The organism is Novipirellula rosea (assembly GCF_039541335.1).
GTDB lineage: Bacteria > Planctomycetota > Planctomycetia > Pirellulales > Pirellulaceae > Novipirellula > Novipirellula rosea.
The window spans coordinates 57,672-115,342 of sequence record NZ_BAABGA010000090.1 but is presented as its reverse complement, the minus strand read 5'-3'; the positions used below and the strand labels follow the sequence as shown (position 1 = coordinate 115,342).

The following is a 57,671-nucleotide window of genomic DNA, read 5'->3' as shown; positions in this document are numbered from 1 at the left end:
GTCCCCAGGCTTGCGGAACAGGTGCCAGATCGATTTCGCCTGTGGATCCTGCCTTGGGAACCGATTTTGCGAGCGGTAATGTTGCTGTTCGTGGCGGCCTACATCATCCCACTGTTCATTTACCCCACGCCTCAAAATCTGCTGGCGATCTCGGGTGCATTAGCCGTCGCACTGGGCTTTGCCTTCAAGGACTACGCCAGCAGCTTGATTGCAGGCGTGGTTGCGCTGTACGAACGGCCCTACCGAAACGGAGACTGGGTCAGGATCGATGAGACCTATGGGGAAGTCCGATCGCTTGACCTACGTACTGTTCAGATCGTGACTCCAGACGACACCGTGGTCGCGGTGCCCCACGGCAAAATATGGTCCACGGCGATCTACAACAACAACACCGGCAAACGAGAATTGATGTGTGTCGCCGACTTTTACTTACATCCCGATCACGATGGCCAATTAGTAAAGCAAAAGCTGAACGACGTCGCCTTGGCGAGTCCTTATCTGCAACTGCGGAAGCCGATATTGGTGGTGGCGGCCGAAAAACCTTGGGGCACGCACTACCGGCTAAAAGCCTACCCGATCGACGGACGCGACCAGTTCCAATTCATCACCGATTTAACGCTACGCGGCAAAGCAATGCTCCGCCGCATTGGCGTTCAACCAGCTAACGCCAGCATGGCGGCACAAGTCGACGGCTAGTTTCTGACTTGATGTCGATCCGAAGACCAGCGGCGGAAATCATGCGTGAGTTCCGATCAAGCTCAATCGGGACGAAACTCTTGACGGGCTGTTGATTTAATCGAAATGTAGATTGCACTGGTGAGCCGTGGGCCGTAAGGCACCGGGTAATGCGAGGAACCCGGCCGCTCACGCGTCACGGCTCACTAAATCAACAGCCCGTTGACGAGTTTCGCTACGGGATTGTTGCTATGTCGCGCGTTTAGACTACATCTTTTTTAGGTACGTCATGCTCTGACGGATGCTAGCCAGCGGCTCGGGCGACTGGTCTTGCTCGACATGACAGTGGACCACGCCCGCCTCGGCAGCGGCTTGGAAAATCGGTTCCATCGGGATGACTCCGTCACCGATCTCTTCAAAGGCCTCGTTGGCGACTCCGTTGTAGGTCGGCACAGGCGTTTGTTTGCTGAGGTCCTTTAAATGCAACTGCGACACACGCCCTTGCAACTTGCGAATAAGCTTCGCGGGATCGTGCCCGGCGAGTTGGACCCAAAAGATATCGATCTCAAATTTCATTTGGTCGGAAAATTCGTCCACCAGCACTTCATAGCCATACCTACCGTTTTCCTTGGGCTCGAACTCAAAGGCATGGTTATGATACGCCAACTGGATCCCAGCGGCCTGAGCTTCTTCGGCAGCCTTGTTGCAGCGTTCCGCGGTGACTTTGTAGTCGTCCAGCGTGGTGCGATTTTTCTCTGCTAAGTAGGGAACCACCAAATGAGTCAGCCCGGCATCCTTGGCCTTCTCTAAAATTTCCGAGAATGGAGGCACTCCTTTGTCGTCGGGATTGACCACCGCATCCCAATCAAAGTGCGAGGAATGAATGGCGAGCCCATTGTCGCGAGCGGCATCGATCATCGGTTGTGCGTTGGGAAACCCATACGGTTCAACCTGCTTGTACCCTGCATCGGCGACGGCCTTCAATGTCCCGGCAACATCGTCTTTGATTTGGTTTCGCAATGTGTACAGCTGGATCCCGATTGCGTTTCGGTAGACGTTGTCTTTATCCAGTGCAAGAAGCAGCCGTGGTGTCAAAGCGGCCGCCGACATCGCGACACTCGCACCCAGAAATTGCCGTCGTTTCATCTTGGTCGTCCGTAGAGAGGAGTCCGGAAAGAGAAGAGGGATCAGCCGATATTGTAGCCCAGACGAACTGGACACGATTGACGGTTTTTCATCCGTCGCACGGGCTGTCGCAGGTAGGGCCTAAATTTGTCAGCAACGGTGACGGTAACCGCGATAAATCCGAAGGTGGTTCCATCGGTGTCGATCTCGAGCAATGCACCGAAAACCCTAAACCGAGCACCCTGAAATGAAAAACGCCCGCAGGTTGCGGGCGTTTGATGACTCGGGACGTTACCTGTTGGGAACGTCAGCTACCCCGCAAGGACTCGAACCTTGAATGACTGAACCAAAATCAGTAGTGTTACCATTACACCACGGGGTAGAACTTCGCTTAGTTTAGCAATACTTTGCTGAGTTCAGAAGAGGAGCTTGGTTGCTCTTTGTAGGTTCGTCCAAAAATTTTTAGGGACGCCCCTGCTCCTGACCTTCTTTCCGCTTGCCAGGAATCACGACAAGATTCTTGACAACGAAAAAACCCCGTGGCTTCGAGCGGTTGCTCTCACCACAGGGTTTTATGTGTATCAGTGACCCCTACGGGACTCGAACCCGTGTTACCGCCGTGAAAGGGCGGTGTCCTGGACCGCTAGACGAAGGGGCCATGAATTGTGGAAATTGGCTCGCCGTGAGGCGTGTGCCAAATCTCCGCAACGCGTTGATCACTGTGAGAGAGTTTTTAGCTAAGACCACTAACTCTCGTCAAGGGTTCACTTCCCTTGATATTCATTCTCGGCCGAAAAAAGTCCAAGCTTGTAATAAAACACGGGGTTTAAGCGAAAAACTTTTTGTTAGCTTTTTGCTTTCCCCTATTTGATTTTGGCGGCCCGCAGCCAAGACGACTCAAAAACCCCCTCTCCAAAAGCTGTTGATCCCACCATCAGAAGAGTGCATCGGCATGAGGAATGCACTCTGCCATCGGCAGCGTCTTGTTTGCCTCGGCCGCAAACCCAACAGCGGTCCGCTAGGTGCATGCCGATGTCAGCAGAGAGCGTGGTCGCGGATCGCTTGAACCGTGACAAAACGATCGCCATGAAAACTCCCCCTCAAAACGCTGATGGGGCAACACGCAAATGCGGCAGCGATAAGCTCGAAGCTGAAGACACGCTCGAAGTTTAAAAAAAACTCGGCTTAAAAAGAAAACTCGCAACTTCGACTGATTGCGAGCAAAGTAGCAGGAGGGGAGGGAGAAATGGTACAGGTATGTCGCAGGGGTGAGCGAACACCAAAGAGTCAAATACCAGCGGGACAAGTCCCAGGGGCGGCGTGTCCCAGGGGGGCATGGGACCGCACCTTAATTCCCACTACGATTCCACAGGGGTATCGCCTGCTTCCAAGCTACGTTGGATCGCGTCATAGACTTCGCGACGATGAACGGGCACCTCACGTGGGGCTTCGACGCCCAAGCGGACTTTGTCCCCACGGATCTCGACAACCACGATTCGGATATCGTTGTTGATAACGATGCTCTCGTTTTTCTTTCTTGATAAAACTAACATTGATTCCAGTCCTTTCCTAACCGGCCCTGATTCTTCAAACTTAATTCGCCTACAGTCCCGATGCACACAGTGTTATTGGTTATTCGACACAGTGTTTTGGACACAGTGCGTTTTAGACACAGTGCCAGAGGGAGGAGAACCATTTGAAGCAGGTGCTTCGCGGATCCCGCTTCCCTGATCTCAATGACTGTGATCATCCACTGTGATCATCGCACGTAGGCCGGTTGTGTCCGCAGGATCGCTCCGTGTACGCCCGCTTTCCTGACACAATGAACTCTAAGTCAAAAATAGCATCAGTCAAGGAATTATGCCTTGACAAACCTCGATTTTTGACCTTTCGCCCTCCCAGAGGGCTTGTGGACCTCCTCAGCGTGGGTCTGATTTCGGCCCCAAAGTTGCTCAAACGCCCCAAAACAAGCATTTTTGGCGGCATTACCTCTGCTGAGTTTAAAAACCCCCTACCGCGGCGATTTTAGACGTCCCGGAACCATTAGGGCTTTTCGTTCGTCGTACTGTTAGGTAGACACCTCTGTGTGAGTACCGAAGCAGCGTGATTTCTTGAGACAAAATCGAGACTTTCACTAAAATCACAGGCCCCTTCTTCCTCGTGACCGGTTCAAACGAAATGGTTCATGCCCTTCCAAGCAACGATGATTCGATGCCAACCCGAGGCAAGATGTTTACTCCTGAACGAGCCACCGAGATGCTTCCGCTGCTGCGAATCATCCTGCGGGATGCATTGCAGCTGAACCATTCGATCGAGCGGCAACGGGACCAGATTGCGGGCATCGACCGAATGGCCGAGAGAATCGATCATCCGTCGTATCGCGACGAGGTACACGACATTCGTGTGACCCTGGCTGACGAAGAGGCCAAGTTGGAACAATGCCTCTTGGAACTGACCGAACTGGGGGTCACCCCTCATTTGCCGCTCAACGGAATCATCGATTTCCCCGCGATCGTCAATCGCCAACCCGCCTGTCTGTGTTGGTCGCTCGGGGAAGATTCCGTCGATTACTGGCACGCCCCTGGACAAGCCCCCGAATTACGACGTCCACTGCCTCGCAAAACCTTGGGTACCGAAAAATGCCTGTGACCTGCGGGCGAGATTCCACTGTCCCCATGAAGAAGAAACGGATTTCACCGAAATGAATCACGCCGAATCGAATCCCCCCGAAGAATCGATCGTGCTGCGAGGAGCCCGGTTTAACGTGCACGCGATGTCGATTCTAGGTAGCGACGGCAAAACCTATGTTCGCGAGGTGGTTCGTCACCCCGGAGCCGTGGTCATTTTGCCGCTATTGGATGACGACACGCTGGTGATGATCGAAAACAATCGGCCCACGGTGGGCGAGACGTTATTAGAACTGCCCGCTGGCACACGAGAACTGGATGAACCCGCCGAACAGACCGCATTTCGCGAGCTGATCGAAGAAACCGGTTACCAAGCAAAATCCGTTAGCTTGGTGCACGAGTTCTATTCAGCCCCCGGAATCAGTGACGAGCTGATGCTGTTGTATGTCGCCCGTGATTTGACCCGCGGCGAACATGCCCGCGAAGCTACCGAACAGATTGAGAATCGCATCGCAAGTCGCGAGGATGTTCGCAGCTGGATTGCCGAAGGGCGAATCCGAGACGCCAAAACGCTGGTGGGATTGTATGCGTTTTTGGTGGGAACGATTTCGATCGAGAAGCAAAACTCGAAGTGAGTTTTGCTTCGTCATTTCATTGGTGTGCTGGCAACGCAAAAGCGAGCCGGCTGCGGCTTACGAGTTTTGGATCGGTTGTCCGGTGCCCAACTGTGCGAGTACTTGCAGCACACCATTGAGGTGAGCCAAACGAGGCCCGAAGCGATCAACAAATTCGTTGAGCATGAACTCGCCTTCCATCAAATGCTCTTCGTTTTCCAGGATTTCTTCGGTCAAGCTATCGAGGAACCCGGTCTGCACTCGGCTTAGCGTTTCGGCGGCTTGCCGACAGGCGCGTGAAAGTTCGGGATTGGAATCTTTCCACTGCTGCAACTCGCCGGCGCGTTGCTTTTGGATTGCCGCATTCTGCTGGATCAAATCTTGCAGCAAACGATTCTGTTGATTCTGGCTTGCCACCATTTGACGCAGCAGCTCGATGGTCAAACGGCTCTCGGAGATCGAAGAGTCGGATCCGGTTTCGGGAGAAACGTCAATACGGAACATAGGCGAGGCAGGTTCCTGGTCGTAAGACATGGGCGTAATTTCCTATTGCGTTAACTGCGGGGGCGATAAAGTCATCGAGCACTGCATAAAAGCACAATGGCAGAGCCATCGCACGCGGTGCGTCAACAAAAATTGCCCGAAAACAAAACTGGCGAACAAAATTTGGAAAAGCGGACGCTGGGGGGCAAGCCGGCTTGCCTCATTTGTCGTGGCATGATGATTGCCCCGAGTATAACCAGCAAAAAATAGAGTTGTCGAGCAAACCGTGCGGACAATCGAAATTTCTAAGCGGGGCAGTGAACTTGCCGAGCTTTCCCCCTAAATCACCTTGACGTCACGAATCCCCTGAATTACCAGCGGCCCAAATTACAGATTCAACCGTTAAAGTCGGCAGGACCGGAACGCCGATGAGATCGCTAGGGATCTGCCGCTCCGACAATCCCGCTGTGCTTTGACGCTAAAAAAATCACGGTTCTGACGCTTGCCGAGCGCCGGTCCAATCGAGGCGGAGCCGCGTCAGTTTGCGGTAGCGGCGCTCCAGATGGCCCTGCGGTGCCATCTGAGGAACTTCTCGTTCGTTATTCACCAAGTCCACTATCCCTCATTACCCCCGCTAAGAACTGAATGCCCGATCCGACCAACCCGACGATTGGATACTTTACGGTGGTTCAAGATGACCGCACCGGTTGGACCGGAGGGTTGTTGATTTTGAACCGCGGTGGTCGCCCGGTAGAGTTTCAGTGCACATTGCCCGTCCGGCCGTCTCGAGCACACGAGATCTTGTTTGGCACCACGATGCGTGACCATTTGATTGGCGAAGTGATCGGTCCGATGCTGGTCACCAAATGCCGCACCCCGTTATCGCTACTGTGTTGCGACCAAATCGAATCGCTCTCGCTGAACTCGCGAGGCGATGTGCCGGTGGCGCTCGTGTCCGAAGCGGCCGAAGGCGACGAGGGGCCGATCACCAGCGACATGTTGACCGGATCGTCCCAAGTCACGCTGGTCAACGCAACGCTGCACGTACCACTGGAACGATCCAGCGCAGTAGAAACGCTGGCGAAACACTTCGACGACATGCCCGACGCGATCGAGCCGTTCGAGCGAATTCGTGAAGCGATCCGCGAGGCTCAGTCGCAAATCGCGCGTGCAGCTTAACGCTGCGTTATAGAAAGACCTTTAGGTAGCCGAAGGCGTGCGTTTGGATCGTGCTGATTAAGATCGCACGAAAGTCTTGACGACTTCCGCTACGACCCAACCGAATGCTGCGAAAGTCTTGACGACTTCCGCTACGGCTCAAACGGACACAAAGCCTCTTATGTTGAACGTCGAGATTAACTCGCAAGCAAGTTGGTGTGAGAGCGATCTGGTTCCCACGGGCACTTACGAACTAACGATCGACGCCATCGAACCGCGGTCGCTGCCGATCCGAGTCTCGCCGTTGACAGCACGTGTCACGGGATTCTTGTTCCCCGAAGCGAACCAGTGGGTCCCACCGAACGCAAAGCCGGCGGCATCGGGCAACGAATCGAGCAGCGTGAAGATCGCCGAGGCAACGAAAAAAAAACCGAAGGTGGATCGCAAACGGCATCGCATCAAACCGCCCAACGACGTCGTCAAACTGCAGGACCGACTGTATTACTTGCTGCAACCGCCACTGGATCTTTTGGTCGGCAGCGGCCAATTGAATTTCCCTTTTGAACCGTTCCCTTATCAATTGGACGGGATCGCGTTCATGTTTCCCCGCTTTGCCTGCGTCTTAGCCGACGAGATGGGGCTGGGGAAAACGATGCAGGCGATCAGCACGATTCGCTTGCTGCTTTGCAGTGGTGAAGTACGAAGCGTCTTGCTGGTGTGCCCCAAGCCTTTGGTTTCGAATTGGCTGAGAGAGTTCCGCGTTTGGGCTCCCGAGATCCCTGTCGTTGCGATCGAGGGCAATGCAGCAAAACGCGAGTTCCAGTGGCGTTCGCCGGAGATTCCCGTCAAGGTTGCCAACTATGAATTGTTGATGCGTGACAAAGAAACGGTGCTCGAGAGCGGATTGCATTTCGACCTTGTCGCACTGGATGAGGCGCAGCGGATCAAGAACCGCAACAGCACGACCAGCGAGATCGTCAAGGCGATCCCGCGAACCCGATCATGGGCACTGACCGGCACCCCGGTAGAAAATTCGCCTGACGACTTGGTCGGCATTTTCGAATTCCTTTCGCCGGGATTCTTGCAAATTGGGATGCCGATGCCGCAGATGGCGGCCGCATCACGCGAGTACATCTTGCGTCGCACCAAAGACATGGTGCTCGACGATATGCCGCCGAAACTGTATCGCGACGCCGAGTTGGACCTAACGCCCGAGCAGTGGTCGACGTACGAGCAAGCGGAATCCGAAGGGGTCATTCAGCTCGAAAAGCTTGACGAGATGCTGACGATCCAGCACGTTTTCGAATTGGTGTTGAGACTGAAACAAATCTGCAATTTTGATCCGGTTTCGGGCAGCAGCACTAAACTCGAACGTTTGGTCGCCGACATGGAAGAGGTCGCGGCGAGCGGGAAAAAGGCGATTGTGTTTAGCCAGTGGGTCAACAGTATTGACCAGATGAAACCAGCACTCGAGCGTTTTGGACCGCTAGAGTATCACGGCCGAATCCCGCACAAACAACGCGAAGGGGTGATCGACAAGTTCAAAAACGATCCCGACAGCCACGTGATCTTGATGAGCTACGGTGCGGGAAGCGTGGGATTGAATCTGCAGTTCTGTGAATACGTCTTCTTGTTTGACCGTTGGTGGAATCCGGCGATCGAGGACCAAGCGATCAACCGAGCGCATCGAATCGGGGCCAAGGGAGCCGTCACGGTGACGCGGATGTTGGCTATGAACACCATCGAACAACGGATCGCGGCAGTGTTGGACCAGAAACGCGAGATGTTTGACACGTTGTTCTCCGAACAGGGTGGTCCGGTGGCAGCCGGTGGCCTCAGCCGCGAAGAGATCTTTGGTCTGTTCGACCTGCGTGCTCCCTGCGGCAAAAAGGTCGCTTAACTCTATCGAGCGGAGTCCTGTTGATTAGCGGCACTGTTTGATCAGCGGCACAGTTTGATTAGCGGCGCAGTGACAGCGAGAAACCACTCGGGTGCTGCAAGATCCTGCTATACTGGCGAAACCTCACCCGCGAAGGACTTTTGTCACCCCTACCTTCGCTGCCGCCCAGTCCGCGTCCAGGAAAGCGTTTCACGTGTTTCCCGCAGCCTACCTATCCCGGTGTCGTTTGCCCTGCAGCGCGACGTGGTCCTTTTTGTTGGCTTGGATCGCTGTAACACTGGCGAACGCACTGTCAATTTCCGCGGCGCCACCGTCGCTCACCAACGCACGCTCTGTCGACTTTGTCACGGACGTCGCTCCGATTCTGGAATCGCATTGTTTGAGCTGCCACAACGACGTCGATCGCAGTGGCGACCTATCGCTGAGGACCGCAACCGACTTGTTTGGCAGCGGAGCGATTTCAGCCGACCTTGACACGACCAGCCGGTTGATCGAAATGATCACGCCGGTCGATGGCAGTGCGGAAATGCCTCAGGATGCTCCGCCGCTTTCGCAAGCACAAATCGATGTACTGAGCCAATGGATCAGCGGCGGCGCGGTTTGGCCCGACGATTTCACGCTAACGCAACCGTCGGTCTCTGATCTGGATTGGTGGTCGCTACGTCCCATCGAAGCACCGCGGATCCACGACCACGAACGCGTCCATCCGATTGACGTGCTGATTGATGCCAAGTTAAACGCAAATGAGCTTCGCCCGGTCGGTACTGCCGATCCGGCAACGCTGGTCCGCCGGCTGCATTACGATTTGACCGGACTGCCACCCACGACCGCTGAAATCCACACGTTTTTGGACGACGCAAAAACCGATCTCGAAAACGCCTGCATCACGCGAGTGGATCTCCTGTTGGCTTCGCCCCGTTTCGGTGAAAAATGGGGGCAACATTGGCTCGACCTCGCTCGCTATGCCGAAACGCATGGATACGACAAGGACAAACCACGCACCAATGCGTGGCCTTACCGCGACTATGTCATTCGCAGTTTTAATGACGACAAACCCTATTGGCGGTTTGTCCAGGAACAAGTCGCCGGGGACGCATTGTTCCCGGGCGATCCCGATGGAATCATCGGTCTGGGATTTCTCGCGGCGGGCCCCTGGGATTTCATCGGGCACACCGAGGTGGGCGAAGGAAAACTCGACGGTCGGATTGCCAAACATCTCGACCGCGATGAAATGGTCTCGGCCGTTTTCAATGTTTTCATGAGCACGACGGTTCAGTGCGCCCAGTGTCATCATCACAAATTTGATCCGATTCGGGCAGACGACTACTACCGGTTGCATGCGGTATTCGCCGGGGTCGATCGAGCGGATCGTGTCTACGCCGGGTTGTCACCGGAACAAGAACAACAACGAAGTCACTTGATGGAACAAATCGCGGCGCTGGAACAACAGCAGAGCGAAATTCAATCCGAACGAGAACGTGTGATCGGCGAGCCCACCCGAGCGATGGATCGTCGCATCGAGGAACTGATTCAAAAGCACGGCGTGGAGCAATCGGTTGCGTTCGGCTACCACAGTCAAATTGCAAACCGTCAAATCGCCTCGGCCCCGGACACGGCCAAGTGGGTCCAGCTGGATCTCGGGGAACCTCGTTCGATCGCTCTGGTCCGTTTAACACCCGCGTTTGACAATTACAACGCGATCGGGGCGGGCTTTGGATTTCCGCTGCGGTACCGCATCGAGGTTTCCAACGACGAACAATTTGCGGATGCGTCGGTACGCTGCGTTTTTGACGCCAGCAGTGAAGACCAACCGAATCCAAAGCTTGAGCAAATCGTGGCTGAAACAGCCGGCCCGGCCTTTCGTTTCTTGCGTGTGACGGCAACCAAGTTGTCACCGCGACGCAACGATTTCATTTTTGCGTTGGGCGAAATCGAAGCGTTGGATGCCCAATCGGGTGAAAATGTGGCGCTGCATGCGGCGGTCACCTCGCTTGACAGCATCGAGGCTGAGCCGAGATGGAGTGTCAACAATCTGACCGACGGCATTGCTTATCGCCGAGTCGAGGGTACATCCGCGATCGCGAACCTGATCCAACTGCACCGCGATCGAGCGAAGATACTGCGAAACGTGGATACGTCCCGCTTCGAATCTCGACTGACAAAGATCACTCAGTCACTGAGCGATCTGCGCACCCGGCAAAATCACTTTCCGGTGGGTGCGAAGGTATACGCGGCGGCAACTCACTTCGATGTTCAAGGACAATTCAAACCCACCGAGGGCGAACCTCGCCCTATCCACTTGCTGCACCGCGGTGATCTGCGATCCCCGGTCGAACGGGTCGATCCGGGACTTCCGGTGCTGTGGAATCCGAAATCGGCTGGCGCGTGTGCCGCCAAAGACGCGGACGAAGCGGACTCGCGAGCCTGCTTGGCTCGTTACCTCACCGCTCGCGACAACCCGTTGGTTTGGCGGAGCATCGCCAATCGACTTTGGCAGTGGGTGTTTGGTCAGCCGCTGGTTAGCACCCCAAATGATTTTGGCAGGATGGGGACGCTACCGACGCATCCGGAACTGTTGGATTACTTGGCCACCCGACTGCGAGACGATCCTCAACAATCGATCAAGGCGATCGTGCGATTGTTAGTCACCAGCAAAGCGTATCGCCGAGCGAGTTCCGCAGATGAACACAACGCGGCGATCGATTCAAACAACACGCTGCTGTGGCGATTCAATCGGCGTCGGTTGACCGCCGAAGAGTTTCGTGACTCGCTGCTTTCGATCAGCGGCGTGCTACGACTGGACGATCGCGGGGGCCCGAGTTTCCAAGACTTTGTGATCGAGAAACCCCAGCATTCACCTCACTATGAATACCATCTTCACGACCCCAACGATCCCAAATCGCATCGACGCAGCATCTATCGTTTTGTTGTCCGCAGCCAGCCACAGCCGATGATGACGACACTTGATTGTGCAGATCCCTCGATCAGTGTCCCACAGCGAGATGAATCGACGACGGCCCTTCAAGCTCTGACGCAGTGGAACCATCGTTTGACCGAGGCGATGTCGAAACAATTTGCGACGAGATTGCAGTCGACAAGCCACTCCAACACGACGGATCAACAAATTGATCTCGCCTGCCAATGGATGTGGGGGCGATCTCCTAGCAACGACGAGCGAACGATGCTGCGTACATTGATGCAAACGCATGGCGAAGCAACGCTAGCGAGAGTCATGTTTAACACCAGTCAATTCATTTACGTCGAGTAACGAGTCAGTATGGACAACTTTCGCACTCACCTCACCCGACGATCATGGATCGGCAACGGGCTTTCGAGTTTGGCGGGCATCGCGTTTGCTGATCTGCTAAGCCGTGATCATGTGCAAGCCGAAGCAATCGCCTCGACGACACGACTGCATCATCCCCCGCGTGCTAAACGCGTGATCCAATTATTCATGGCGGGTGCCGCCAGCCATGTGGACACGTTTGATTACAAGCCGCTATTAAAAAAGCAAAATGGCAAGCCATGGGATCCAGGCGAACCGGTGGAACTGTTCCAAAGCACACCGGGGGCATGCATGGCCAGTCCGTGGCACTTCAAACCCTATGGTGAATCGGGCAAGATGATCAGTGACATTGTCGCCCCCTTGGGTGACGTGGTCGACAAGATTGCTTTTCTTCACAACGTGGTCGCAAAAACGGGCGTCCATAGCCAAGCGACGCTGTTGCAGACGACCGGTTTCCAATTGCCGGGCTTTCCAAGTGCCGGGTCGTGGATCTCCTATGGGCTGGGCAGCGAGAACGAGAACCTACCCGCCTTTGTCGTCTTGCCCGACCACCGCGGCTTGGCGTCCAACGGAGCCAAGAACTGGGCCAATGCATTTTTGTCGGCCGAGCACCAAGGCACCGTCATCCGTCCTGGGAATGAGACGCCGATTCGCGATCTGTTCGCTCCCGAAAGTGATTTCATCACCCCCGGCAACGACGTCGCCGGCTTGGAAACGCTTCGCAGCTTGAACCTCGCCTACGCAGAAAAACGGGCTGACGATGACCGGCTTGCCGCGCGAGTGCGATCCTACGAGCTTGCCGCAGCGATGCAAATCAGTGCTACTGATGCACTGGACGTTTCTGACGAACCGCAATACATCCGCACGATGTACGGGCTTGCCGATGAAGGTTCACAGATCGATGACTCCGTCATCAACACCAAAGCGGAAACTGAATTTTTTGGCCGCAAGTGCTTGGTCGCTCGTCGGTTGCTTGAACGTGGCGTTCGTTTTGTGCAAGTTTGGAGCGGCAATGACAACGGGCATCCTCGTCGCAATTGGGACAGTCACGAAAATGTCCAGCGTGACCACGAGCCGTTGGCACGCGGCATGGCCACCGGAGCCGCGGCGCTGATCAAAGACTTGGAACAGCGTGGGATGCTCGAGGACACGATCATTTTATGGACGACCGAATTCGGACGGATGCCTTGTTCGCAAGGCAGCAAAGGTCGCGACCATAACCCGTTTGTATTTACCAATTGGTTGTGCGGAGGCGGTATCCAAGGTGGCAGCTATGGGCCGAGTGATGAGTGGGGATATAAACCGCAATCGAGTTCACACCGCACCGAGGTCTACGACATCTACGCGACAATCCTGCATCAATTAGGAATCGACCACACGCGGTTGGCGGTGCGAAACAACGGGATCGACCGCCGCTTGACGGACGTGCACGGCCACGTGCTAAAGGAAGTCATCGCCAGCTGAGTCCTGCATCCCCGCCCCCTATCAAAACGCGTCCCTATCAAAACGCGCCCCCATCAAAGCGAATCAAACCCGTCGGTGCTGGCAAAAAACGCATCGAGGGTGGAATCAAGTGACGATTGTGTTTCGGGGGTTTTGTGTGGTTCTGCGACCGCGATGCGAACCGATGGATCGGGCGATCGCACCGCGAACGCCTCTGCGTTTTGCCAAGCTGACTTGGTCGGCATTGTCGCGACGGGCGTTTCCGCCGAGACGATCTCTTCGCCTCCGACGAGTCGCCGCAAATCGAACAGGTCCAACCACGGCGTTGCTGCCGTGATCGCAATGTTCAAATCGGGTCCACGTTCGAGTCTCGCCAATGCATTGATCACCTGCAACGCATCAAACGCGGTCACAAATCCATCGCCGCTGACGTCAAAGTAGCGATTGGGCCAATCGATCACAGCGAGAGGATTCTGCAAACGCCCGTCTTCGAACGAATAGGTTTTCGAGTCAAGTTCGTTGATCACCAGCAAGGCATCCGCGGCGGTAATCAATCCGTCATTATTGGCATCGGTTTTGCGAATCAGGTTTTGCCAGGGCAAAGGCAACCCGACTTCGATCACTCGCGGCAGCGGGTTGCGGTCATTCACAAGCGATCGCAAAAACACTCCGTTGCGAACTCGCGTTGATCCCATCCGCCAATCGGTCGGCTGGCTGAGCAGAATGTTGCCGCCCGCAAAACTGCCCACCTGAATCGATTCGCTCTGAGGCGACAAACGCGATACCGCATCAGCATCGATGAACAGATTAGACACCGCGTCTTCGGCAAGTTGGATAACTTCGAAATTTCTCGTTTGATACAAATCATCCAACAGACTCGCGGGCGTCGTCGAGGTCAGAAACTGAAGCGAATTCCTGCCACCGCCGCCGTCAAAGCGAAGATCGATCGTATCGGTAAGCGTTTCGGGATCAAGGTCAAGTCGAAACGTTTCGTCGTCGGCGGTGCCAAGCACGAGCACCGTTCCCATTTGGATCACCAACCCATCATCGGTCGACGTCGATCCGATCGGCGAACTTTCAAAACGAATGACGTCTTCGTCGCGGCTGACATAGAAACCCTCTCCACGGGAACTCGAATTCGACGCCACGGTGCTTTCGATTAGCGTCACCGCGACGTCGTTACCCGCGATCCCACCTGCGGAACCCGAGGCGTGGTTCTCGCTAACCTTGCTGCGAATCAAGTCAAGCGAACCGCTACCGATCACAATCGCGCCACCTCGATTCGTGGCAGTATTCCCCGTGATTACCGAGTCATGCAGCCCGATGTGAGCGTCGCTAGCGAAAATCGCGCCCCCCAGATCGGCATTGCCACCGGTCAGCGTCACTGACTGAAAATGGACACGAACGCCCGCGTTGACGATAGAAAAAAGGCGGCTTGTTCCCGCGGCGTCGATGATCGTTAGCTCCGAACCGTGCCCGGCGAAGACGACATCGTCTCGAATCTCGATTGCCCCGAGTCGAATTTGCAGCGGCGAGATAACCGACGGAGCGAACCGGACTTCGAATTCACCGGGTGTTGCGTTGGCGACGGCGATGGCTTCGCGAAGACTCATTTCCAGATTCGCTGGATCGTCGGGATTGGGGTCCGCTTGGTCATCGGCGGTCGTCACGATCACGACCAGATCACTCTCGGTTTGTCGCTCGTAAGCCCCGATATCAACACCGCCTCCGACATGACGCGAATACAGACTTCCACGTTGATCGGACGCGGCGACCGCATGCAAACTCGGGTCTCCTGCATCGATTGCCAAAGACAGCGGAGCCAACGCGTGCGTGGGAGTGGGCCCGCCGTTCATCGCCAATGGTTTCAGAATCTGCTGAACCGGAATCACGCTGCGACCCTGTGGTGATGGCCGCCCCACAATATTCGAGTCCCGTCCGTGATCGATCCCGGCAGCGGATGCGGGATCCCCAATCAAGTTGAACGAACCGGAAAACGTGCCGCCCAGCGCCGACAACTCGTTACCCGTTGTCGCTTCGTTTCCAGCGACAATCGAATGGGTCAATGTCGTCACCGCGTTGGCCGAAACGATGCCGCCGCCATGGGCACCGGCGAGGTTCCCCGAAATGGTGCTCTGCAAAATCTCAGCCGTCCCGGTGAACTGCAGCAGTCCGCCGGCATCTGCTGTGGCATGATTACCCGAGATCGTACTCTGTTCGATCCGGCTTTGATTGCTCAATGTCAAACCGCCGCCAAAACGGGCTTGATTGTGATCGATCGTGCTGTTCTGGATCACGGTTTGGCTGCGAGCTGCTGAGTAAACGCCGCCCCCAAGCCCGTCGGCGGTATTCCCCGTGACGTGACTCCGCTGTAGCGTCAAGTTCTCGGCCGACCAGATCGCACCGCCACTGCCTGAGACCCCCGTTCCCCGTGCGTGACCGCCAATCAGTTGCAAATCGCGAATCACCACATGAATCGAACGAGCCGAATCACGGTCGTCGATCGTAAACAGCCGCGAATCGCCTTTGCCATCGATCGATAAACGTGACGCGCCAAGTCCAACCAATTCCAAGTCGTCTCGGATGACCAATTCGCCAAGCGACAATTCGATCACCCCGAGTGTCAGCGACGGATCAAACTCAATGCGATCGATCCCGATGCTGGCGTTCGCCAAATCAATCGCTTCGCGAAGACTGAGGTCCAACGGGTCGCTGACCAACGCATCGGCATCCCATTCATCGTCGAGCGTCGTTACGACAAACCGATTCGTCGACAAGGATTGCAACTCATACGCCCCGATGTCCAAATCGGCATCGCCAAACGCATCGGCCTCGCGGACAAAAACGCTGCCGCGTTGGTCGCTTGTTATTACGTTTCCAAAATTGTCGACGGCTAACGAGCGGCGGGCAGCACCGATTGCGGGATTGTCAACTCGATTGACCAACGCATGCGTTTGCGTGACGCCACCGTAAAAATCAAGCGGCTTCAAGACGGTCGAAAACGGCAACGGAACACGTCCGCCGAACCCATCATCGCGTCCCAAAACATTCTCGCTCTGCAGCGCCGGATCGAGCCCACCGCTGGACGACGGATCCCCAACCAAGTTATTGCGGCCCGCCGTCGGGGATGCGGTGACCAGATCGGTACCGTTGCCCAGGACAAGCGAATTATTGAGGGTCGCGGTGCTGGTTCCATCGGAAAACAGCCCGCCGCCTTGTGCAGCCACATTCAACGCCACCGTCGCATGCGTCAACGTCGACCCGCTATCGACATCGCGAATCCCGCCGCCGTTGCCGATGGCAATATTCCCCGAGACCGTACTGTTGATCAACCGTGTGGTGGCATCGAATTGGAACAAACCACCGCCATCGGATTGGGCACGATTGTGTGCCAGCGTGGATTGACGGATCGTCAAGGCACCAAAACGATTGTAGATGCCACCGCCGTCGCCATCGGTTTCGTTGCTGGCGATGGTGGCGGCGGTGATCGCAACGGTGACGCCATCGTTATAAATTGCTCCGCCGCCCAGTACAGCCGAGTTACTTGTGAAGGTGGTCGCGACCAGGCTCGCGTCGTTGTTTCCCGTCAAGCGGATTGCCCCGCCGTAGCGCGCGGCAATGTTACCGGTGAACGTCGAATTTTGGACAAACATTTCGGCCGACCGCGTCATCAATCCACCGCCACTGGATGCCGAAACATTGCCAGCGAAATCGACATGGTCAAGTTGAATCTGACTCTGCGGAGCGGCAAACAATCCGCCGCCTCCGGCATCAAGATCACTCCCCAAGGCCTCGTTCGCCTCGATGGCGACGCGATGCACCCGGAGCGTGCCGGCCACCCACAGCCCCCCACCGATGGCAACTCGTTGTCCCCGAGGGCTGGTGGGCAAAACCCCGTCGCTGCCATCGTCGGTGGCAATCCCGCCGCGAATGGTTAGATCGTTGACGACAAGGTTCACGCCGGGCATCACCTGCAACACACGATCGACAACACTTTGGCTGATGATGGTTTTACCGATCCCTTGCCCTTGGATCGTAACGGTGAAGTTGATCTCGCTAAAATCGAGGTCGCCGCTGCGAGCCGCGTTTTCTTGCCCGTTGGGGTTTTCCAAACTCAGGCGATACACGCCGGCGGCCAACTCGATCGTGTCGTTTTGCGAGTTTTGGTTGGCTTGAATGATCGCCGCACGCAGACTGTCGGCCGCGCCGTCGACCGCGATGGGCGAGGGAGCAAAAACCGCCAACATGTCACGCGACTCGAGTGGCTCGTGTACCAATCGACGCAGCCACTTCGTTTTCCAAGCAAAGGACGTAACTACCCCGTGCCCCGACCACCGTCGTCGGCGCCGCCGTTTGTGAATCGTTAACAGTTGCAGGGGCCAATTCATTTGCTCGACATTGTTGCCGATTCCCACTCGGAATGCGATAGCGGGGGGGAAGCAAATGAGCAAGAGATTAGATTTGCACGACGGCGCGGCCGACCATTTTCCCTGCCAAAATGGTCTCTACCAACGAAGCCAATTGGTCCATGGGATAAATTTGGGTCAGCGAATCGAGATCATCGAGTTTCCACTCGCCCGCTAGTCGCTGCCAGATTTTTTTCCGCTCGGGCATGGGACACATCGCCGAATCGATGCCACACAGTGTGATTCCTCGCAGCAGGAACGGGAACACCGTCGTATGCAGTTCGTTTCCACCGGTCAGCCCGCAGGCGGCAATGCAGCCGCGGTACGAGGTGCTTCGCAGCAGCGTTTCCAACAATTTTCCGCCCACCGAATCGACCGCTCCGGCATAGGCCGCGCTCAACAACGGCCGTCTGCTTTCATCCACAAACTCGTTACGAGACAGCACGGTGTCGACACCACGTTGTTTTAAGTTCGCATGCTCACTTTGTTTGCCCGTGACCGCCGTGACGGTGTACCCCAATTTCACCAACAACGAGATCGCCAGACTCGCGACACCGCCGGTCGCTCCGGTCACCACCACACGTCCCGATTCGGGGGCAACCCCGTGGTCGATCAGGGCGGCCACACATTGTGCCGCCGTGAACCCAGCGGTACCAAGCGCCATCGCTTGCACGGGCGTCAACGAATCGGGTAACGGCACGGCCCACGAACTCGGCACGTCGATCTGCTCGGCCCAGCCGCCAAAGTGCGTCACTCCTAATTGATTTCCGGTCACAATCACGGCGTCGCCTGGCTGGAACGAGTCATCCTCGCTTTGCATCACTCGGCCAACGGCATCGATGCCAGGGATGTGCGGAAAGTTGCGGACGATCCCCGGGTTCCCGGTCGCCGCCAGCGCGTCTTTGTAGTTTAGTGACGAGTACTCGACCTGGACTCGAATCCGTGGCGAGGTCGTTTCTGCCGCGTCAAGAATCGAGGTGGGCTGCTCGGTGAGCGACGCACTGACTTCCCCCGATTCGCTTTTCTCGACCCAGAAACATCGCATCTTTTCTACTCCTGTTGCGTCAGTATGACTTGTTCACTATCGGACCACTGAACGGAAACTCGAAACCGAAGCTTCGCCGATGTTTGTAACAGAGCCACCAAAGATTGCAATTCAGCAACACGTCGCGACAACTCGGTCAACTGTTCCGCGTGGGACTTGATCGCCGTCCGCCGAGGCCGCAGGATCCGCCGTCCATCGGTGTCGGCGCGATCATAGATCGCTTCCACGTTGGCAATCTGCTGCTGGACGAGGTCCGCTTTGCTGAGCAGCACATTGGCAAAATCCGCCAACCCCGCTTCGGTAAACGTTTGCCAAGCAAAGGCGGGGTCCAGTCGCCCGGCGACGCGAATCTGACACGCCAATTTGGTCGTGCACTTGATGTCAAACCGGAGTCCGACTCGTACATTCTCGTTGTCTTTGAGCGCCAACACGGCAATCCCGCTGGTCCGTCGCGGCGACGCCGGATCAATCGGTTCGATCCATGCCTCTTCCACCTCGTCTGGCAAATCAAACTCAATTTTCAACCTCGCAACTTTCGGTGGCAGCAATCCATCCAAGTCCCAACTGGGATGAAAATCCGATTTGTCAAACGCTAACGTCCACGCATCCGCCTCGATTCGCGGCCGAAAATAGATCACGTTGCCGGTGGTATCTCGCAGTCGACCGTGCAGCAGCAGACGGGATTGAGAACTCGAGTTGGCGGTGTCCTGCCACTGAAACGCGAGTCCGTCAGATTGACGACTGAGCAGCGCCAGCGAAGTTTGATTACGAGTATCGAGAAGATCAAATACAGCAGCGGGATTTGCGGTCGCAGCGGGACTGCGTTTCATTGCGATCGAAATCGGCAGCGGGAATTCGAGCGCAAGCCGATCCAGAACCGCATCGGTGACTGGCCAATCCCCAATCGGCTGTGATACCGCAGTCTCGTCGATCGCGGGAAGTTGAAACGACTGCACTTTGACCGTCCGCACGCTTTGCGGCGACTCGGGTGCTTCGTTTTCGGGATGAGTTGCTAACGCATCAGCCTGGGGAACATCCGCATCACCAACACGGATTGACAATGACGATTCATCAAGGGTAGCCGCCGCAGAAAAATCTTTGTCAGCGAGCGAATTCTGTTCGGATGATGTTGAGGACGATGCGTCGACGGGTTGGGGTTGCGGCGATGTCTCGAAATGGGACGGGTTCATGGCCGGAACCAACGAATCGAACGGTAACAAGGACGTCGATTCCGTCAGCGAATGATCCGCATCGGCCGCCGGATCCGTCATCGCAAACGACTCGAGTGTCTGCGTCGGTAACGCATCGCTAGCGTCTGCTTCGTTGGGGAATTTTGTTCCGTTACCAAACGAAGCTGCATCGGGTTGATGAACGCGAGGCGTCAATCCAGCCGCGTCCGGCGTGGCGGTCACCTGGGCGTCGGCCGAATCGGGCGAGATTGACGAACGCCCTGTTAGCCACCATGCCGCCAGCAAAACCAGACAGCCTGCCACGACCGCGAAGGCAATGTTCCGTGTGGGCAGTGGCGATCGACGCCTTCGTTTTTTGGATTCAGCGTAAGCAGACGCCTCGTCGCCTAAACTTGTGTCGCCCAGACTTGCGTCGTCAGGACTTGCGTCGTCAGGACTTGCGTCGTCAGGACTTGTTTGGTCAGGACTTGTTTGGTCAAGGATCTCGCTAACATGCACGGGCAAACAGGATGTTGTTGGCGGATCGTGTGTCGGCTGCGGTGGCGACAACTCGCCGCAAACCTGGTTGCGAAACTCCGCTAACCGCGTCCTGTTAATGGTGTCAATGTTGTCAACAGTGTCCGCCGCAGCGGACACCGAGGTGATCGGATGATCCGGGCCCGCGTTTTCGCGTGTCGATGGTCTCCAGCGAACTCCGACGGTACCGTGCGGATCGACCAACCAATCCGCCAGATCGATCGGTGGTAAGGGCTGTCCGGTGCGTGAAGCGATGTCATCGGCAATCGCTCGGGCCTGTTCGCACCAGATGTCGGCGATGTCGGGGGGCGGTGGTCCGAGACGCGCGAGGATGTCGCGAACCGACTCGGTGGTCGAGGAAGACACGCAGCGCGAGGAGGGGAGATGACTCATGCCGAGATCTGCCGTTTCGTTGATCGATTCTTCGCTGCGGCGGAGCAATCGTGGCGAAGAAAAAGTCCCACGCTATCGCGGTTGATAGCAATGATTGGTATTGACCGGAAAATTTTTCCTGAACGTATCTGCCGGAATAACCAAACCTTGGCGTCCGGTTGTGCCGATAAATCCGCGTGAAGGAGTTATGTCGAACGTTCCAGAATCGTGATTTTTCAGGATTCAATGTACGGCATGAATTGCTTCAAAGCCAATCGAGGGGGAAAAAGGTGGGCTTGATTTTGATCGCTGCGATAGCGCGTCGAGAGGGATCAATTCTACCTGAGGCTGTTGCGGCGAGGGTCGCGGCAACGGTCATCGATAGCAGCGGTCCAGTGAGTGGCCCGTCATTGCTTCGTTCCCGCTTTTGACACTCCGGCTTTTCCATACCGGCCGATAGCGAGGCGGCGATTGCCGCGGAGACGTTTGCAATGCACCGAATGATTCCAATAAAAGCGACCTGTTTAACTCTGTTTGCCACAGCGGTCTTTGCGTTTTGGGCTGGTCTTCCCGAAGCCAATGCACAACCGCCCCGCGTGGTGCAAGCCGACATGGACTATGCCGGCAGCGGCTATGTCACGCCTGCGGGCATGGTGCCGCCGACGATGTACAACGGGACTGCGATGCCTCTGGGCATGCAGAGCGGCGTGATGCCCGTCGGTTTTAACGGCCCCGCTTGCGATAGCGGTGGTTGCGATACCTCGTATGGCAGCGGCATGCTTGGCGGCTGTGATGGCAGTTGCGGAGGCAGCTGTGATGGCGGCTGTGGCGGCAATTGTGGCTACGACGACGAAGAATGTGACCTCGGAATCTTCGGGGGTTGCGGATGTGGTCGTTGCTGTATGCTTGGTCGCGGCGGACTGATAGGCAGTATCGGCCAAAACGCAACCGCTTGCGGCGGCTGCGGCCGCGAAGGCTGCCGAGCCTGTGGGGGACGCACCAACCTACGCTTCCTGTGTATGTTCTGTCGTGGCGATGGCTGCGAAGCGTGCCAGTTCTGGGGCCGTGGCTATTTGCGAGGTGCGATTGGCAGCTTGCTGCCTTACCAAGACGCTGGCAAATGTGCGCAACGTTGGTACGACCTATCGGTCGAAGGATTGTTTCTCAGCCATAACAACGGCAACGGAAACCAAGTCATCACCACTCAAGGTATCAGCGGCACTCCGGTTCTGAACATCGGTGACGCCGACAGCGATGATCTCGAAGCCGGGATGCGATTGTCGGCCGCGTTCATCTTCGGAGCGGGTGGCAATCTGGAATTCACCTACATGGGTGGCCAAGAGTGGGACGGACGCGCCACCGTCAACGACCCTAACGCTCAACTGTTCTCGGTGATTAGCGATTTTGGTGTCACACCTGCAGGCGGATTTGATGATACCGATCAATCGCTTAGCCAATCGATTGGGACGGAAAGTAGTTTCGACAGCTTTGAATTGAACTATCGCCGCCGCACCGTCGGTCCTTACTGCCGCTTTCAAGGTTCGTGGTTGGTGGGTCTTCGCCACATCCGCTACGACGACCGCCTGACCTACTCGACGATCGGGTTGGACAACAATGGTACCGGAACGGATCAACGCTTCTTTACCTCAAGCGACCGCAACAAGAACCGATTGTTTGGCCCGCAAGCCGGTTTTGACTTGTGGTACAACGTGATGCCCGGAATCAATCTTGGCGTCGGGGCCAAGGGAGCTTGGATGCAGAACGATATCAAACGTAATTCGTTCCTCGCCTTTAACTCCGAAGCCGCCGGTGCCACCCCAGGCTCGGTACAGTTCAACGATGGCAATCAAGACACCACCGTGATGGCTGAATTGGATGCCACGCTGCTGTATCGCCTCAGTCATTCCTGGACGCTTCGATCGGCTTACCACGTGATCGCAGTGGACGATGTTCGCTTCGGAACACTGGACGCCCAAAACATCCGCAACTTCTCGGATTCGCTTCCCGGATCGACCCCAGGACCGAACCGAAACCAAACGGACCAATTGGTGATCCAAGGTTTCTCGGTCGGTGCCGAATACATCTGGTAGTGCCACCGGAACGACTGCATCCTGATTATCAAAATCCCGCGAATTCGTTCGCGGGATTTTTTTTTGCATGCATGCTCTCGCTTGGCTGCGAAGCCGATTCGCGTCAAACCAGTTCGAAAACGCCGCTAACCGCTGAACATCTGTCTCCATCCAGCCTGCCTTCCACCCGTTTGAAGTAGGCATTCTCAGCGAGCAAGGCTTGGTGGATGTCCATTTAGACCGATTTTTCGGGGCAACCGGAACTTCCGTTGCGAATGACGCGTCCGAAGTGCAGCGTTTCGTTGACACGTCTAAGGGTGCAATTAGAATCGCAACTCGTCCCTTTTCCCCTACGCCCCTCTCATTCGCGTTCTCTTTCCTATTGTGACTATGTTTCGGAATGGGAAGGCGTTCACTAAATAGCCAATGGCGCCCAGTCGCAATAACCGATGCTGCTTAAAGCGCCCCCAAGCAATTTAGAGTTCCGACGAATTGATCGCTCTTAGTCTTTGGCTGATCCCAGTCACGGACTAATTAGAATGACAAGCGGCTTGCGGAGAAAAGCGGCACAACTACGACCGAAGACGAATACATCCACCTCGCAGCGTCATTGATTTGACGCCCTTGGGCAGACCGTGGCAAAACCGGAATTGTCACGTGAATCCCTTGGCAGAACGTTTGGCAAGAGACCCTCGATGATCAAACGCAGTGAATCGATCCAAGCATCGACATCTAGCGATCCCCAACCCACCCGCGCCTCTCGAAAACGAGCCAAACGCAGTTTGGCATCACGGGGGCTGCGTAAACGAACGCTAATGCTCGAAGGACTCGAACAACGTCAATTGATGGCAGGGGACGCTTTGTCCTCAATCGTCACGTCCGCGTTAGGCAAATATCCTGAACCACGCAATGTTGGTACTGTCCCAGCATTTGCGGCGATCGAAGCCGAAGCGTTTAATGCACGAGGTCAGAATGACTCGTTTGAATCCGCGCAACTGCTGCCGCTCGGTAATGCCGCCGGACAACGGAACACAATTGACTTGGTGGGCAACGCCAACTTCGAAATCATGCCCCAGACGGGGTTGATTCGGACCGACCTCGATTTTTACGCGGTCGATTTGAAAGCCGGTGATATATTTGACATCTCGGTGCGTGGCTCAGTCGACACCATTGCTGTCTACGACGACAACGGGCGATTGTGGTTTAGCACCGATGTAAACAACGGGCAGTTTGGCTACACGTTCAATTCGCCACTGCAAACCCTTGGCAATGCTGCAGCAGCACAAGTTGTCCCCGAGGATGGCCGCTATTACTTCATCGCGGCTCCCAGCGCCTCGCCTGGTGCGTATACATATGGGCTGCGGACCTATCGACCGGTAACAGAGTCGCTCGCTGTGGGTCAGCAACAGATTCTGTATCTCGATTTTGACGGTGGTTTCTATGCGGCCGACCAATTTAGTCGCATCATCCCCACCGGCGGCTTCGTCAACATTCCAAGTCTGCAAGACTCACTTGCATTGCTGAACATTGACGATTTCGATGTTGCCTCGACCAATCGACTGATTCGCCAGGTCGTGGAAGAAGTCGAATTGCACTTTCAATCCATTGCCACCAACGGATCCAACGGGGACTTTGATGCCACGGGGATTGCTGGACAATACGGCATCGAGATTCGCAACAGCTTGGAAGATCCCGATCCTGGTTTTAACAATCCACTCGTCACTCGAGTCGTTATCGGCGGCACGAACGCGGATTTAGGACCGGTAGGTGGTGGATTACTCGGGGTTTCTCCTTCCGGCGATATTGGAAACTTCAATCCAAGTGAAATTGTCTTGGCACCTCTTGACTTGGTGCTTGCGTATTCCACTCAATTTAATCTCGCTTCCAATGCCTCCGCGCTTGACGCGATCGCTCGTACTATCGCGGTGACCGCTTCTCATGAAGCAGCTCATTCATTTGGAATTGAACACACTAACGGCAACAATAATGTCGGGTCATTGGTTGACGGTGTGGGGCCTCGCGTTCCTGAGTTCGATTTGGGTGTGGGAAATGACCAAATCTTCGGTACTCCCGATGACACCGAAATTGAATTCGTCGTCGACCAATTTGATCCGGCCGAAAATTACGTAGGGACCGAATTTGTTCCCCAAGCATTATCATGGGTACTGTCCACCGGGCAACGCGGTGGAGGAATCACCGGACGAGTCTTTAACGACTTGGATCGGAATGGTAACGGAAACGGTGACAAAGGTCTCTCAGGCGTTACCGTGTTTGCCGATATCAATGGCAACCAAGTAGCAGATTCAAACGAACCCACCGCTGTTACTAATGCATCCGGCCAATTCACGTTAACGGCGGCTCCTGGAACGTACAACGTCATTGCCATGGCGCCCGTCAATTTCGTGGCTAGTACTCCGACGTCTCGATCGACTACTGTTACGCTTAATGGCGTTTCCGGCATTGACTTTGGATTTACTCAGGTCCGTGCCGATATCACCGGAACGAAGTTCAGCGACAATGACGGCGATGGTCTGCGTGATCCCGATGAACCGGGCATCGCAGGCGTTTACATCTACTTGGACTTGGACGGCGACGACCGTCCCGACCTGGGCGAACCTAACGCAATCACCAAAGCGGACGGATCGTATTCGATCAATTTCCCAGGCCCCGGAACTTACACCATTCGCGAAGTCGTGGAAGCCGGTTTTGTTCAAACCTTCCCGGTTGGCGGCGAATGGACCGTTGTCTTTGATGGCTCGGCCGTCTTTGATAAAGACTTTGGCAACTTGCCATCACGCGACTTTGGTGATGCTCCGGACACCTATCTGACGACCGAAGCAGTCGGCGGTGCGGCGCACGGCATCACGACCGGTTTGACGATCGGCGCGTCGGTGGACCGTGAACTCGATGGACAACCGAGCGTTGCCGCCGATGGCGACGACAATAACGGCAGCGATGATGAAGATGGCGTCCGTCAAGCGACCCCATTCGGATTGGGATCGACCGGTCAATTTGCAGTCACCGTCACCAATACCACCGGCAGCCCCGCTTACCTGCAAGGCTTCGTCGACTTTGACGGCGACGGCACCTTCAACGGGCCCGGCGAACGATTGCCCGAAATCACGGTCGCTAGCGGCGTAACCGGAGCGACTCAAACGGTCAGTGCCGCAGTCCCAAGTAACGCGATCATCGGTTCGACCTACGCTCGATTCCGGCTCAGCCAAACTCGTGGTCTCGGCCCCGGCGGCTTTGCAGAAACCGGCGAAGTGGAAGACATCCGCGTCAGCATTTTGCCGACCAACAGTGTCGCCAATGACGATTTGAATTTGCAAGTTTCTCGAAACAGTCCTCCGGTACGACTAAACGTACTGGCGAACGATTTCGAAACCGCCGAAAACCCGCTGACGATTGTTTCGTTCAACAACAACGGTACCAGCGGATCGGTACGAATCGCCGATGACGACGGTGGGCGTTCGATTTTCTATACCCCGCAAAACGGCTTCACCGGACGCGACGTCTTTACCTACACCGTTAGTGACGTCTTCAACAATTTCTACACAGCCACGGTGACCGTGGATGTCACGTTCCAATCGAATGTGCCGATCGCGATCGACGATTCCTTCAGCATTCCCGAAGGCTCGCAGAACCGTGCCCTCAACGTGCTGGACAATGACGTCGCCAGCCTGTCGGGCGGATTGTCGATCGCCAGCGTTACGCCGGGCAGTGCCGGAGGAACGGTCACGATCATCGGTGGCGGCCAATCGCTCCGCTACACACCGGCCAGCAATTTTGCGGGCACCGAACAGTTCACCTACAGCATCCAAGACGGAGCAGGTTCGACCTCGAGTGCCCAAGTCACAATCAATCTGTTGCCGGGATCGCAGGCCGATGACCTCGTCGATTATTCGATCGAGTTCTTTGACCCGCTGAACAACACCCCGATCACCAATCTGCAACTCAATCCGACCGACCCAACCGCGAATCGATTCAGTGTTCGTGTGTTGGTTGACGAGCTTGACCTTGCTAACGCTCGTGACCCCGAAGGCGTTGCATCGGCGTTCCTGGATTTGCTGTACACCGACGAATTGGTCAAAACAGTTGCCTCCACCGCCAACCCGGCGTTTCCATTTGACATTAGCTTTGGCCCACTGTTTTCGGGCGGTACTTTCCAACAAGGAAATTCGCAGAAGCCAGGCTTGATTGATGATGTCGGTGGTGTCCAGATCGTCAATAATCCGACTCCGTTTACCGGCAAAGCCGAGTTGTTCACGATCACGTTTGAAGCCTTGTCGCCTGGCGTCGCCGTCTTTACGGCCGACCCTGCGGACGATCCTCGAAGTGAAACCGTGCTGCTTGGACAAGACGTTGCCTTGACGCCGAGCCAGCTTCGACTAGGCAAAAATGAATTTGTGATCTTCGCGAGCGATGGAACGTTTGTTTCCGCGGTGGATGACGCGTTCATGCAAGGCGTTGATTCGACCGGTGCCACGATTTCGGCTTCATCGACCTCCGCGGCTCGTTTGAACGTCTTGGACAATGATCAATTTGCCGGCAAGACGCTGCAGGAATTCGGCGTCACCGTGCAGCCGCAAAACGGCACGATCACGGTCAATAACAACAATACGCCAAACGATCTCAGTGACGACTATTTCAATTATCGTCCGACCAACAATCCAACGGCGTCCGGATTTGACCAATTCACCTATGTGATCGTGACCAACGAAGGCATTCGCAGTACCGCTCAAGTCACCTTGGCGTACGGAAATGCAAATGCCGATGACCAAGTGCTGGTCGGATTGAATCTGGTCAACGCAGGCGGTCAACCGATCAGCAGCAGCCAGATTCGCGTCGGCGATCGCTTTGGTGTCCAGGTCAATCTCGAAGATCTGCGAAGCAACAGCACGTTTGTCTTCGCAGGCTTCTTGGACATGCTATACGATTCCGATTCGATTCGTCCGGCAAATACAAACCTCGGCGACCGATTCAACTTTGATGTTACCTTTGGCAGCAATTTCAACGCCGCAGCGGGTGTTGGAACGGCAGCACGGCCAGGGATCATTGACGAATTCGGAAGTGTCAGTAGTCAAACCAACGCGACCCCGAGCAACTTCCCAAGTCTGAACCCTACTCGCATGGCGACGGTGTTCTTTGATGCGATCGCCCCAGGCCAAAGCATCATTGCCGCATCACCCGCGGATGCATCGCCGTTCCAGGACACGCTTCTATTCCAGGAAAACGACCCGGTACCGACCTCGCAAATTCGCTACGAAGCGTTGAACATTACGGTGGGATCGAGCGGGCAAGGCGAATCGCCTCTGCAGAACACGCGACTTCCGGCGGACGTCAATAATGACGGTCAAGTGACTCCGATTGATGCGTTGCACGTCATTAACGAAATGGCACGAGCGTTGCCATCAGCGGCTGAAGGTGAATCGCTACTGGTCAGTTCTTATTACGTTGACGTCAATGGTGACCGAGCGGTAACCGCGCTCGATGCACTTCAAGTCATCAACGAACTGAGTCGTCGCGTGCAACCAACCGGCACCAGCGGTGAGGGCGAACAAGTCGCCACCGCGATGCTTCAAACGACTGCTTCGTCACAATCCGTTGACCCCGTAACCGATTCGGTCTTTGCTGAATTGTCCAGCGGTAACGGCAAGGTGGTTTCGGTCGATGGGCCGACCCATTCGCAAACGGCGAACGCCTCCGTGGCAACCGGTTTCACCAGTGCTACGGATGATGATGACGACGTGCTCGATTTGTTGGCTGACGACTTGGCCGGCCTGCTTAGCTAAGCTCGCCCAACGACTTTGGAAGCAGTGCAGCACGAGCGAACGGTTGCAGCGAGCCAAACGGTCGAACCAGACCGGGCGGCTTGCGCTGGGCTGCTGAATCAGCTCGACATCACCGCTCTTATATCAGCCGTTATGGCCAACGCGGTGACGCATTCTCTCGCAGCGAAACTCGTCAAGCGTTGCCGGGGGGCCTACGACACTCGAACGAAAGTCTTGACGACTTCTGCTACGTTTAATCAGCAGTATCCATCGTTGGGGGAGAGGTAACCGCAGTATTGGGGCGGAAGAAAAACTCACCCTCAATCGACGTCAACCGCAAAGTCTTAGCAGTCCCGCCATGGCCCCCTAGCCGCGCCGCTATGAAAACCGCCCGTCGAACGTCGTAGTGGGTAGGATCCATCACGCTGGCGATGAATGTGGAAACAATTTTTCGCAGCCCCACGTCAAATCTTGGCAAGCTGGTTAAACTAGGTCAAAAATCGCCACCTGATTCCTCGCAATCACGATGTTGCCGCAGTGAAAACTATCTTGAGAATCTCTCACCCGCTGATCCGATTCAGCTTCTTAATCGCCACCATTCTGTTCGGTTGGCAAATAGCGAACGCCCAATTCTTGCCGAATTCCAAGCACAGCGATTCGACCGATCGGTTCTTCCAAATCGATTCATGGCTGCCGACGCCGACGAGTACGCGAACCGCCTCGGGGGCCCCTGGCCCCGGCTACTGGCAACAGCGTGCCGACTATAACATTGATGTCACACTGGATGACGCGAACCAACGAATTCGCGGCACCGTGGCGATTGACTACCACAATCAATCGCCTCACACGCTGTCCTACGTGTGGCTGCAATTGGACCAAAACATTTTCAAGCCCGACTCGGACGCGGTCACCACCGCTCCGGCGCCGTCGATGCACTCGCGAGTCGAATTTAATGCAATTCGTTCGCTGTTGGCTCGTTCGACTTTCGAGGGTGGCTACAACATCAAATCGGTGACCGATGGCGACGACCATCCGCTGCCTCATTCGATTGTCAAAACGATGATGCGGATCGATTTGCCGGAGCCACTCGCAGCCGGTGCATCCACTCAGCTGAAAGTCAAATACAGTTACAACATCGTCGATAGCAAAATCATTCGTGCTCGCAGCGGCTACGAGTTTTTCGAAAAAGACGAAAACTATATCTACGAAATTGCTCAGTGGTATCCACGCGTGGTGGCCTACACCGACTACACCGGTTGGCAACACAAACAATTTCTAGGACGTGGTGAATTCACGCTCGAATTGGGTGACTTTGACGTTCGCATTACCGTGCCAAGTGACATGGTCGTCGCCGCGACCGGCGAATTGCAAAACGTCGACGAAGTCTTAAAAGCGGAATGGATCGAACGACTCGAAACATCGCGCTCCGCCGAAAAACCGGTGATGATCATCACTCCCGAAGAGGCCAAAGCGAACGAAACAAGTCGTGCAAAGGGGACCAAGACGTGGGCATTTCAAGCCAAACAGGTCCGCGATTTTGCCTTCGCCGCCAGCCGCAAATTTATCTGGGATGCGATGGGCGTCGAAGTCGAAGGGGAAGACAACCCCGTGATGGCGATGTCGTATTATCCCAACGAGGGCAATCCGCTGTGGAGCACGTATTCGACCGAAGCGATCGCTCACACGATTGAAGTCTACGGACGCTACGCGTTTCCCTATCCCTACCCCGTTGCGATCAGCGTCAATGGTCCGGTCTATGGGATGGAGTACCCGATGATTTGCTTTAACGGACCGCGTCCCGAAGACGACGGGACTTACAGCAAGGCGACCAAGTACGGATTGATCTCGGTGATCATTCACGAGGTCGGTCACAACTTCTTTCCGATGATCGTCAATAGCGACGAACGTCAATGGACATGGATGGACGAAGGTCTGAATACCTTTCTGCAATATTTGACCGAACAAGAATGGGAAGAGGACTATCCATCGGGTCGTGGCGAACCTGCCAAGATGGTGCCCTACATGAAGGGTGGCGGCCAACGTCCGATCATGACCGGCAGCGAAGAAATTTTAAGCTTTGGCAATAACGCCTACGGTAAACCGGCGACCGCATTGAACGTCCTTCGGGAAACGGTCATGGGCCGCGAGCTGTTTGATTTTGCATTCCGAGAATACGCGTTGCGATGGCGTTTCAAACGCCCCACCCCAGCCGATTTTTTTCGTACGATGGAGGACGCTTCGGGCGTCGACTTGGATTGGTTTTGGCGAGGTTGGTTCTTCAGCACCGATCATGTTGACATCGCGATCAGCGACGTTCGGCTCTATCAAATTGACAGCGGCGATCCGGAAATCAACGCTGAGATCAAACGTCAAGAACGTGACAAAAAGGAACCTTCGATCTCGAAAGATCGCAATGTCGACCTGCCCAGACGAATCGATCTGCAACCGGGCCTCAAAGACTTTTATAACAGCCCCGACTATGACGAACACAAAGTCGAAGAGTCGGATCGCAAAGCGTACCAAAAGTTCCTCGACGGACTCGAAGCGGACGAGCGTGCGTTGTTGCGTCGGAAAACAAACTTTTACGTCGTCACGTTCCGAAACGTCGGTGGTTTGGTAATGCCGATCATCATTCGCATTCATTACGCGGACAACACCAGCGAAACGGTGACCATTCCGGCTCAGATTTGGCGAAGCAACAGCAAACAAGTCGACAAGTTGTTTGTCACCGAAAAAGAGATCGCTCGTTTGCAACTGGATCCAAAACAGCAAACCGCCGACGCTGAGGAATCCAATAACTATTGGCCGCCTCGACTTGTTCCGAGTCGCTTCAAATTGTACAAGAGTGAGAAGAGCAAAAACCCGATGCAAAAGGCTCTCAAGCCCGACGTCGATACGTCCGAAGCCGAGAAGAAAAGCGAGCAGCCGAAGGACGAAAAAGAATCGGGTGATAAAAAGGATGGCGACAAGGATGGGAAACCCGAGGTAAAAACGGAGGCCAGATCAGCGAAGGGCTCCTCCGGCGAACAGGCGGACGAAACCAAGTCAAGCAAAACGCCTCACTCGCGGCCCAAAGCCTCGCCTCGCAAAAAACCTTCGGCCTAAGTCCATTTCCACCTCAACGTTCGGATCGATCATGTTCCACGCACTGCTGTTCCTGGTGATGCTACACCCGGTCCATGAAACCGTCAGCGAAGTCCAGTGGAACGCCGACAGCAAACGCTTCGAAGTCGCACTGCGGCTTCATATCCTTGACCAACAATGGATCGAACAGCAGGCGGACAAGTCGCAAGAGATCGAAAACGTCGCCGTCCGGTATTTGAACAAGACGTTTCAGATCCGCCCGATCGGTGACGGCAAACCCGAAACGAGAAAAGCCGCTGGATTATCGAAGGCAAAAATCCACTGGGTCGGACGGAAAGACGAAGGCTCGCATGTTTGGTGGTATTTCGAAATCGAACCCGCCTTGTCTCCCGCAGCTTCGGCTTCGCGAAGTGTTTCCGCAGTGCAAAGTGTTCCGGGACAGCAGAGTGCTGCGGGGAACGAGCTGCCCAAATTCGAAATCACGCAGCGGATGTTTTTCGAGCGACAAGAAGGGTTCCGCAATCGCGTAATCTTGCTTGGGCAACTGTCCAAAACGGCAATCACCCTTACAATCGAGCATCCAACCGCACCTTTGGAAGAATCGATTGATGAGCAATCTGGCGAACCCCGGCATCCCCCCGAATAAACCTGCTCCGCTAAAATTGACGGCGGAAGTGATTTCGATCGGCGATGAAATGACCAGCGGGGCGCGGCTGGACACTAATTCTCAGTGGCTCAGCCAACGGCTTGGCGAATTGGGGGTGGAAGTCCGATTTCAGACCACCGTCGGCGATATGTTGCGAGACAACATTGACGTCTTCCAAATCGCCGCCGATCGCGTCGATATTGTGCTCTGCAGCGGTGGCTTGGGACCGACCCAAGACGATCTGACCCGCGAGGCCCTGGCCGAAGTGGTCGATGAACCGCTCGAGTTTCGTCAACAGGCGATGGATCATATCGAAAGTCTGTTCGGAGCCCGCAAGCGGCCGATGCCCGAGCGGAACCGGGTGCAAGCGATGTTCCCTCGATCGAGTCAAATCATCCCCAATCCGCAAGGGACCGCTCCGGGAATTGACTTGGTCATCGACCGTGGCCACTCGACCACCTGCCGCGTGTTTGCGTTGCCTGGCGTGCCTGCCGAAATGAAGTTGATGTTCAATGAAACCGTATCGCACCAGATTGCAGAAATGTCGGGCGGCGGCAACGTGATCCTGCACCACGTGATGAAGTTCTTCGGCACCGGCGAAAGCGACATGGAATCACGACTCGGTGACATGATCGCGAGGGATCGCCAACCTCGCGTCGGCATCACCGTCAGCGAGGCGACGATCTCGCTGCGAATCACCGCGATGACCGATTCGCTGCAGCGGTGTACCGAGCAGATTGCGAGCACGAAAACCGAAATTCTAAATCGCGTCGGCGAGCTGTATTTCGGTGACGGTGAGAACTACGAACAATATCACGCGATCGATTCCATGCTGCGGGCTCGCGACGAATCGCTGGCCCTGCTGGAACTTGGCTATGCCGCACCGCTGGGCCATTGGTTCGCTTCGCTGGGTGAGACGCCGGCGTATCGTGGCGGCTTGTCGTTGGCGGCGATGCCCGACACACCGCTCACAGAAATTCAATCGCAATTTGGTGCGGATTGGTTGTTGGTCGTTGACGGTTATCCGGCAATTCCCGGCGACTTGGTAGGGCATGTTCCGGCATCGGATGTTCGCATGTGGATTGTCGCTGCGGATGGGGAAACGTACGAAGAAACGATCCACATCGGGGGACATCCCGAAATTCTGCAGCCGCGAATTGGAAAAGCGGCCATGGCGTGGCTGCGAAGTGTGGTCTCGCGCTCGCGGAAGGCATAGGATAGTAAAGATCCCTTTCCCTCTCTTCCGCCAATTGCGAATGGAACCATGTCACGACTGATTGCGAATCTCGGTTTTGCGTTAATGATGACCGCGCTAACGATGAATCATGGGGGCGCGGATGAACCGGCGGCAAATGGACAACAGGCCTCCGAATCCGATAGCCGCGCCGAACGAATCTCAAACTACCTAACCGGAGCAAAATTTGTTGGCAAGTTCACGGTGGATGGCAAAGACGACACGCCGCCAAAGACCGAAGAGTACACGATTAGTAAGTGCGAAAAGCTAGGGGAGAAAGACCTCTATCGTCTGACCGCTCGGATCAAATACGGCGAAGTCGATAGTGAAATCCCGATGGACCTGCCGATCTTGTTCGCCGGCAACACTCCGGTGATCACGCTGAATTCATTAAGCCTTCCCGGCATGGGAACCTTTAGTGCTCGCGTTTTGATTCACGATGGACGCTACTCGGGAACTTGGCAACATGACAAGGTCGGCGGCCATCTGTTTGGCAAGATTGTCAAAGAGTGAACCCCATCGCCCGAGGCGAGCAGATTACAATCAGCTCTAAATCACCCTCCAACGCTCCTACCCCAAGAGTCCACACCATGCTTCGCTTCGTTGTCAGTTCTACGTTCACGTTGTTGTTGGTCGCCAGTGCGGTGGCTGAAAAGCCAAACAAACCTGTGTTCAGCGACGATTTTGAAAACGGCCACGATCGTTGGCAGATGCTTGATCCGGAGACCTGGAAACTTTCCACCCACGACGGTAACTCGACGATCGAGATCACCGAGCGGGGAAGCGCCTACAAACCGCCGGTTCGCAGCCCTGGCCATGTCGCGTTGATTCGTGACTTGGAATTGGGCAGCTTCGAGATTACCTTTCGCGTCCGCAGCACCAAAGACACTGGCAACCATCGCGATTGCTGTGTCTTTTTCAACTACCAAGACGACCAGCACTTTTATTACGTGCACTTGGGTGCTAAACCGGATCCCCACAGCGGGCAAATCATGATTGTCAACGAAGCCCCGCGTTTGGCGCTGACGAAAAACGAGTCACTGACTCCCTGGGATGACCAATGGCACAAGGTCCGAGTCACCCGCGATGTCGATTCGGGCAAGATCGACGTGTTCTTTGATGACATGAGCAAACCGCACATGTCGGTCACCGACAAAACCTTTGGCAAGGGGCAAATCGGCCTCGGTTCGTTTGATGACCTGAACGAATTCGACGATGTTGTCGTCCGCCGCCTGTAGGACTGAAATTCCTCCTATTCCGGATAAAACGCGGGATTGCAGCGATTTGGTCAAGGCCTCCGCGAGCGTGGTTTGTCGGTTTCCGCAAAAGCCACTATCCTTGATTGTAGAAGAACCAACGCTCCATCCCGCTCGGTCGGAATCACGGCTGCTATCAAGGCTAATTGAGAATGAATCGGATCCACCAATCGAAACTCGTTCGTCACGCGATCACGCTTGTCGTTTTACTATTTGCTTGTGTGTTGACGGGTGCCGCGACGCTATTTGCCCAGGTGGTGGCTGAGCCGCCCGCCGAGCAGAAAGCCAAGACAGATGCCGCCAAATCGGATGCGGCCTACATTCGGGTTGACCAGACGGACGAAGGAAAACCGCGGGCATTGCAGACCGCGATTGTCCGCTACGTTGGCAAACCCGACACGCCCTTCGCCGGCCGCGTGGTCGATTTGGTGGGCGTCGTCCACATTGGACAAAGCGAATATTATGCGGAATTGAGCAAGCGGTTGGCCAAATACGATACGGTGCTGTACGAATTGGTGGCTCCCGATGGCACCCGCTTTCGCCCCGAAGATCTCAAAAATCGCCAATCGATCTTGTCATCGATGCAGACGGGCATGAAAGACATGCTGGGGTTGGAATACCAGTTGGAAAAGATCGACTATATGTCCAAGAATTTTCGGCATGCGGACATGAGTCCCGAGGAATTTGTCGAAGACTTGAGCCGACGTGGCGACAGCATCTGGAAGATGGGCGCCCGCATGATGGGAGCTGGTTTGGCATCACAGGCCGCGTCGGGTGGCGAAGCGGGAATGTTGATGGCACTCTTCAGCGACGACCGCGCCATGCACTTGAAACAATTGATGTCGCGGCAAATGGTCGACATCGATTCGGTCACTGCCGGACTGGATGACGCCAACGGTGAAAACACCTTGATCAAAGGACGTAACGCCAAGGCCTTTGAAGTGCTCCGCGAAGAACTCGAAGCGGGCAAAAAGAAGATTGCAGTGTTCTATGGCGCCGGCCACCTTCCTGATATGGCTGAGCGAATGGAAAAAGATTTCCAAATGAAGCGGACAAAGACCACCTGGCTCGACGGTTGGGATTTGACACGCAATTAGCGATGAACGCAGGAAATACGGTGGGGCATGCGCAGTGAGTCAGAGCCATCTGTGAATGATTCGGTCGACATTCACAGATCACAAACCAATTCGTTTCATCAGCAATTGCATCACAACAAAGACGCTTCTTTCACGGGGCGTTTACTGTTGGATGAAACTCGGCTCAATGCGGTGCTTGAGCGATTCAGGAATGTTGGCGATTCGGTGGCAACCCAGTCGCTCGGCTCCGCTACACCGGATGATGACTTTGAAACGCCACTGCAGATTGGACGTTTCGCCATTCGCGGAATCTTGGGTGTCGGCGGATTTTCAACCGTCTATCGTGCTTATGACGAGATGTTGCAACGCGAGGTCGCGTTAAAATCATTTCGCCGAACCCGCAATGCGGAAACCGACGACGAGGATCCTCGGTTGTTCGAGGCACGCGCCGCAGCACGGTTGAACCACCCCTGCTTGGTTCCGCTGTACGAAGCGTTCCAAGATTCGCAATCGGTCTATCTCGTTTCCGAGTTCTGTGAGGGGCCGACGCTTGCCCAATGGTTGAAAAACCACGCTGGGCCGGTCGATCCGTCGGTGGTGGGAGACACGATTTTGCGTTTAGCCGATGCGATCGTGCATGTCCACGAACGCGGGCTGGTTCATCGTGACATCAAACCGCAAAATATTTTGCTGCAACCCAACGAAACGGGCGAGCGGCCCTCACGACTATCGCCGCGGTTAACCGACTTTGGGCTGGTTCGAGACCTTTTTTCCGATCCACAGATCGACTCGGATGACCGTATCGTTGGAACGCTTCACTACATGGCTCCCGAGCAGGTATTGTACAGCGAACAGACGCATGGTGAATCGTGCGATATTTTTTCGCTTGGCGTGCTGACCTATCGAATGCTGACGGGAATGCTGCCCCACCGCGGCAGAAACGCGGAAGAGGTGTTTGAATCGATTTGCTTCGCAAAACCCGTCGCTCCTCACATCGTTTCACCCGGCATTCCCAAGGATCTCGAAGCGATCTGCATGAAATGCCTCGCCAAGGATCCCGCACAGCGGTACGCCAGTGCGAGTGAATTGACGGCGGACCTGAACCGATGGCAGCAAGGATTGATGGTCCACGCTCGACCTCGTTCGCTTGTCGAACGAACGATCAACGCCGCTCGCAGGTCACCATTGGAAACGGGCTTGTTGGCCACCGTGTTTCTGTTGATTGCTGGCGGTGCCATGGTTCTGGCCAGCAGCAATCGTCGTCTCGCCGACAAACAAAAATCGTTGCAGCTCGCGCTAGCCAACATTCAAATCCGGAAAGAAATCGCAATCCATCAGGAACGTCAAACGCGTGTGCAACGAGACCTAGCAAAGGAGCACGAGCGGACTGCGATTCAAACGGCCTACCATTCCGATTTGCGATACGCCTATTCGTCGTTGGCGAGCAAGAGTCCGGCCAAGGCGATTCAGATTGCCGAGTCGATCGAGCGATTTGCTGCAGGGGTGATTCCCATCGGCGATGATTTGCGGCTGTTGAAATCCCAGGCGAGCAAAGGTTGGTTTTCTTTGGCTCCGCATACCACTCAGATCCGCGACGTACTGATTTTGAAGCAAAGCGATCGCGGGCTTGTCGTCAGCGAAGATGGAACCATCCGGATTCATCGCCTCGACAATGCAGAGCTGTCGCAAGAATTTGTGCTTCCCGATGACACGCGTGTCTATTCGGTGGCGGTCACTGCCGACGAAACCTTGATGGCAGTGGGCAAACAGATTGCCGAAGACGGGCAATGGCTAGAAACACGCAACGAGGTTGAGTTCATTTCGCTGGACGGTTCCTCGTTTCCGGCACCGTTGACCGATTTTCCCACCACCATCCAATCGCTTGCCTTCAGTCCCGACAACACTCGCATCGCGGTCGGTTGCCGCTACGAACCGATTCAGATTTTCTCGGTACATCCGAAGGAGACGGCATCGACGAACGTCCCCGTTGTCTCGATTGACGCACCTCGGCGAAACCACGACATCACCTTTTCACCAAACGGCAAACAATTGCTGACGTTGAAACAGCAAAACATGCCGCAGCTGGTTAACGTCGATACCCCATCGATCACCGAGGAATTCGATTTGGAAGAACTGGTTTATCGAATGGCTTTGTCCGAAGATGGACGCTATCTCGTCTGCACCTTCTCGCATGCTGACTATTTGCATTTGTTTGATTTGGAATCGCCAAATCGAAAAATCCGACTCGAACAGCCGATCGGCAACCCCAATTGCGTGGCCATCTCGGACCAGGGGGATCAAGTCGTCGCCGGCTTTCACAACGGAACGATCGTCACGTGGGACTTGAATACGACCATCGCAAATGCGGCCGACGAAACCGCGGACCATCCAAGCGTGCTGGATCCAACCGGTATCAAGGTTCTACACACCGGCACCGTGACCGAGATCTCGATCGATGACCGCGGTCACATTCTTAGCGGCGGTGAAGACGGGTCCGTTGCGATTAGCCCGTCTCACGCGATCGTGGCCCCTTCGATTGCCACGGCTCAACATTCAACCGATGCAGCGCTGACGCACGACGGAAAAACCGCACTGCTGGCGTGTGCCAATTCAAAGGTCCTCTGGATTGATACGAAAACCTTGCAAATCAATCAGGTGCAAACTCCCCGCCTCGGAGAGTTACCGACGCAAATCAAAGTCTCACCGAACGATCATTGGGTCAGCGTGGGATACGACAACGGCAACGCTCAGCTGGTCAATCTGTTGAAACCGACGGTCTCGTACTCAATCATGTGTCCGGAATGCGAGACAGATGGACAAAGACTCGTCCAGGTCGACTTTGGCTTTGACGGCAATCAGATGCTCGTCTCTTCCGACCGTGGCTACGCGATCAAATTGTGCCAATTGCCGCCATTATCAAGCGAGCCCGAACACGCCGGTAACGAACTGGTGACGGTCGGCCAACTACGACTACCGGTGGACCATCGTGCCAGTCTGCTGCATCGGACGAATCATTGTTTGTTGTTTGGCGAATACATCGGAGAATATCGATTCGATGAAGGTGACGGAAACGTGGTCACACGCGGAGTGAACCAATTCCGTGCAGCATGCACCGATCATGCCAGGAAGAGAATTTTTTCGGCGGCGTTTGATGGCCGAATTCGGCTGCACGATTGGCAAGGCCATATCTTGAAAACCGGCAACCGTTGGGAATCCGGTGACAACGGACGGCGGCGGTGGCCGGAAATGACGGCGATCACGATCACGCCCGATCGCGAAAGCTTGTTGACCGGTGGCCATGATGGATCGATCGCCATTTGGAACTCGCGGGATTTGCGGTTTATCGGCACGCTGATCCCCGCAAACAACCTCGGCCCCATCACGAATATCGCCTTCGCGGACGATTCCCGGCTGTGGATGTACCATCAGCGAATGGACGATCCTGACCAGCCGCAGACGGGACTGAAAATCGAGTGGATTCAGTAGAACGTCTTGCGGGGACCGCAGTGCCGATATCCGCTGACATCTTAGACAAATCGAGGAATTGTTAGGAAATAACTTCGCGGTCCGCACCTGCGGTCTTATGTCGAAGTGATTTCCGAACCATTCCTAAACTTGATCGAAGAACCGGCTTGAAACCGAGAACGAGCGATCCATCCCCGATGCGGTCGTTGCGGTTGTAGCGGTTCCTCACTCGCTTCTAAATCTGAAAATTCAGCTCGTCGACAAGTGCATCGTTTTGCCCACTGCGAACTCGCAGTTGCGGTTTTTCGAGTACCACGGTGGTTTGGGGGCCCACGCTCTTGGTGATCCAAACGCTGGAACCGATCACGCTGTCTTTGCCGATCGTCGTCTTGCCGCCCAAGATCGTTGCGTTGGCGTACACGACCACGCCATCTTCGATCGTGGGATGACGCTTCGTTCCGCGAATCAAATGACCATCGTCATCGGTCTTGAAACTGAGTGCGCCAAGGGTGACCCCTTGATACAGCTTCACACCGCGACCGATCACACATGTTTCCCCGATGACAACGCCGGTACCGTGGTCGATAAAGAAATGATCGCCAATCGTTGCACCGGGGTGAATATCGATTCCTGTTTGCTTGTGCGCCCATTCCGTCATCATGCGAGGGATAAACGGAACATGCAGCTTGACCAATTGATGGGCAATTCGGTAGACCGTAATCGCCTCGAAACCGGGATAGCAAAAAACCACTTCGTCGCTGGTTTGGCACGCCGGGTCGCCATCGTATGCCGCTTGGACATCCGTCGCGAGAATCCGACGCAGTTCCGGGATTCGCTTTAACAGCTCGATCGCCATCGCTTGCCCTTTGGCTTCGAAGTCGATGTCGCTTTCGCAATCCATGTGATTCTTTTGCACACGGTGCTCGTGTCGCAGCGCCCGGGCAATCTGAGTCGTTAATTGGTCATGCAGCGAATCAATCAAGCTGCCAACATGATAGCGAACGTTCCCTGCGTGCAGTCCCGTTTTACGACGGTAACCTGGGTAGAGAACATCCTTCAAATCCAGCAAAATCTCGACCACTGCGGTGTAACTTGGCAGCGGGCAATGACCGAGATGATTGATCGCATCGTCGGGCGTATAGGTCGCAACAATCTGCTCGGTTAATTCAGGCAGCTGCTCTTTCAAGCGAAAGTCGGACGACACGGTACTTCCCTCAATTCAGATGACCAAACCAAAATCACACCTCAATGTTTCTGCAAGGCGTGGTTACGAATCACAATTACAATCGTAACCACATTCCCAGCGAGCGTCTGCCTGGTGAACCGTGGCATCGCCCTCTCTATGCTTTCTGGCAACCGCACCTAGCTTTCTGGCAACCGTAGTCCGCCTGCTGGTAACCGTAGTCAGCCTGCTGGTAACAGAACCTGGTCGTCGGCGACGGTGCTTCGGCCGCTGAAATTGGGGGCATTGCGCCCCCAGGGTCTCAAACGAACCGGCGCCGATTTCGCCCGATAAATCGGTTTTAGCGACCGATCGTCGGTGGGTTATCCAACAAGAAATCACGAGGCCCGTGATGGCTGTAATAGGGATAGCCGACCTGGCCGGTCGGAGGCCCTGGGTTGACCGGTTGGGCTTGGATCTGTGCCCCCGCACCGTGGCCGAATAGCCCCGGTTGCAAGTGCGAACTGTAATCCAATCCACCTTGTTGCCAGCCGAGAGGGCCGGCAACGCAGCCGGTGCGGCCGCCGCAGTTGCCGCCACACGATTGGCAACCGCTATGTTTCGCGCCAATCCGGCCTAGTAAGCCCGTGCCGCCAGTCGAGCCACATTGGCCCGAGTTGCAGCTTGGATTGCCACAGCCGTGACTGCCGCCACGAACGTTGTGATGCAAGCACCCTGTCGTGCTTAACAATAAACCTGCAAGAGAACCAATCAATAGCCAACGATTCATCGCCGAATCCTTCCGCGAATACGCCACATGCTTGTAGCGAGAGTGCTGTGGTGTTTTATGTAGGGGTCGCCCCAGCCAAATCCGCTCTTTCAAACGAATTTCTCGAGCACGACGTCATATCACTACTGTCATTCGGCCTTTGCCGGTTAAGCCATACACATAATCGCTGCGACCCGAGCAAAGCGAATGAATCGACCATGACAAAGACTTCGTAAACCTCCCAAATTGTTGCTAGCGATATGGAAATTAGGTTTGCCGCATCGCCAATCGGTTCGAATACGCTGGCTTCCGTCCAAGTTTTCAGCTTCCCACCGCAAGCCGTCCGGTCGGCTTCGAACGCTTTACTCGCCGCAACCGGACAGACCCCGCGCCGTGCCGCTACCAAAGTAGACGGCATTAGGTGGCAATCGGGCGAGGCTCCATGCCGGGAACGCTAGCAAAGTAGCGGGCATGTTCTGCCGAACAGTCCATTTTTCTCGGCTTGCAAACCCGCAGCCAACTTTGGTAGTCCCGAGTGTGTACGAACGCACAACACGAACGCGCGACACGTTCGCTTGGCAATGGCCCGCGGCATTAGGGGGCACGCCCTCACTCGACTGGACAGAAAAGGAATCGATCGTCATGACACGACCAACATGGACCAAGCTTGCATGGATCATTGGCTTGTTCTGCGGAATGCAAACCATCGTAACGCAAACGGCGACGGCTCAGGTCACGGTGCCTCGCGTGTTGTCCGCAACGACCGATCGAAGTGCGACGCTTGAGGAACAATTGGTCAACCGGCTGCGAGCCACGAGCGAAGACCAGCGTGCCTACCTACGTTTCGTCGTGCTGCAAGTCAAAGAAGAGAAACTCGATCTCAGACTGGTCGTCGCGGTGGAGCGTTATGCGCTGCGTCGCCGCCCTGATTTTCCGTTTCCGTTCTTCGAGCGCGCGATGAAAGTCCAGGCGGCCAAATATGGTGTCGTGATGCCACCGGTAAAATCATTCGCCTCGACGATTGCGGTCCAGCGATAGCCTGATCGGCGAAACCGCTAATTCATTTATTTTGAGTCGACCGCGTTTGCCGTGTTCGTCGACGCCGCGGCAACCGCCGCACATCGAATGGTTTGCGGCGACGCGGTTCGTCCGATCCAATCGCCGCTTTCGGGTCGGCTCCGACTGACCGTGCCAACCAGCGTCCCAGAACGCTGGACATCAACGATGGCAATAACAGCAGGTCGCCCACCAGCGCCGCCATCAGCAATCCCATCATCAACACCGCAAATTGGCTGGTCGGCACAAAATCGCTGAACCAATACGCCATCAGCGACAATCCGCAAACGAGCGTTGTTTGCAACATCGCCCAACCGCACTGCGACAACGCTCCAAAGACAGCACGAATCTGGCCCAGCCCGCGGGCTCGACGTGAACCATAGCGGCTGACCAAGTGGATCGTATCGTCGACTGCAATTCCCAGCGCCACACTTGCCGTCATTACGGACCCAATGTCCAAGGGTGTACGAATCAACCCCATGCACCCGAACAAGGCGATCGTGGGAAACAGATTGGGAAGCATCGCGATCAAACCGCCGAGCAAACTTCGCAGCAAGAACATCATCACGATCGCAACGACACCAAACGCGGCCATGAAGCTGCGGAACAAGTCGCGGAGCAGCACTTCCTGAGCTTTCTGAACGATCGCGACATGCCCCGTTAACGTGACGGTCGCATCCAATTCGCTATCGGCAATGGCGGCATCGACCGCGTGGCGAATATGCGTGATCATCGCTCCGTGATCGACATCTTCATTCTGAGGCAAGCGGATGCTGATCCGCCACACCTCTGCGTTATCGTCACGCGAAATGAACCCCAATTTCCCAATTGACGACTCGGGGTCACGAATCAATGAACGCACCACACTGCGGCTGGCGGTCGCCGACAAACTGGCCCCACTCTGAACTGGCGGAATAAACGACAACGGCGACAACACGCCATCGACCGATTCCTGTTGGAGCGCCGTCTTGTGTACCTGTTTGACCAAATCCAATCGCTGCAGCGGGTCATCGTCTTCGGTCATCGGTGGAAACGAGACTAACAGTTCGCCCGTTACCGTCGGTCCAATATTCTCTTCGAACCATTCATATTGAACTCGAATGTCACTGCGAGGCAAAAACATTCGTGGGACATTGACCGAGGTTTCAAGGTTTCGAAGCCCGAAGCCAAACCCGATCGTGATCACGACAAAGCTGATGATGACCGGCCACGGACGCGCCAATCGCTTACGAATCCTGCGCCGCACGCGACCGCGAATCCGGCTGAGCCAAGTGTCTTTGGGCTCGGCCTCGGGCGATGGCATACGAGGATCGGTCAGCACCATTGCCCCGGGCAGCACCAATAACAACATCAGCAGCGTGCCCAAGACTCCCATCGATGCAATCGCACCGAAAATGCGGATCGGTTCGATCCGTACCAACACCAGTGACCCCAGTCCGACCACCGTGGTTCCGGTTGCCAACAAACAGGGAGACATTCCCGCTCGCATCGCCCGCCGCGCCGCTCCGGTGCGATTGAGTTCCGGATGTTCGTGCGATGCATCCAAGTAATAATTACTGAGATGGATTCCCGCCGACACGGTCAACACGAACACCAACGGCGGCAATACGATCAGCACGGCGTTTAGCGGAGTGCCCAGATAGTAGACCGCCGCCAACACCATCCCTTCACCGATCACGGCGACCAACGTGATCACGGCAGTCAAAGGGATCGACCGCAGAGCGATAAAACACAAAATCGCGGCAAACACTGCCGAGGGTGGTGCAAAATAACGAACCGATCGGACACTCGCCTCATCCACCGTCGCTCCGTCAAACGGACCGCCGACCATCGCGACCGCGTCGACCGGAACGTCGACTTGCCGCGCCACCATTTCGCGAATCACTGGCAACACATGACGTCGTGCGACCAGTGCCGATTCATCCATCGATACGATCATGCACGTTTGCTCGCCGTCGTCACCGACCATCGATCCATGCAAACGGGCAACCGCAACACGGCGAGGCAAATTCGCCGGCGACGCCATCATCTTGTCGAGCATGTTCGATCCGCTGCGACACCATTTCAGCGGATGTGTGTCACCACAAATTGCTTGTACCTCGGCAATCTTCTCGAGCGCCCAATCGGGCAGCGGCTCGCGAGCCTCGTCCAGCAGATCATTCGGCTGCTGGCACAGCGGATCCAATAACGCTACTGCATTCTGCAGCGATTCGGACCCCAGATCGGATCCGTCCCAGCCCATCAGAATGACGTCGGCGGCGGAAAAGCGATGCGTAAACTCGTTGAACTCGGCCTTTTCTGGCAGCGAATCTGGCACCCAGTCTGGGGGACGATTCAAAATGCTCTCGATTGCCGCGTGCGAATGCAAAATCGCCGGAATCGCCAACACCAACAGCAAACCGACACCGATCGCCAGTCGCCGCAGATAACGACGTCGACGGTAATCGATTTCAGCCATGGATGGGCTCCTGCTGCGAAACGGTGATCACTTGCCGAACGTGGCATGCGATATAACTCACTGCTGTTGTTATAACCACCGAAATACGAATTTTGCAGCCACACTGCTTACGTCTAACCAAAGAAGCTTGCCGCGATGGTTAGAATACGACGGCAAGGAAAACTGTGCCGAGCACGATAACGCTACGCTGTGAAGCATTTTTTCCTTTGGATTTGTGCATGTTGTCCGACAAGCACGGTGGCGGACCGATCGACGAAGCCAGCATTCTTAATGCTCGACAGCAGAATCACCCTATTGTTTATTGTTTTGAAACACGAGAAAAAGAAAAATGATGAAGTCAAGTTACGATTGCGTCGTGATTGGTGGTGGACCTGGGGGGTGTACAGCTGCCGCTATCGTGGCCCAGTCGGGGCATTCCACGCTGCTGATCGAACGCGAAGCATTTCCTCGTTTCCACGTTGGGGAATCGCTGATGCCGGAATCGTATTGGCCACTTGAACGACTCGGTTTGATTGAGCGGATGAAAGACGCCCGCTTTCAAGTCAAAAAGAGCGTGCAATTTGTGAGCCATCATGGCAACGAATCAGCCCCCTTCTTTTTTCGCCAACACGACATGCGAGATTGCAGCGATACATGGCAAGTCGAGCGCAGCGAATTCGACAAGATGTTGTTCGACCGCGCCGAAGAACTCGGCGCCGACTGCTATGACCAAACCCGTTTGATCGACGTCCGCTTTGACGAAATGCAAAAGATCATCGGCGTGCGAGTGCGTGACCGAGACGGCAATGAACGCGAGATAGATTGTCCGGTCGTGATTGATGCCACTGGGCAACAGTCCTTCATTGCCAACAAATTGAAATTAAAGGAGGTCAATCCGGACCTCCGCAAAGTCGCGATTTGGTCATACTATCGCGACGCGGTCCGAGACGAAGGTGACAACGGTGGGGCCACCATCATCCTGAATACCGAATCCAAAGAATCGTGGTTCTGGTTCATTCCGTTGTCACGAGGAATCACCAGCATCGGTTGCGTCGGCGATACGGACTATATGCTCAAAGGCCGGGCCAAACCCGAAGAGGTCTTTTACGAGGAACTTCAGCGTTGTCCTGGACTGAAACCTCGCTTGCAAAACGCGACGCGACTCGGGGACATTCGTGTTGCCAAAGAATTTTCATACATGACCAAACAACACGCGGGCGATGGCTGGGTATTGGTCGGCGATGCTCTCGGATTTATCGATCCCGTCTACTCCTCGGGCGTCTACTTTGCACTGGAGATGGGCGTGCGGGCGGGCGACGCGGTCGTCGAAGGATTCAAGAAAAACGACCTCAGCGCCGCACAGCTCGGCGGCTGGACCGAGCCATTCCTCGAAGGGGTCCAGTGGCTGCGGAAATTGGTGACCGCGTTCTATACCAAAGAATTCAGCATCGGCCGGTTTATGAAAGAGTATCCTGAACACCGCGGCCGCGTGACCGACTTGCTGATCGGCCGCATTTTTGACGAGAGTGCCGAGCAATTGTTCAAAGACATGGACACTTCGATCGAAAAAGCCAAGATGGAAGCGGCGATGTAGCCAGTAGCTCGCCACCGACGGATTTTGGTCGCCATGTTTTTTCCCGCATGACGTCAGTCCATCGGGTTCGGTGATTGATTCAGGATATCCCTCTGAGGCTCCCGAACAGACAATTGGGCGGTTGGCCTTTGGCGATGATGGACGCCCGACTTTCCATGCATGTGTAAACCGCTAGAATGTTGAACATGCAAGGGAGAACAAATGACGAACTTCGTTGATCTAGTGTATTTTTTACGTGCCCCCAAGTATCCCGTCATTATCGACATTGATGGTGTGCTTCTCGCTGCAAAGTCAGTGAAGCCACTCTACAAAAAGCTCTCTCAGCTCGACATCGTCGAAAAACAACACTACGACGCAATTGATCGTACGGGTGAACCTTGGACCTTCCATGTGATGCAGGGCAGAGGCATTCTCTCGCCGTTCACTTTCAAAAACCAACCAACGAAACTGAAAATCATTCGCTGGTTTAACAATCGTAAAAACAAACCCGCCAACGAAGTCAAATACTCCGAGAAATCATTAAGTTCAAAAAAACGCGATCTCATTATCGCTGAAATCGCAGACCGTCTACTCGAGGCCGAGAAACTTACTTCGCAGCGTCGTGTAGCGTCGCCGCCCGGGGATTGATCTCCCTCAGCACATCGGTCCACTGGGTTCGGTGATTCTCTAGCGGATCGAGGAAGCCGTTTTCGTTACGGGGCGCGTCGCCTCGTTCGGACGCATCCCACTGCTCGATGTAGCCGCAGTGATGCCAGCCGATGTAGTAGGGCGTTGACATCATGCCGCGAAGCATCTCTTCGTAAAGACGCGTGACGTCTTCGAGCGACTTCGCGCCGGTACGGTATCCCTTCACGCCCCACTGCTGCTGGTTGGGCCCGGCGAGACCAAAGCAACCATCGCCGTTGAAGATCGGTTTTCCGGTTGCTTCGTAAATCATGTCGGTCAGCTTCTTGTCATTTTCCCACGGTCCATATGCCTGCACGCAGACGACATCGACATGCTTTTTGATCGCGGGCAGCATGAAATCATAATGCCACATCACCATATTTTTGTCGCCGAGAATCAAATGGTTCGGGTCATGTTTGCGAATCAGTCGTTCGTGCAGTGAATACCACTGTTCCGCAATGATCGGCATGAACGACAGCATGTCCTTTTTCGCGGCGTCGACATCGGTGGGGTGGGTCCAGTCCATTTGCCGAGCCATCTCGTTCCATGAGATTCCGTACGTCGGGCTGATCGGCATGCCCCACGCCTTGGCTGCCGCTTCGGCGTTTGGATAACGCTGCTTCAAATGTTCTAACCATCGCCATTTGCCCGGCGAGGATTCACCAAGTGGCAGAATCGCATTGATCCATGGATAGATCATCGTCGTATTGTTCTGCTCCATCTGCTCGCCCCGCCCCATCACCCAACTGGGGACATCGGTGTACAGATAGCCGATTAGGTTGCGTTGATCCTTGTGGAGCTGCGTTACTTGCTTGACTCGCTCAGCGACAAAATTTTCAAAATCCGCGGAAAACACATCCGGCCTTGGCCCGCGACCGTGCCGTTCTTGCCATCCTGCCAACGGAGCGGTATCGAGCGAGGCGATGTAGTAAATCTGTTCTTGATAAAGTTTTGGGTCAATCGCAGGATGAGTGTGTTTGCCAAACGTGTTGAAACCAAGCTCACGCGTGGTTTTGACCTGAGCGTTAATCCACTTCTTGGCCGCATCACCGCTGGTGTTAAAGTGACCATCCGGTCCGACCAGATCGCTGCCGTACTTTTTTAGCGTTGCCGACTTGTTGTACGGAGCGAGCCAGAGGTGTGGCTCGATATGGTTCACGCCAATGCTGACGAATTTTTCGCCATCCGCGTTGATGAACCACCAAACACCGTCGATCTGTTCCACTCGAACGTAACCGGTTGCGCGGTCAGCGTCCGTTGCATGGCAAGGGGCGACGGCAAGCAGGGTTGTCACGGCCACCAACAGGCCGAATCGTATTGTTCGCATTTGAAGCTTCTTGTTTTTGAAAGATATTCGTGAGCCGACGGCGTTAGCCGTGGGCCTTTAAGTGTAAATGCTTTACGGAGCAGTGGACCGCTGAAACGTTGGACTTGTCGTGATTTAAATTGCGTTGGTTTTCTGCCACCTCTCCACCAACTTTGTTGGGGGAGAGGTCCAGCGGAGCCTTCAGCGACGCTGGGGTGAGGGGGCTGACCGAGCAACTCGCTTACCAACGAGAACCTTGGTTACAATGGAACTGCTCAGGAAATAGCGCGGTCGCCCCCTCACCCGAGCAACGCCTTGAAGGGCGTGCTCGACCTCTCCCCCGACTTCGTCGGGGGAGAGGTAACTGCGATGAAGAGAACATAAAAAATCCCACCCAATATCCGATGACATCAGCAGATTTCGCTGGAATTCCAACTCGGCCAAATTCAATGGTTCTTGCTCGGACAAACTGGAAGCCTATCCCCCTTAGCGGCCGCGGCGGACACTGTACTGTTTCCACTTGTCGAACAATTCGGTGTGCGGCCTTTTCAGCTCCTCGGGCGATGCGGGCTCGGTTGCATGTTCGTAGACCGATTGATTCAGCTGAGTGACATCCTCAATCAATTTCGTTCGCGGCTGTCCATTGAGCGAATAGAAACCGTTTTGATTGTTCTTCTCTAATGTGTCGCCGCCTTGATCGTACATGCATGCGCAATACGTTACGCCCACGACTTGCGGGTCTTTAAAGTGCCGCATCAAGTTGGCTCGATAAATCTCGCCGCGCGCGTTGTGTGAGACCAACCCCGCGTGCAGGCTGCCGGTTTTTCCGGGATAATGAAACCCAAAGTACTCGTCAGACAGGATGATCGGCAAATTGGTTGCATCCGCAATCTCGTTCACCGAAATGAACTCGTTCACATGCTGCGGCGCGATCATGTCCACATAAGGAGCCACTTTCTTCCACGAATCAATCGACAACGCCCATTCCTTGATGAACGAACCGAAGATCAAGTGGTTCGCGTCCCAGCGACGAATCGAATCGTGACCGATCTGGTACAGCGTCACGCACATGTGCGACACGATCGCTTCAAAATCCGCGAGTTTCTGTTCGTCTAACGACTTACCAACACGAGGATAGTTGCGGCGTTCGTATTCCTTTTCGTAGGTCAGATCGAACGTGGACTTCAGTTCCGTCATGTCCTTCAGCGACGTTCCATAGACCGCATTGAACTTCTTGACGTCGCCCGCGTAACGCTTGATTAGCAAGTCCGACAACGCCTCGCGACCGGGGCTGCCCGCTGGCAACGAAAAGTGATGGTTCACCCACTGGTCGGATCGACAGGAAGGACAGAATGGATCGATTTGCTTAGGTGGTACCGAGATCGATGGGACAGAGCGGCTTCTTTAAAATCTTTCTGTCGCACCAATCTTTCTGTCCGCTCATGCGGCATGAGCGAGCTTGCACGCTGGAACAAGACAGACTCAGAATCGATGGAACAATGTGGTGTACGCGGACGAAAGGTCGACAGAAAAATTGGTGCGACAGAAACATGAGACTGCCATCGCGATTCGACATAGAACACGATTGCTGGCGTTGTCTCCATTTTTCAATCTAACATCTTTTAACCTTTTCACTGCAGCTCAGGTGCGTTGCACTCTGGCCGCAACACCTGCCGTCGCTTCGCGACTCTGTGCACTGGGATGCGTCCTCTTCCATGGACTCACGTCCATGGCTACTGCCTGTCGTCACGTTGTGACTATTCACTTGCGACAACTCTAAACCGTTGGCTCACGCCAACGGTAGGTCATGTTTCGGCCTCCGGCCTATTTGCTTGCCAGTTAAATCAGCAGTCTCCTTCGCCAGCGGAGAGGTGACCGCAGCTATGCTTGGTTTTCCCGATCAACGGACTCACGTTCGCTGCGATTGCACGTACCAATCTCGAGAAAGAAAAAAGCTACGCGGATTTCGGCGTAAGAACCGCGGGTCCTTCATCGTGGTGGGTTGCCGATGCAGTACAGGTTGTCTCCGCTGCGCAAGAAGAAATTGCCTTGCGAAACCGCGATCGATGCCATCGTTTTACCGTCCAGCTTGTTGGTGGCGATCCGCTTGAATTCCGCCCCAGGCTCAAGCACCGTGGTGACGCCTTCTTCGGAGGTGATATAGATTCGGCCGTCCGCTAGCAGTGGCCATGCAGGCTGTGGAAATCGACATCTTCGTTCTTCCACACTCGTTTGCCGTCGAAGTCGGCCGCGACAACCGTTCCGTCGTAGAATGCGGCGTAGACCCGTTTGCCGTCGGATACGCCATCTTGAGTTTCCAGTTTGAAAGCTGGTTGGAACCGTTGATCGTGATGGCGGCGATTCCAATGTCATTGATCGGAATGATCTTTGGACACATGTGGATGGGGATGGAGATTTCCATGCCCAGTTTGGTGGGATTCGTTTCACTCGCGGGGATTGTGGTCAATGACTCGATTCTGCTGGGGCTGTTTTTGAAGAAGGAACGCTCCAAAAGCAAACCGAGTTACGACTCTGCTCGCAGCGCAAGCCGTCTGCGTTTTCGCGCGACCATGTTGACCAGTATCACCACGATGGCGGGGCTGTTGCCGTTGACGCTCGAGAAAAGCACGCAAGCCCAGGTGTTGATTCCGACCGCGGTTTCGATTGTGTTTGGGCTGCTGAGTTCAACGATCCTGGTTTTGATCGTCATCCCCTGCGTCTACGTCGCAGCAAGCGGCGTCGGACTGATCCGACCGGACGATCACGAATCGAGTTCGATAACCTAACCCATCAAACGTAGTGGACGAGGCTACGAGTCCCCAAGCTTGCCGCCCACCCCCAGGACTCGTTGCCTCGTCCACTACCGGGGCTTCGCTGATCGAGGACTCGCCTTGAGATGCAGACGCGTTCTGATCTCCAGAAACGCGTGATCAATTCCAACTGACGTGATTTACACGTCCAGATTTCGCACGTCCAGCGCGTGCTTTTCGATGAATTCGCGGCGAGGCTCGACCTTTTCGCCCATCAGCAGGCGGAACATTTCGTCCGCGGCACCGACGTCGGTCATGTTCACCTTGACAAGCGTTCGGTTCACAGGATCGAGGGTTGTTTCGCGGAGCTCCTCCGCGTTCATTTCACCCAGTCCTTTAAAGCGAGTCACTTGCAACCCTTTTTCACCCGCCGCCCGCACTTCGGGAAGCAGTTCGCGAAGATCCTCAAGCGGACGCCGGACATCTTCACCGCGAACCAATTCGAACCTCGCTGTGGTTGATCCCGTTCGTTCGATCGGGATCAAGTCTTCTAACGTGAACTGCAATGGCACAAGGTCCTTCAGTCCGCTGTTGATCGTTCGCACTTCATGAAGCTCGGCCAAGTGGGCGAAGACTTCGGGCGCCGCTGGCTCGGCCGTCTTGTCTCCCGCTTCGTCCGACGTCAGCTTAAGCTCGTCTTCGTCGACCTCTTCGTTATCAAGACGCCATCCACGCTCGTTCAGCATCGTCTCGACGTCTTCTTGGTTATGGAACCAATGCTCTTCGTTTTCGTGCGTCAACAATAGCGCCGGCAATCGGCCCGTCACAGGGTCTTGGCGAACCGCGTGAATCCGCAGACTGAACCCGCGACGTTCAAGTGCCAAAATCGCATCTTCCATCGAGGCTAGCGTAATACACAGCTGACGCATCGTTTCGCCTTCGGCGCGGCGTCCGTCTTCGGCTTCGAAATAGGTGTCGTTCAAACCACGTTCAAGCAATTGAGACTTCATCTCTTCTTCGCTCTGAATGTAGTAACGCGACTTGCCGTGCTGGACGCGGAACAATGGCGGCTGGGCCACATAGACGTGCCCCGCAGCAACCAATTGATACATCTGACGGTAGAAAAAACACAGCAGCAGCGTGCGAATGTGACTACCGTCAACGTCAGCATCGGTCATGATGATGACTTTGTTGTAACGACGTTTGGTCAAGTCTTGATCGGCACCAATTCCAGTGCCAATCGCTTGAATCATCGACTGGACTTCTTCATTGGCCAGCACTTTGTCTTCGCGGCTCTTGTAAGCATTGATGATCTTACCGCGAAGCGGCAGGATGGCTTGATAATGCCGCATTCGGCCACCCTCGGCCGAACCACCTGCCGAGTCACCTTCCACCAAGTACACTTCGCACTCTTCCATCTTTTTACTGATGCAATCGCGAAGTTTTCCGGGCAATCCGCCGCCGCCGAGCGCGTCTTTACGTTTTCGCAGCAAGTCTTTTGCCTTGCGAGCCGCCTCGCGTGCTTCCGCAGCGAGCAAGCCTTTTCGCACGATCGTCTTAGCAACCCGTGGGTTCTCTTCAAAGTACTTGGCTAACTGTTCGCCCACGCCCGCATTGACGATGCTTTCCACATCACTGTTGCCCAGCTTGGTTTTCGTTTGCCCTTCGAACTGCGGATGCGGGACGCGAACGCTAATCACCGCGGTGATCCCTTCGCGGAAATCGTCACCGCCAGGAACTGCGGATCCTTTGAATAGATTTTCTTTCTTGCCGTAATTGTTCAACGTCCGCGTCAACGCCGACCGGAACCCCGAAACATGGGTCCCACCTTCGATCGTATGAATATTGTTGACATAAGATTGGACGTTCTCGGTGTACTCGGCGCTGTACTGCATTGCGATATCGAACTGAGTTCCGTCCTTATCGCCTTGCAACTGGATCACATCACTGTGCAACACGTCGCTGGCACGATTGAGATGCTCGACAAACTCGACGATCCCGCGCTCGTACTTGAAATCGCCTCCTTCGCCATTGCGTTCATCATGGAATTTGATGTGCACGCCGCTATTGAGGAACGCCAATTCCTGCAGCCGTTTGAAAAGCGTATCGAAGCTGTACTTCGTCACACTAAAAATCTGATTATCGGCTTTGAACGTCGTCTTCGTTCCGGCGCGTTTGGTCACACGGCCTTTGACGACCGGCCCGGTGGGAACACCACGCTCGTACTCTTGAGTCCAAGTGAAACCATCGCGGCTGACTTCAACTTCGGCCCATTGGCTTAGAAAGTTGACAACGGTCACCCCGACGCCATGCAGACCACCGGAGGTTTGATAGGCGCCCTTTTCAAACTTGCCACCAAACTTCAGCACCGTCATCACGCCCTCGAGCGTACTGACTTCGCGGTCGAGTTCCTCGGAAAGCTGGTCGTGACGCGTGACAGGAATCCCTCGTCCGTCATCTTCGACCGTGACGCTACCGTCGGTATGCACGGTGACCGACACGGAATTCGCGAATCCCGCCATCGCTTCGTCGATCGAGTTGTCGACGACTTCGTAGACCAAGTGATGCAATCCTCGCGTCGAGGTGTCACCGATGTACATCCCGGGACGCTCGCGGACATGTTCGAGGTCCGAAAGGTGCTGCAAATCTTTGTCGGTATATTCCGAGTTTGCTTTGGGGGCCGTGGAGACTTGGATGGAGGCAACTTGCTGTGCGGGAGCATCGCCCGTGACCGCCGCAGCGTCATTCACTGCAGCTGTTTCGGGGGTTGCGTTTGCGTCAGCCGCAGGAGTTGCGTCGTCGGATGTGGGTTCCGATTGGGAGTCGTCGCTCATGAAAAGCCTGTATCGAGAACACTCGGGGAGTAGCCGAAAAAAGTTAATCGCTATGCGACGTATTCTAACGTTTTTCTCGACGTTCCGCGATGCCTCCTTGGCATCCCCAAACAGGGCGTTTTTACGGTGTTTTAGCGGCTTTCAAAACGACTCCGCCGTTTCACCACAAACCCGGGGCGAAACCCCAGTCTTAAGCTCCCGACGAAACGATTTTATCGGGCTGATCTCGGAAGGTATTTTTGGTACGCCTGGACCGCCAACTTGTCGCAGCGCTCGTTCTCGAGATGACCGGCGTGCCCTTTGACATGATTGAAAATGATCTTGTGCTTCTGCATCAATTGATCGAGCTCACGCCACAATTCTTCGTTTTTGATCGGCACCAATTTCGATCCGTCTTTGCGTTTCCATCCACGACTCTTCCAGCCCTTCATCCAACTGGTCATCCCCTGGCCCACATAGGTGCTGTCGGCATGCAGCGTGACCTCGCACGGTTCCTTTAACGATTCGAGTCCGCGAATCACCGCCATCAATTCCATCCGATTGTTGGTCGATTCCGGTTCCCCATCGCTGCGTTCAAGTTCTTTGTCCGTTTTGCTGCATCGCAAAATGAACGCCCAACCGCCTGGCCCCGGATTCCCACTGCATGCACCATCAGTGAACAGATCGACTTTTTTCATTCCAACTTTCCTCATTCCCTTGAAAAATCATTCTCAGCAGAAAATCACTCTCGGCAGAGACGACTCACCAGGCCCCCGCCAACCCAACTGTCTAGTGAAAAGGTGTGCCAGCCACGTGAAAACGGTTGAAACCAGATCGATTTGAACAGCGAACACGATACATTAACAAATGCATAGCCGATCGAACATCGACCGCATCGTCGTCTAGTGGCGGCAAACGGATTGGCCAAGGGTTGCTGGCCAACACACGCTAAACGGGGGGAAGAGGGAGCGAACCATGGTGTTACACTACCACTTACAACATTGCCACTTTCAACACTGCTACTTACAACATTGCAGACCCCAATCAAAACCACGTCCTCGATATCGCCCGTCACTGCGGCTCGCGACAAGTCTGGCCGCGATCACGCTCGCGATGATCGCGCTAGATCGCTCTGCGGTGGTCGCACAAATGATCAACACCGCGGCGCCGTTCCAGCAGATCGGGACGAACTCATTTGAAAACAATCAATTCGGATTCTCGCTGCAGGGACCGAACTTCTTTGCCAATATCAATCCCGGCAACAATCCGGCGCCGTTTGCTCCCGAAGCGGTCAACTCAGGGGTTTCAGGCAATTTACGACAAAATTTCGGCAACGGCGTCTCGGGCAACCTGCGTTTCAATTTTGCTCAAGGAAGCAGCCAAACTCTCTCGAGCACGACGCCGTCGGTGACCACGATGAATGGGGTTCCCGGGTCGATCGTTTCGCAAACCGTGACCCCATTTGTGACAGGCGTCACCCCAGTGGTCGGATCTTACCCCGTGCTCGCCAATCCTGCGCAGATCAGCCAGCAATTGATTCAGCAACAATTATGGTCGGTCCAGCAATCCAATGCCCAGCTTCGCATCGAACAGCTCAACGAATCGATCGAGCGGGCCGAGCGGGCGGCGTCGCAAGGCAAAGCAAAGATGGCACGCGCGAACTACTTGAACGCGATCCGAATGGCCCCCGAACCGCTGCGATCGTCGCTGAAACAACGCATGGCGGCGGTGTTGAAACAAGCCCGCAGCCGAGATTGAACGCAGCCGACAATAAGTGGGTCGATAGTTGAAGAAGAGGTTCACTTCGCGGCTTTTGAAGTTGCGTCCGTCGATCCCACATTCAACCCAATTGCGTGATCTGACCAACTGGAAAACTCAACTTCAAAACTTGCGACTGCACGCATTTGGCCGAGAGTGACGCCGAAAGTCTTGGCGACTTTCGCTACGTCATGGTTTGCTTGATCTGGCTGTGGCCCACGTTGACTTTTCAAGTCGAGGGGCGTGATGCGGTCAAGCTGCTTGCCGCGTCTTGCAGTGCCGCGGGCACCGCGGCCTGCGATGGGATCGAGATCGGCGAAACGGTCGCTAACCGCCATGGCAGCGTGACCCAGAAACGGCTGCCGCGTCCCAACTCGCTTTCAAAATCGACTTCACCCCCAAGCAGCTTTGCCAACTCTTTGACAATCGACAACCCGAGTCCGGTCCCTGCAAACTCGCGAGTCAAACCTTCGTCATTGAGTACCTTTTGACTCTGACGAAATTTTTGGAAAATGATGGGCTGATCTTCCTCGGCGATCCCCACTCCGGTGTCACTGACAGACAACCGGAAGCGACCGTTTTTGGCGTCCTCGATGTGAACGGTGATCATGCCCCCTTCGGGTGTAAACTTGATCGCGTTGCTGAGCAAGTTATTCAGAATTTGCCCGAGTTTGTTTTGATCTTGGTAGGCTTTGGGAAGGTCCTCGGGAATCTCGACGGTCAACGAAATGTTCTTTTCTTCGGACAACGAGTGGATCATATCACACTGCGCCGACACCAATCGCGACAAATCAAATTCGGCGCGACGCACCTCCATCTTGCCCGCTTCGACCTTGGCTAAATCCAAAATATCGTTGATCATTTCCAGCAATAAACGCCCGCTTTTACGGATATTTCCCGCATATCGCCGCTGTTTATCGTTCAGCGAATCGATCCCCTGCAGCACTTCAGAAAAGCCAATGATGCTGTTCAGCGGCGTTCGTAATTCGTGGCTCATGTTGGCCAAAAAGTCGCTCTTCAGCCGGTTTGCTTCGTAGAGCTGAAGGTTCAATTGCGCAAACTGATCCACCCGAGCATCCAATTCGCGGTTGACTTCTTGGATTTTGTCTTGCGTCTCGGTCAAGTGACGAAGCATTCGGTTAAACGCGTCGGCCAATTCACGGAACTCGTCTTCGGTATCGATCGTGGCGCGTTGGTTGGTGTCACCATGAGTAATCGCATCGCTGACATCACGCAGGTGATACAGCGGCTGCAAAACCAAGTAACGCACGATGGCGTGCAAGACAAACAACGTGACAGCGATAATCAACATCGCCAAAGCGATCACGATCGCGCGAATCCAAGTCGTTTGTTCGTGCGTTTCCTGATACGGCATACTGACGCGGAACACGCGAAACGGATATTGCGATGCGAGCTTGGTTGGATCTTCGTCGGGCGATGTCGAAATCGCGCCCCCGGTGGGACTGTGACACGACAACACGCACGTCGGTTTAAAGAAAACGGGCGAGTAATAGATGTAACGATCGTCGACCGGACCGTCCTCGGCAAACACCGTGGTGCCAAGTAAGCCGATCCGGCTCATCGCTTCGTTTTCGCCCAGATCGAGCGGCCGCTCGACATCAGGCCGGTCCTCGGCGATCTGGCGGCTGAGCCATTCGCGATACTGAGGCTGCAGACTTTTCAGTCGCGCTAGCTCCATCGCTCCGAGCGGCGTGTTGGCGGAGGGCAACTCGATTCGCGGCAAATTGTCATAGGTCGCCGAATCCTGTAACGCCAGAATCTGGAAGTCAATTTTGGCGTTCAGCAGCTCGGATCGCAGTCCCCCGAGCAATTCCTTTTCGCGGTTCACCACGTCTTCGGGCAATGCCGAGGACCACTGCGCATCGCTGTGGATCATCATCAGTTCCGCCGCCGCA

General features: G+C 55.2%; 38 protein-coding genes and 2 tRNA genes (2 of these 40 cut by a window edge). 22 read left to right on the top strand and 18 right to left on the bottom strand.

The features are described 5' to 3' along the window. A protein-coding gene (locus ABD971_RS28950) for a mechanosensitive ion channel family protein (RefSeq protein WP_339940277.1) crosses the window boundary here: on the top strand, positions 1-696 show its 3' portion. The gene continues 129 nt to the left of window position 1, outside the view; only the last 696 of its 825 coding nucleotides appear in the window; its start codon lies beyond the left edge, outside the window; the stop codon is at positions 694-696. 246 nt (positions 697-942) lie between these two features. Here the strand turns inward: ABD971_RS28950 and ABD971_RS28945 are convergent, their stop codons facing one another. The 3 genes from ABD971_RS28945 to ABD971_RS28935 all read right to left on the bottom strand — a co-directional run bounded on the left by ABD971_RS28945 (position 943) and on the right by ABD971_RS28935 (position 2,458). After that, positions 943-1,821 carry a sugar phosphate isomerase/epimerase family protein gene (locus ABD971_RS28945; RefSeq protein WP_339940279.1) on the bottom strand — a complete coding sequence of 293 codons (879 nt, stop codon included), beginning with the start codon at positions 1,819-1,821 and terminating at the stop codon, positions 943-945. Between the two features lie 290 nt (positions 1,822-2,111). Continuing rightward, positions 2,112-2,182: transfer RNA gene (locus tag ABD971_RS28940), tRNA-Gln, on the bottom strand. Positions 2,183-2,385: 203 nt separating this feature from the next. Further along, positions 2,386-2,458, bottom strand: a tRNA-Glu gene (locus tag ABD971_RS28935). 374 nt (positions 2,459-2,832) lie between these two features. Here ABD971_RS28935 and ABD971_RS28930 point away from each other — a divergent pair. Beyond that, entirely contained in the window at positions 2,833-2,973 is a 141-nt protein-coding gene (locus tag ABD971_RS28930) for a hypothetical protein (RefSeq protein ID WP_345327201.1), read from the top strand. 185 nt (positions 2,974-3,158) lie between these two features. Here the strand turns inward: ABD971_RS28930 and csrA are convergent, their stop codons facing one another. Then, on the bottom strand, positions 3,159-3,353 hold the full coding sequence (csrA, locus tag ABD971_RS28925; protein WP_339940282.1) for a carbon storage regulator CsrA: 195 nt from the start codon (positions 3,351-3,353) through the stop codon (positions 3,159-3,161). A gap of 658 nt (positions 3,354-4,011) precedes the next feature. Between csrA and ABD971_RS28920 the strand changes: the two genes are divergently transcribed. Continuing rightward, a complete protein-coding gene (locus tag ABD971_RS28920) occupies positions 4,012-4,449 on the top strand; it encodes a DUF2203 domain-containing protein (RefSeq protein WP_345327200.1) in 438 nt (145 codons plus the stop codon). 52 nt (positions 4,450-4,501) lie between these two features. Next, entirely contained in the window at positions 4,502-5,062 is a 561-nt protein-coding gene (locus ABD971_RS28915) for an NUDIX hydrolase (RefSeq protein ID WP_345327199.1), read from the top strand. A gap of 57 nt (positions 5,063-5,119) precedes the next feature. On the opposite strand, the gene ABD971_RS28910 is transcribed toward ABD971_RS28915, so the two are convergent. Further along, a complete protein-coding gene (locus ABD971_RS28910) occupies positions 5,120-5,575 on the bottom strand; it encodes a hypothetical protein (protein WP_339940288.1) in 456 nt (151 codons plus the stop codon). A 594-nt stretch (positions 5,576-6,169) separates the two neighbouring features. Here ABD971_RS28910 and ABD971_RS28905 point away from each other — a divergent pair. Then, positions 6,170-6,703 carry a hypothetical protein gene (locus tag ABD971_RS28905; RefSeq protein ID WP_345327198.1) on the top strand — a complete coding sequence of 178 codons (534 nt, stop codon included), beginning with the start codon at positions 6,170-6,172 and terminating at the stop codon, positions 6,701-6,703. 160 nt (positions 6,704-6,863) lie between these two features. Further along, entirely contained in the window at positions 6,864-8,582 is a 1,719-nt protein-coding gene (locus ABD971_RS28900) for a DEAD/DEAH box helicase (RefSeq protein ID WP_345327197.1), read from the top strand. A gap of 207 nt (positions 8,583-8,789) precedes the next feature. Here the strand turns inward: ABD971_RS28900 and ABD971_RS28895 are convergent, their stop codons facing one another. After that, the gene (locus ABD971_RS28895; RefSeq protein ID WP_345327196.1) at positions 8,790-8,930 is read right to left on the bottom strand and encodes a hypothetical protein; all 141 of its coding nucleotides are present in this window, start codon (positions 8,928-8,930) and stop codon (positions 8,790-8,792) included. A 31-nt stretch (positions 8,931-8,961) separates the two neighbouring features. On the opposite strand from ABD971_RS28895, the gene ABD971_RS28890 reads away from it, so the two are divergent. Beyond that, a complete protein-coding gene (locus tag ABD971_RS28890) occupies positions 8,962-11,850 on the top strand; it encodes a DUF1553 domain-containing protein (RefSeq protein ID WP_345327195.1) in 2,889 nt (962 codons plus the stop codon). A 9-nt stretch (positions 11,851-11,859) separates the two neighbouring features. Next, complete coding sequence (locus ABD971_RS28885; RefSeq protein ID WP_345327194.1) at positions 11,860-13,332, top strand: DUF1501 domain-containing protein; 1,473 nt, start codon at positions 11,860-11,862, stop codon at positions 13,330-13,332. A 53-nt stretch (positions 13,333-13,385) separates the two neighbouring features. Here the strand turns inward: ABD971_RS28885 and ABD971_RS28880 are convergent, their stop codons facing one another. The 3 genes from ABD971_RS28880 to ABD971_RS28870 all read right to left on the bottom strand — a co-directional run bounded on the left by ABD971_RS28880 (position 13,386) and on the right by ABD971_RS28870 (position 20,834). After that, positions 13,386-17,699, bottom strand: a complete 4,314-nt coding sequence (locus ABD971_RS28880) for a choice-of-anchor Q domain-containing protein (RefSeq protein WP_345327193.1) — start codon at positions 17,697-17,699, stop codon at positions 13,386-13,388. A 67-nt stretch (positions 17,700-17,766) separates the two neighbouring features. Next, on the bottom strand, positions 17,767-18,762 hold the full coding sequence (locus tag ABD971_RS28875) for a YhdH/YhfP family quinone oxidoreductase (protein WP_345327192.1): 996 nt from the start codon (positions 18,760-18,762) through the stop codon (positions 17,767-17,769). Between the two features lie 5 nt (positions 18,763-18,767). Beyond that, positions 18,768-20,834: a hypothetical protein gene (locus tag ABD971_RS28870; RefSeq protein WP_345327191.1), complete on the bottom strand. Its 2,067-nt coding sequence runs from the start codon at positions 20,832-20,834 to the stop codon at positions 18,768-18,770. Positions 20,835-21,340: 506 nt separating this feature from the next. Between ABD971_RS28870 and ABD971_RS28865 the strand changes: the two genes are divergently transcribed. The 9 genes from ABD971_RS28865 to ABD971_RS28825 all read left to right on the top strand — a co-directional run bounded on the left by ABD971_RS28865 (position 21,341) and on the right by ABD971_RS28825 (position 39,465). Beyond that, positions 21,341-22,930 (top strand): Lpg1974 family pore-forming outer membrane protein, encoded by a 1,590-nt coding sequence (locus tag ABD971_RS28865; RefSeq protein ID WP_345327190.1) that lies wholly within the window; start codon positions 21,341-21,343, stop codon positions 22,928-22,930. Between the two features lie 674 nt (positions 22,931-23,604). Then, entirely contained in the window at positions 23,605-28,704 is a 5,100-nt protein-coding gene (locus ABD971_RS28860; RefSeq protein WP_345327189.1) for an Ig-like domain-containing protein, read from the top strand. Between the two features lie 528 nt (positions 28,705-29,232). Further along, positions 29,233-31,788, top strand: a complete 2,556-nt coding sequence (locus ABD971_RS28855; RefSeq protein WP_425571388.1) for a M1 family metallopeptidase — start codon at positions 29,233-29,235, stop codon at positions 31,786-31,788. Between the two features lie 31 nt (positions 31,789-31,819). Beyond that, positions 31,820-32,413 (top strand): DUF6702 family protein, encoded by a 594-nt coding sequence (locus tag ABD971_RS28850; protein WP_345327188.1) that lies wholly within the window; start codon positions 31,820-31,822, stop codon positions 32,411-32,413. Further along, positions 32,376-33,629 (top strand): competence/damage-inducible protein A, encoded by a 1,254-nt coding sequence (locus ABD971_RS28845; protein WP_345327187.1) that lies wholly within the window; start codon positions 32,376-32,378, stop codon positions 33,627-33,629. Before ABD971_RS28850 ends, ABD971_RS28845 begins: the two co-directional genes overlap by 38 nt. 48 nt (positions 33,630-33,677) lie before the next feature. Further along, positions 33,678-34,160: a hypothetical protein gene (locus ABD971_RS28840; protein ID WP_345327186.1), complete on the top strand. Its 483-nt coding sequence runs from the start codon at positions 33,678-33,680 to the stop codon at positions 34,158-34,160. 77 nt (positions 34,161-34,237) lie between these two features. Further along, positions 34,238-34,885, top strand: a complete 648-nt coding sequence (locus ABD971_RS28835) for a hypothetical protein (RefSeq protein ID WP_345327185.1) — start codon at positions 34,238-34,240, stop codon at positions 34,883-34,885. Positions 34,886-35,055: 170 nt separating this feature from the next. Then, positions 35,056-36,000 carry a hypothetical protein gene (locus tag ABD971_RS28830; protein ID WP_339940313.1) on the top strand — a complete coding sequence of 315 codons (945 nt, stop codon included), beginning with the start codon at positions 35,056-35,058 and terminating at the stop codon, positions 35,998-36,000. A gap of 51 nt (positions 36,001-36,051) precedes the next feature. After that, positions 36,052-39,465, top strand: coding sequence for a protein kinase domain-containing protein (locus ABD971_RS28825; protein ID WP_345327184.1), 3,414 nt, complete (start codon positions 36,052-36,054; stop codon positions 39,463-39,465). 214 nt (positions 39,466-39,679) lie between these two features. On the opposite strand, the gene epsC is transcribed toward ABD971_RS28825, so the two are convergent. Both epsC and ABD971_RS28815 read right to left on the bottom strand, forming a co-directional pair. After that, positions 39,680-40,648 carry a serine O-acetyltransferase EpsC gene (gene epsC / locus ABD971_RS28820; protein WP_339940317.1) on the bottom strand — a complete coding sequence of 323 codons (969 nt, stop codon included), beginning with the start codon at positions 40,646-40,648 and terminating at the stop codon, positions 39,680-39,682. Positions 40,649-40,967: 319 nt separating this feature from the next. Next, positions 40,968-41,396 carry a hypothetical protein gene (locus ABD971_RS28815; RefSeq protein WP_339940319.1) on the bottom strand — a complete coding sequence of 143 codons (429 nt, stop codon included), beginning with the start codon at positions 41,394-41,396 and terminating at the stop codon, positions 40,968-40,970. Positions 41,397-42,017: 621 nt separating this feature from the next. On the opposite strand from ABD971_RS28815, the gene ABD971_RS28810 reads away from it, so the two are divergent. After that, entirely contained in the window at positions 42,018-42,413 is a 396-nt protein-coding gene (locus ABD971_RS28810; RefSeq protein WP_339940321.1) for a hypothetical protein, read from the top strand. 22 nt (positions 42,414-42,435) lie between these two features. Here ABD971_RS28810 and ABD971_RS28805 read toward each other — a convergent pair whose 3' ends face one another. After that, on the bottom strand, positions 42,436-44,889 hold the full coding sequence (locus ABD971_RS28805) for an efflux RND transporter permease subunit (RefSeq protein WP_345327183.1): 2,454 nt from the start codon (positions 44,887-44,889) through the stop codon (positions 42,436-42,438). A gap of 331 nt (positions 44,890-45,220) precedes the next feature. Here ABD971_RS28805 and ABD971_RS28800 point away from each other — a divergent pair, with 331 nt between their 5' ends. Together ABD971_RS28800 and ABD971_RS28795 are read left to right on the top strand one after the other, a co-directional pair. Then, positions 45,221-46,462, top strand: coding sequence for an NAD(P)/FAD-dependent oxidoreductase (locus ABD971_RS28800; protein ID WP_339940560.1), 1,242 nt, complete (start codon positions 45,221-45,223; stop codon positions 46,460-46,462). 201 nt (positions 46,463-46,663) lie between these two features. Next, the gene (locus ABD971_RS28795) at positions 46,664-47,089 is read left to right on the top strand and encodes a hypothetical protein (RefSeq protein WP_345327182.1); all 426 of its coding nucleotides are present in this window, start codon (positions 46,664-46,666) and stop codon (positions 47,087-47,089) included. Here the strand turns inward: ABD971_RS28795 and ABD971_RS28790 are convergent. From ABD971_RS28790 to ABD971_RS28780, 3 genes are all read right to left on the bottom strand, one after another. Next, the gene (locus tag ABD971_RS28790) at positions 47,049-48,455 is read right to left on the bottom strand and encodes a hypothetical protein (RefSeq protein ID WP_345327181.1); all 1,407 of its coding nucleotides are present in this window, start codon (positions 48,453-48,455) and stop codon (positions 47,049-47,051) included. The two genes, ABD971_RS28795 and ABD971_RS28790, sit on opposite strands and share 41 nt — an antisense overlap. Before the next feature lie 465 nt (positions 48,456-48,920). Next, a complete protein-coding gene (locus ABD971_RS28785; RefSeq protein WP_345327180.1) occupies positions 48,921-49,757 on the bottom strand; it encodes a hypothetical protein in 837 nt (278 codons plus the stop codon). 666 nt (positions 49,758-50,423) lie between these two features. After that, positions 50,424-50,660, bottom strand: coding sequence for a hypothetical protein (locus tag ABD971_RS28780; protein ID WP_345327209.1), 237 nt, complete (start codon positions 50,658-50,660; stop codon positions 50,424-50,426). Between ABD971_RS28780 and ABD971_RS28775 the strand changes: the two genes are divergently transcribed. Next, positions 50,624-51,220 carry an efflux RND transporter permease subunit gene (locus ABD971_RS28775; protein ID WP_345327179.1) on the top strand — a complete coding sequence of 199 codons (597 nt, stop codon included), beginning with the start codon at positions 50,624-50,626 and terminating at the stop codon, positions 51,218-51,220. The two genes, ABD971_RS28780 and ABD971_RS28775, sit on opposite strands and share 37 nt — an antisense overlap. A gap of 164 nt (positions 51,221-51,384) precedes the next feature. Here ABD971_RS28775 and ABD971_RS28770 read toward each other — a convergent pair whose 3' ends face one another. Both ABD971_RS28770 and rnhA read right to left on the bottom strand, forming a co-directional pair. Continuing rightward, positions 51,385-54,018 carry a DNA gyrase subunit B gene (locus ABD971_RS28770; protein ID WP_345327178.1) on the bottom strand — a complete coding sequence of 878 codons (2,634 nt, stop codon included), beginning with the start codon at positions 54,016-54,018 and terminating at the stop codon, positions 51,385-51,387. 212 nt (positions 54,019-54,230) lie between these two features. After that, positions 54,231-54,695 (bottom strand): ribonuclease HI, encoded by a 465-nt coding sequence (rnhA, locus tag ABD971_RS28765; RefSeq protein WP_345327177.1) that lies wholly within the window; start codon positions 54,693-54,695, stop codon positions 54,231-54,233. Positions 54,696-54,972: 277 nt separating this feature from the next. On the opposite strand from rnhA, the gene ABD971_RS28760 reads away from it, so the two are divergent. Next, the gene (locus ABD971_RS28760; RefSeq protein ID WP_345327176.1) at positions 54,973-55,755 is read left to right on the top strand and encodes a hypothetical protein; all 783 of its coding nucleotides are present in this window, start codon (positions 54,973-54,975) and stop codon (positions 55,753-55,755) included. A gap of 229 nt (positions 55,756-55,984) precedes the next feature. On the opposite strand, the gene ABD971_RS28755 is transcribed toward ABD971_RS28760, so the two are convergent. Further along, positions 55,985-57,671 carry the 3' portion of a sensor histidine kinase gene (locus ABD971_RS28755; RefSeq protein WP_345327175.1) on the bottom strand. 167 nt of this gene lie beyond the right edge of the window, so 1,687 of the gene's 1,854 nt are visible here — the last part of the coding sequence; the start codon falls outside the window, past its right edge — the gene reads right to left on this strand; the stop codon is at positions 55,985-55,987.

Coding starts and splice junctions, on each gene's coding strand:
- ABD971_RS28945 (WP_339940279.1), bottom strand. CDS start 1,821: ATGAAACGACGGCAATTTCTGGGTGCGAGTGTCGCGATGTCGGCGGCC.
- ABD971_RS28930 (WP_345327201.1), top strand. CDS start 2,833: ATGTCAGCAGAGAGCGTGGTCGCGGATCGCTTGAACCGTGACAAAACG.
- csrA (WP_339940282.1), bottom strand. CDS start 3,353: ATGTTAGTTTTATCAAGAAAGAAAAACGAGAGCATCGTTATCAACAAC.
- ABD971_RS28920 (WP_345327200.1), top strand. CDS start 4,012: ATGCCAACCCGAGGCAAGATGTTTACTCCTGAACGAGCCACCGAGATG.
- ABD971_RS28915 (WP_345327199.1), top strand. CDS start 4,502: ATGAATCACGCCGAATCGAATCCCCCCGAAGAATCGATCGTGCTGCGA.
- ABD971_RS28910 (WP_339940288.1), bottom strand. CDS start 5,575: ATGTCTTACGACCAGGAACCTGCCTCGCCTATGTTCCGTATTGACGTT.
- ABD971_RS28905 (WP_345327198.1), top strand. CDS start 6,170: ATGCCCGATCCGACCAACCCGACGATTGGATACTTTACGGTGGTTCAA.
- ABD971_RS28900 (WP_345327197.1), top strand. CDS start 6,864: ATGTTGAACGTCGAGATTAACTCGCAAGCAAGTTGGTGTGAGAGCGAT.
- ABD971_RS28885 (WP_345327194.1), top strand. CDS start 11,860: ATGGACAACTTTCGCACTCACCTCACCCGACGATCATGGATCGGCAAC.
- ABD971_RS28880 (WP_345327193.1), bottom strand. CDS start 17,699: ATGAATTGGCCCCTGCAACTGTTAACGATTCACAAACGGCGGCGCCGA.
- ABD971_RS28875 (WP_345327192.1), bottom strand. CDS start 18,762: ATGCGATGTTTCTGGGTCGAGAAAAGCGAATCGGGGGAAGTCAGTGCG.
- ABD971_RS28865 (WP_345327190.1), top strand. CDS start 21,341: ATGATTCCAATAAAAGCGACCTGTTTAACTCTGTTTGCCACAGCGGTC.
- ABD971_RS28860 (WP_345327189.1), top strand. CDS start 23,605: ATGATCAAACGCAGTGAATCGATCCAAGCATCGACATCTAGCGATCCC.
- ABD971_RS28850 (WP_345327188.1), top strand. CDS start 31,820: ATGTTCCACGCACTGCTGTTCCTGGTGATGCTACACCCGGTCCATGAA.
- ABD971_RS28845 (WP_345327187.1), top strand. CDS start 32,376: ATGAGCAATCTGGCGAACCCCGGCATCCCCCCGAATAAACCTGCTCCG.
- ABD971_RS28840 (WP_345327186.1), top strand. CDS start 33,678: ATGTCACGACTGATTGCGAATCTCGGTTTTGCGTTAATGATGACCGCG.
- ABD971_RS28835 (WP_345327185.1), top strand. CDS start 34,238: ATGCTTCGCTTCGTTGTCAGTTCTACGTTCACGTTGTTGTTGGTCGCC.
- ABD971_RS28830 (WP_339940313.1), top strand. CDS start 35,056: ATGAATCGGATCCACCAATCGAAACTCGTTCGTCACGCGATCACGCTT.
- ABD971_RS28815 (WP_339940319.1), bottom strand. CDS start 41,396: ATGAATCGTTGGCTATTGATTGGTTCTCTTGCAGGTTTATTGTTAAGC.
- ABD971_RS28810 (WP_339940321.1), top strand. CDS start 42,018: ATGACACGACCAACATGGACCAAGCTTGCATGGATCATTGGCTTGTTC.
- ABD971_RS28805 (WP_345327183.1), bottom strand. CDS start 44,889: ATGGCTGAAATCGATTACCGTCGACGTCGTTATCTGCGGCGACTGGCG.
- ABD971_RS28800 (WP_339940560.1), top strand. CDS start 45,221: ATGAAGTCAAGTTACGATTGCGTCGTGATTGGTGGTGGACCTGGGGGG.
- ABD971_RS28795 (WP_345327182.1), top strand. CDS start 46,664: ATGACGAACTTCGTTGATCTAGTGTATTTTTTACGTGCCCCCAAGTAT.
- ABD971_RS28790 (WP_345327181.1), bottom strand. CDS start 48,455: ATGCGAACAATACGATTCGGCCTGTTGGTGGCCGTGACAACCCTGCTT.
- ABD971_RS28775 (WP_345327179.1), top strand. CDS start 50,624: ATGCAGGCTGTGGAAATCGACATCTTCGTTCTTCCACACTCGTTTGCC.
- ABD971_RS28770 (WP_345327178.1), bottom strand. CDS start 54,018: ATGAGCGACGACTCCCAATCGGAACCCACATCCGACGACGCAACTCCT.
- rnhA (WP_345327177.1), bottom strand. CDS start 54,695: ATGAAAAAAGTCGATCTGTTCACTGATGGTGCATGCAGTGGGAATCCG.
- ABD971_RS28760 (WP_345327176.1), top strand. CDS start 54,973: ATGGTGTTACACTACCACTTACAACATTGCCACTTTCAACACTGCTAC.